Annotated in this window: 53 protein-coding genes (1 of these 53 cut by a window edge); 21 read left to right on the top strand and 32 right to left on the bottom strand. The window is 58.4% G+C overall.

The genetic code is table 11. The features are described 5' to 3' along the window. Positions 1-614 precede the first annotated feature (614 nt). From LRL22_RS14070 to LRL22_RS14095, 6 genes are all read left to right on the top strand, one after another. Positions 615-1157 carry a fimbrial protein gene (locus tag LRL22_RS14070; RefSeq protein ID WP_005354944.1) on the top strand — a complete coding sequence of 181 codons (543 nt, stop codon included), beginning with the start codon at positions 615-617 and terminating at the stop codon, positions 1155-1157. A 99-nt stretch (positions 1158-1256) separates the two neighbouring features. Continuing rightward, on the top strand, positions 1257-1646 hold the full coding sequence (locus LRL22_RS14075) for a hypothetical protein (RefSeq protein ID WP_005354943.1): 390 nt from the start codon (positions 1257-1259) through the stop codon (positions 1644-1646). 67 nt (positions 1647-1713) lie between these two features. Then, positions 1714-4248, top strand: coding sequence for a fimbria/pilus outer membrane usher protein (locus tag LRL22_RS14080; RefSeq protein ID WP_336296650.1), 2535 nt, complete (start codon positions 1714-1716; stop codon positions 4246-4248). 10 nt (positions 4249-4258) lie between these two features. After that, positions 4259-4990: a fimbrial biogenesis chaperone gene (locus LRL22_RS14085; RefSeq protein ID WP_270905634.1), complete on the top strand. Its 732-nt coding sequence runs from the start codon at positions 4259-4261 to the stop codon at positions 4988-4990. 4 nt (positions 4991-4994) lie between these two features. Then, a complete protein-coding gene (locus LRL22_RS14090) occupies positions 4995-6023 on the top strand; it encodes a fimbrial protein (RefSeq protein WP_265062038.1) in 1029 nt (342 codons plus the stop codon). A gap of 11 nt (positions 6024-6034) precedes the next feature. Beyond that, a complete protein-coding gene (locus LRL22_RS14095) occupies positions 6035-6586 on the top strand; it encodes a fimbrial protein (protein ID WP_270905635.1) in 552 nt (183 codons plus the stop codon). A 2-nt stretch (positions 6587-6588) separates the two neighbouring features. Here the strand turns inward: LRL22_RS14095 and LRL22_RS14100 are convergent, their stop codons facing one another. The 7 genes from LRL22_RS14100 to LRL22_RS14130 all read right to left on the bottom strand — a co-directional run bounded on the left by LRL22_RS14100 (position 6589) and on the right by LRL22_RS14130 (position 15176). Then, positions 6589-7824 (bottom strand): winged helix-turn-helix domain-containing protein, encoded by a 1236-nt coding sequence (locus LRL22_RS14100; protein WP_270905636.1) that lies wholly within the window; start codon positions 7822-7824, stop codon positions 6589-6591. A gap of 301 nt (positions 7825-8125) precedes the next feature. Then, positions 8126-9529, bottom strand: coding sequence for an o-succinylbenzoate--CoA ligase (gene menE, locus LRL22_RS14105; RefSeq protein WP_270905637.1), 1404 nt, complete (start codon positions 9527-9529; stop codon positions 8126-8128). After that, positions 9522-10451 carry an o-succinylbenzoate synthase gene (menC, locus tag LRL22_RS14110; RefSeq protein WP_005335937.1) on the bottom strand — a complete coding sequence of 310 codons (930 nt, stop codon included), beginning with the start codon at positions 10449-10451 and terminating at the stop codon, positions 9522-9524. The genes menE and menC overlap by 8 nt, the downstream gene beginning before the upstream one ends. After that, positions 10451-11311, bottom strand: a complete 861-nt coding sequence (menB, locus tag LRL22_RS14115; RefSeq protein WP_042081860.1) for a 1,4-dihydroxy-2-naphthoyl-CoA synthase — start codon at positions 11309-11311, stop codon at positions 10451-10453. Before menB ends, menC begins: the two co-directional genes overlap by 1 nt. Next, positions 11304-12101, bottom strand: coding sequence for a 2-succinyl-6-hydroxy-2,4-cyclohexadiene-1-carboxylate synthase (gene menH / locus LRL22_RS14120; RefSeq protein WP_270905638.1), 798 nt, complete (start codon positions 12099-12101; stop codon positions 11304-11306). Before menH ends, menB begins: the two co-directional genes overlap by 8 nt. Continuing rightward, entirely contained in the window at positions 12061-13821 is a 1761-nt protein-coding gene (gene menD, locus LRL22_RS14125; RefSeq protein ID WP_270905639.1) for a 2-succinyl-5-enolpyruvyl-6-hydroxy-3-cyclohexene-1-carboxylic-acid synthase, read from the bottom strand. The genes menH and menD overlap by 41 nt, the downstream gene beginning before the upstream one ends. A 32-nt stretch (positions 13822-13853) precedes the next feature. Beyond that, on the bottom strand, positions 13854-15176 hold the full coding sequence (locus LRL22_RS14130) for an isochorismate synthase (RefSeq protein ID WP_270905640.1): 1323 nt from the start codon (positions 15174-15176) through the stop codon (positions 13854-13856). 208 nt (positions 15177-15384) lie between these two features. Between LRL22_RS14130 and LRL22_RS14135 the strand changes: the two genes are divergently transcribed. After that, positions 15385-16290, top strand: coding sequence for a 1,4-dihydroxy-2-naphthoate polyprenyltransferase (locus LRL22_RS14135; RefSeq protein ID WP_026034945.1), 906 nt, complete (start codon positions 15385-15387; stop codon positions 16288-16290). An 80-nt stretch (positions 16291-16370) separates the two neighbouring features. On the opposite strand, the gene LRL22_RS14140 is transcribed toward LRL22_RS14135, so the two are convergent. Further along, the gene (locus tag LRL22_RS14140; RefSeq protein WP_270905641.1) at positions 16371-17765 is read right to left on the bottom strand and encodes a PepSY-associated TM helix domain-containing protein; all 1395 of its coding nucleotides are present in this window, start codon (positions 17763-17765) and stop codon (positions 16371-16373) included. A 268-nt stretch (positions 17766-18033) separates the two neighbouring features. On the opposite strand from LRL22_RS14140, the gene LRL22_RS14145 reads away from it, so the two are divergent. After that, complete coding sequence (locus tag LRL22_RS14145; RefSeq protein ID WP_005335923.1) at positions 18034-18441, top strand: hypothetical protein; 408 nt, start codon at positions 18034-18036, stop codon at positions 18439-18441. Positions 18442-18468: 27 nt separating this feature from the next. Here the strand turns inward: LRL22_RS14145 and LRL22_RS14150 are convergent, their stop codons facing one another. Together LRL22_RS14150 and dbpA are read right to left on the bottom strand one after the other, a co-directional pair. Continuing rightward, the gene (locus tag LRL22_RS14150) at positions 18469-18759 is read right to left on the bottom strand and encodes a YkgJ family cysteine cluster protein (protein WP_005335921.1); all 291 of its coding nucleotides are present in this window, start codon (positions 18757-18759) and stop codon (positions 18469-18471) included. 89 nt (positions 18760-18848) lie between these two features. Continuing rightward, positions 18849-20228 carry an ATP-dependent RNA helicase DbpA gene (gene dbpA, locus LRL22_RS14155; protein ID WP_199427731.1) on the bottom strand — a complete coding sequence of 460 codons (1380 nt, stop codon included), beginning with the start codon at positions 20226-20228 and terminating at the stop codon, positions 18849-18851. Positions 20229-20771: 543 nt separating this feature from the next. Between dbpA and LRL22_RS14160 the strand changes: the two genes are divergently transcribed. Beyond that, positions 20772-21977, top strand: a complete 1206-nt coding sequence (locus LRL22_RS14160) for a NupC/NupG family nucleoside CNT transporter (RefSeq protein WP_005363118.1) — start codon at positions 20772-20774, stop codon at positions 21975-21977. Positions 21978-22041: 64 nt separating this feature from the next. Here the strand turns inward: LRL22_RS14160 and LRL22_RS14165 are convergent, their stop codons facing one another. Further along, on the bottom strand, positions 22042-22542 hold the full coding sequence (locus tag LRL22_RS14165) for a metal-dependent hydrolase (protein ID WP_179903956.1): 501 nt from the start codon (positions 22540-22542) through the stop codon (positions 22042-22044). 125 nt (positions 22543-22667) lie between these two features. Further along, positions 22668-23117 carry a YaiI/YqxD family protein gene (locus tag LRL22_RS14170; RefSeq protein WP_270905642.1) on the bottom strand — a complete coding sequence of 150 codons (450 nt, stop codon included), beginning with the start codon at positions 23115-23117 and terminating at the stop codon, positions 22668-22670. Between the two features lie 140 nt (positions 23118-23257). Here LRL22_RS14170 and zntB point away from each other — a divergent pair, with 140 nt between their 5' ends. Both zntB and LRL22_RS14180 read left to right on the top strand, forming a co-directional pair. Then, positions 23258-24223, top strand: a complete 966-nt coding sequence (zntB, locus tag LRL22_RS14175; protein ID WP_021231682.1) for a zinc transporter ZntB — start codon at positions 23258-23260, stop codon at positions 24221-24223. A 13-nt stretch (positions 24224-24236) separates the two neighbouring features. Beyond that, positions 24237-24749, top strand: a complete 513-nt coding sequence (locus LRL22_RS14180; RefSeq protein WP_005354921.1) for a mechanosensitive ion channel domain-containing protein — start codon at positions 24237-24239, stop codon at positions 24747-24749. Between the two features lie 61 nt (positions 24750-24810). On the opposite strand, the gene LRL22_RS14185 is transcribed toward LRL22_RS14180, so the two are convergent. From LRL22_RS14185 to lpxL, 7 genes are all read right to left on the bottom strand, one after another. Next, entirely contained in the window at positions 24811-25059 is a 249-nt protein-coding gene (locus LRL22_RS14185) for a hypothetical protein (RefSeq protein WP_005363113.1), read from the bottom strand. Between the two features lie 78 nt (positions 25060-25137). Continuing rightward, positions 25138-25710 carry a DNA-J related domain-containing protein gene (locus LRL22_RS14190; protein ID WP_270905643.1) on the bottom strand — a complete coding sequence of 191 codons (573 nt, stop codon included), beginning with the start codon at positions 25708-25710 and terminating at the stop codon, positions 25138-25140. After that, entirely contained in the window at positions 25707-27494 is a 1788-nt protein-coding gene (locus LRL22_RS14195) for a cation:proton antiporter (RefSeq protein ID WP_270905644.1), read from the bottom strand. Before LRL22_RS14195 ends, LRL22_RS14190 begins: the two co-directional genes overlap by 4 nt. A gap of 190 nt (positions 27495-27684) precedes the next feature. Continuing rightward, positions 27685-28206, bottom strand: coding sequence for an MltR family transcriptional regulator (locus tag LRL22_RS14200; RefSeq protein ID WP_005335907.1), 522 nt, complete (start codon positions 28204-28206; stop codon positions 27685-27687). A gap of 132 nt (positions 28207-28338) precedes the next feature. After that, positions 28339-29484 carry a mannitol-1-phosphate 5-dehydrogenase gene (locus LRL22_RS14205; RefSeq protein WP_270905645.1) on the bottom strand — a complete coding sequence of 382 codons (1146 nt, stop codon included), beginning with the start codon at positions 29482-29484 and terminating at the stop codon, positions 28339-28341. 37 nt (positions 29485-29521) lie between these two features. After that, positions 29522-31444: a PTS mannitol transporter subunit IICBA gene (locus LRL22_RS14210; protein ID WP_270905646.1), complete on the bottom strand. Its 1923-nt coding sequence runs from the start codon at positions 31442-31444 to the stop codon at positions 29522-29524. 627 nt (positions 31445-32071) lie between these two features. Further along, the gene (lpxL, locus tag LRL22_RS14215) at positions 32072-32995 is read right to left on the bottom strand and encodes an LpxL/LpxP family Kdo(2)-lipid IV(A) lauroyl/palmitoleoyl acyltransferase (protein ID WP_136502368.1); all 924 of its coding nucleotides are present in this window, start codon (positions 32993-32995) and stop codon (positions 32072-32074) included. A gap of 204 nt (positions 32996-33199) precedes the next feature. Between lpxL and hldE the strand changes: the two genes are divergently transcribed. Beyond that, positions 33200-34627 (top strand): bifunctional D-glycero-beta-D-manno-heptose-7-phosphate kinase/D-glycero-beta-D-manno-heptose 1-phosphate adenylyltransferase HldE, encoded by a 1428-nt coding sequence (hldE, locus tag LRL22_RS14220; protein WP_005335903.1) that lies wholly within the window; start codon positions 33200-33202, stop codon positions 34625-34627. Positions 34628-34743: 116 nt separating this feature from the next. On the opposite strand, the gene tolC is transcribed toward hldE, so the two are convergent. After that, positions 34744-36063, bottom strand: coding sequence for an outer membrane channel protein TolC (gene tolC, locus LRL22_RS14225; protein ID WP_021231688.1), 1320 nt, complete (start codon positions 36061-36063; stop codon positions 34744-34746). A gap of 304 nt (positions 36064-36367) precedes the next feature. On the opposite strand from tolC, the gene nudF reads away from it, so the two are divergent. From nudF to LRL22_RS14265, 8 genes are all read left to right on the top strand, one after another. Then, positions 36368-37009, top strand: a complete 642-nt coding sequence (nudF, locus tag LRL22_RS14230) for an ADP-ribose diphosphatase (protein WP_005335901.1) — start codon at positions 36368-36370, stop codon at positions 37007-37009. Positions 37010-37016: 7 nt separating this feature from the next. Continuing rightward, complete coding sequence (locus LRL22_RS14235; RefSeq protein ID WP_069526959.1) at positions 37017-37460, top strand: DUF1249 domain-containing protein; 444 nt, start codon at positions 37017-37019, stop codon at positions 37458-37460. 22 nt (positions 37461-37482) lie between these two features. After that, entirely contained in the window at positions 37483-38301 is an 819-nt protein-coding gene (cpdA, locus tag LRL22_RS14240; protein WP_270905647.1) for a 3',5'-cyclic-AMP phosphodiesterase, read from the top strand. A gap of 12 nt (positions 38302-38313) precedes the next feature. Continuing rightward, a complete protein-coding gene (locus LRL22_RS14245) occupies positions 38314-38901 on the top strand; it encodes a YqiA/YcfP family alpha/beta fold hydrolase (protein ID WP_270905648.1) in 588 nt (195 codons plus the stop codon). 128 nt (positions 38902-39029) lie between these two features. Continuing rightward, positions 39030-40940 carry a DNA topoisomerase IV subunit B gene (parE, locus tag LRL22_RS14250; protein ID WP_005335894.1) on the top strand — a complete coding sequence of 637 codons (1911 nt, stop codon included), beginning with the start codon at positions 39030-39032 and terminating at the stop codon, positions 40938-40940. Positions 40941-41023: 83 nt separating this feature from the next. Then, positions 41024-43318, top strand: coding sequence for a DNA topoisomerase IV subunit A (gene parC / locus LRL22_RS14255; protein WP_150998550.1), 2295 nt, complete (start codon positions 41024-41026; stop codon positions 43316-43318). Between the two features lie 138 nt (positions 43319-43456). Then, on the top strand, positions 43457-44497 hold the full coding sequence (locus tag LRL22_RS14260; protein WP_119197101.1) for an IS481-like element ISAs19 family transposase: 1041 nt from the start codon (positions 43457-43459) through the stop codon (positions 44495-44497). Positions 44498-44637: 140 nt separating this feature from the next. Beyond that, positions 44638-45054, top strand: a complete 417-nt coding sequence (locus LRL22_RS14265) for a hypothetical protein (protein WP_213387746.1) — start codon at positions 44638-44640, stop codon at positions 45052-45054. Positions 45055-45193: 139 nt separating this feature from the next. Here the strand turns inward: LRL22_RS14265 and LRL22_RS14270 are convergent, their stop codons facing one another. From LRL22_RS14270 to LRL22_RS14310, 9 genes are all read right to left on the bottom strand, one after another. Further along, the gene (locus tag LRL22_RS14270; protein WP_213387745.1) at positions 45194-45598 is read right to left on the bottom strand and encodes a hypothetical protein; all 405 of its coding nucleotides are present in this window, start codon (positions 45596-45598) and stop codon (positions 45194-45196) included. 1039 nt (positions 45599-46637) lie between these two features. Beyond that, positions 46638-47510, bottom strand: coding sequence for a hypothetical protein (locus LRL22_RS14275; RefSeq protein WP_270905649.1), 873 nt, complete (start codon positions 47508-47510; stop codon positions 46638-46640). Positions 47511-48086: 576 nt separating this feature from the next. Continuing rightward, positions 48087-49574, bottom strand: a complete 1488-nt coding sequence (locus tag LRL22_RS14280; RefSeq protein WP_270905650.1) for a peptide MFS transporter — start codon at positions 49572-49574, stop codon at positions 48087-48089. 525 nt (positions 49575-50099) lie between these two features. Beyond that, positions 50100-51002, bottom strand: a complete 903-nt coding sequence (atcC, locus tag LRL22_RS14285; RefSeq protein ID WP_115544554.1) for a cold adaptation protein AtcC — start codon at positions 51000-51002, stop codon at positions 50100-50102. An 11-nt stretch (positions 51003-51013) separates the two neighbouring features. Next, positions 51014-51781 carry a cold adaptation protein AtcB gene (gene atcB / locus LRL22_RS14290; protein ID WP_005335887.1) on the bottom strand — a complete coding sequence of 256 codons (768 nt, stop codon included), beginning with the start codon at positions 51779-51781 and terminating at the stop codon, positions 51014-51016. A 12-nt stretch (positions 51782-51793) separates the two neighbouring features. Continuing rightward, positions 51794-52336: a cold adaptation protein AtcA gene (gene atcA, locus LRL22_RS14295; protein WP_042032639.1), complete on the bottom strand. Its 543-nt coding sequence runs from the start codon at positions 52334-52336 to the stop codon at positions 51794-51796. 23 nt (positions 52337-52359) lie between these two features. After that, entirely contained in the window at positions 52360-52644 is a 285-nt protein-coding gene (gene atcJ / locus LRL22_RS14300) for a cold adaptation protein ActJcold adaptation protein ActJ (protein WP_005343121.1), read from the bottom strand. Between the two features lie 294 nt (positions 52645-52938). Further along, the gene (locus LRL22_RS14305) at positions 52939-53691 is read right to left on the bottom strand and encodes an SDR family NAD(P)-dependent oxidoreductase (protein WP_257691120.1); all 753 of its coding nucleotides are present in this window, start codon (positions 53689-53691) and stop codon (positions 52939-52941) included. Next, the gene (locus tag LRL22_RS14310) at positions 53688-54566 is read right to left on the bottom strand and encodes an NAD(P)-dependent oxidoreductase (protein WP_270905651.1); all 879 of its coding nucleotides are present in this window, start codon (positions 54564-54566) and stop codon (positions 53688-53690) included. The genes LRL22_RS14305 and LRL22_RS14310 overlap by 4 nt, the downstream gene beginning before the upstream one ends. 130 nt (positions 54567-54696) lie before the next feature. Between LRL22_RS14310 and LRL22_RS14315 the strand changes: the two genes are divergently transcribed. Next, positions 54697-55521: a LysR family transcriptional regulator gene (locus LRL22_RS14315; RefSeq protein WP_270905652.1), complete on the top strand. Its 825-nt coding sequence runs from the start codon at positions 54697-54699 to the stop codon at positions 55519-55521. Between the two features lie 76 nt (positions 55522-55597). Here LRL22_RS14315 and LRL22_RS14320 read toward each other — a convergent pair whose 3' ends face one another. The 3 genes in view from LRL22_RS14320 to LRL22_RS14330 are tightly spaced (at most 9 nt apart) and all read right to left on the bottom strand, a layout consistent with a single transcriptional unit that may run on beyond the window. Then, positions 55598-56113 (bottom strand): protein disulfide oxidoreductase, encoded by a 516-nt coding sequence (locus LRL22_RS14320; RefSeq protein ID WP_270659217.1) that lies wholly within the window; start codon positions 56111-56113, stop codon positions 55598-55600. A gap of 3 nt (positions 56114-56116) precedes the next feature. Continuing rightward, complete coding sequence (locus LRL22_RS14325) at positions 56117-56860, bottom strand: DsbA family protein (RefSeq protein ID WP_270905653.1); 744 nt, start codon at positions 56858-56860, stop codon at positions 56117-56119. 9 nt (positions 56861-56869) lie between these two features. Next, positions 56870-57235 carry the 3' end of a protein-disulfide reductase DsbD family protein gene (locus LRL22_RS14330; RefSeq protein WP_270905654.1) on the bottom strand. Its footprint extends 1677 nt past the window's final position, so only the last 366 of its 2043 coding nucleotides appear in the window; the start codon falls outside the window, past its right edge; its stop codon occupies positions 56870-56872.

The raw sequence follows: 57235 nt of genomic DNA on the forward strand, positions 1-57235 counted from the left end.
GATTACCTGATTACCTGATTACCTGATTACCTGATTACCTGATTACCTGATTACCTGATTACCCCTTTAGGGGGGGGGTGTGAAGTTGTTGATAACTATTGTCAAAAATAGATAGATTACGTTTGTTGTGTTCTTGTTGAAATTTTGTGTACGGCTTTGAATTCACAGTCTGACAATATTGAAATAGATGTCCTTTATATGAACTTTATTTATTTCATGATATCGATTTATATTTCACCGTTGACATAAGTAATTGTTTTTAATGTGTTTATAAAAAAATTTATACAAATCAAAATGTATTTGATGTGCATCAAACGAGTCGTTAATTTGTTCGTCAAGCAAAAGCGGAATGCGGTTTTCTGCACAGACGACAAGGATGTATGTAGTTGTGAAGTTGAGGTGTAGCGGGAACTACCCCTGATGCGGTGTGCTGCTTTTGCTTATTTAAATAAACCTGAAGAGGCACAGTTTATTATTGGCATGACTTCTCATCGGCTTAATGAGAGACGAGCGCCAACAGTTGCTGTGCAGTATATCGCGGCATCACTTAATATCGTGACTCCAGCATGATTGGAGTGATGCAGTACAACACACGTTAATGTAGGTATAAACGAATGAAAGCTAATAAAATTTTGGTTGCTATGGGTGTTGGTTCCATGCTGCTGTGCGGCTCCGCTTTTGCTGCTGGTGGTGCCGGTTCCGGTAAAGTCACTTTTAACGGTGAAATCATCAACGCCCCTTGCTCTGTAGCCCCTGAGTCTGTTGACCAGGTAGTTGAAATGGGCCAGATCAGCACCAAAGAGCTGGCCAACGGTGGTGAGTCCAGCTCCAAGCCGTTCAGCATCAAGCTGCTGAACTGTGAAATTTCTGACAAGGAAGATGCCGTCAAGGTGACCTTCAGTGGTGCCAAAGACCCGGTAGACTCCAGCCTGCTGGTGATCGGTGGTGGTGACGCCGCGGGTGCCGGTATCAAGATGACTGCTCCGGGCGGTGCTCCGATCGTACTGGGTACCCCGACTGCCGCCTTCGGCCTGGTCAACGGTGACAACGAGTTGCCCTTTAGCGCCGTGCTGAAAGGCTATGCAAGCCAAGACACCAACCCGCTGAAAGCCGGTGCTTTCACTGCAGTGACCAACTTTACTCTCTCCTACGAGTAATAGAGTGCCTTAACGTGTGACAAGGGTTGTGGTGGTGCGAGCCACCACAACTTCACACATTCTGTTTCCTCACATCGAACCCTAATCATGAAAACTTCAATGATGGCGGCCATGGTGCTGCAGCTGGTGATGATGGCGGGATCAGTCCACGCCAACGAACTAACGGATGGACTAGCCGAATCGGGCTGTACGCTGGAGGTGCTGCGCAGCATTCCACTGCAGGCTCAGCAACCGGGCACGTTGAAAATCAGCGGTTGTCAGGTTGACGGAGCGACGGTGGCATCACTGCCTTTTATTTCCATGTCCGTGCGTGGTGCCATGAGCGATGAGCTGGGCATTCTCAATAACGGTCAATATCACAAGGTATCCGGTGAGCGCTTTATTGTCTCGGATATCGTCAACAGTGATCTGGAATTCAATTTGGGGCTCATCAGCAGTCAGCTGTTTTTTCCGGACAGTACGACGCTGTTAGAACTCAATTATATGTAAGCAAACCAATTGCTTAGTGTAGATACCTCATTACGTGAGACCTTTATGCAATTCCTAGAGTGAAAATATGAGCGTTTCAACATCAGACTCTGTGAGAAAAAAACATTATTCAAAAATGGCTTTTATGCTATGCGTACCCGGCCTGATGGCGGTGGCAAATCACGCATGGGCAGAAACGGAGTTTAATATTGATGCGCTCGATCTGGATGAGCGGACCAAGATCGACCTCTCCCAGTTTGCCGACGAAGGCTACATCCTGCCCGGCGACTACTACCTCGAGATCGAGGTCAACAAGAACAAGCTGCCCCTGCAGAAAATCCCTTTCTACGAGAGCGATACTGGCAAGGGAAAGGGTGGGGTAGCCTGCCTGCCGCAAGATGTGATCCCCAAGCTGGCGCTGACCGACGAGGCCATCGCCAAGATCGATACCTGGCACGATGGCCAGTGTGCCAACCTGTTGGCGCTGGACGGCGTAGTGATCTCGAACGATATCGGTAACGGCTTGCTGCGCATTGCCATCCCTCAGGCGTGGATGAAGTATAGCGATCCCAACTGGATTCCGCCCGAGCAATGGGATGAAGGGATCCCGGGGATGATGCTGGATTACAACATTAACGCCCAGGTCAACGAAGGCGATGGTTACTCCAATCACAACATCAGCAGCTATGGTACGCTGGGGTTCAACTACGGCGCCTGGCGTTTGCGGGGTGACTATCAGGCCAGCTCTTACTGGGGTGATAATGAGCGGACGTCGACCGAGCTGAACCGTATCTATGCCTATCGTCCGCTGCCGAACATGGCCGCCCAGCTGACAGTGGGTGAGCAGCAGCTCAACTCCCAGTTAATCGATGGTTTCCGCTATACCGGCGTCAACCTGGCCAATGACGAGCGCATGCTGCCGCCTAGTCTGCAGGGTTATGCGCCGGAAGTGAGCGGTATTGCCAAGACCAACGCCAAGGTCACCATCTCCCAGGCCGGCCGGATCATCTATGAAACCAACGTGCCGGCGGGCCCGTTTCGCATCCAGGGGCTGGACAGCTCGGTGCGTGGCCGCCTTGATGTACGGGTAGAGGAGCAAGATGGCAGTGTCAATTCGTTCCAGGTAGACACGGCAACCGTTCCCTACCTGACTCGCCCTGGCTATGTCCGATACAACCTGGCGGTTGGTGCACCTTCCGAACAGACGGATTCGGTGCACGATGTGCACGGCCCTGCCTTTGTGACCGGTGATTTCTCCTGGGGGGTGGCGAACTCCTGGTCACTATACGGCGGCAGCCTGATTGCGGGTGAATACAACTCCATGGGATTGGGTATTGGTCGTGATCTCTATGCCTTCGGTGCTGTTTCTGCCGACCTGACCCAGTCCATCGCCAAGTTGCCGGGCCTGTCGACCAAGATTGGCCAGTCGGTACGGGTGAACTACGCCAAGCAGTTTGATGAATACAACAGCTCGATCACCTTCGCGGGTTATCGCTTCTCCCAACATGACTTCATGACCATGTCGCAGTTCCTCAATAACAAGGATCGGTTGGAGAACAACACTACGACCTCGAGCGATGATTACAACACCTGGGGTGACAAGGAGCTCTACACCATCACCGCCAACAAGACCTTCTGGGCGGAGGATGCAGCCAAGGCGCTGACGGTTTATCTGGACTACACCCACAGAACCTACTGGGATCACGAGGCAGAGGATCGCTACGGCCTCACTATCAACAAGAATGTGAACATCGGCAGCTTCAAGGATGTTTCCGTCTATGTGTCGGCCTACAAGACCAAGACCGAGAACTACGAGGATGACAAGAGCGTCATGTTGACCCTCAGCGTGCCAATAGGGGACAGAAAGAGCGCGGGATACAGCGTGCAGTCCTCCAACGGCAAGGTGACTCACCTGGCCACCTATCAGGACTACAGTCGACCGGATGATACCTATCAGCTGGGGGCGGGCGTGCAGAGCAATGGCCACGCCGTGGCGCGGGGTTACTACAACCACAACAGCGACATCGGAGCGGTCAGCCTCAATGCCTACAGCGTGCAGAGCGAATACACCTCGGTTGGTGCCAGCCTGCGCGGCGGTCTGACGGCGACCCAGCACGGTGCAGCCCTGCACCAGGCGACACGTCGTGGCGGTACCCGCATGATGGTGGATACCGACAATACCTCCGGCGTCTCTTTCAACAATGGCCGCGCCGTGACCAACCGCTTTGGCGTCGCGGTGATCAGCGACATGACCGACTATCGCAAGAGCGACACCCGGGTCGATGTGGATCAGCTGAGCGACGACATCGATGCGATGAACGCCATCAAGCAGGGGACCCTGACCGAGGGCGCAATTGGGTATAATGCCTTCGAAATTGCCGAAGGGTTCAAGCTGCTGGCCAGTGTCAGATTACCCGATGGCTCAGTGCCGCCGTTTGGTGCCACCGTCGTCAAGGATTCCGGCCGTGTGCTCTCGGTGGTGGATGAAGATGGCCTGGTCTATCTGACCGGGGTGAAACCGAATGAAGCGTTTGAACTCTCCTGGGGCGGGGCCCGCCAGTGCAAGATAGTGGCGCCGCAACAAGTAACCGATCTGTCGATGAAGACTCTCACTTGCAAGTAATGGGATACCGATGAAAAAGCTGCTCTCTTATATCTGTCTGGCTGCGCTTGGCATGACCTCACTCAACGTCAGTGCCGCCATTGTGCTGGATCGTACTCGTGCCGTTTATCCGGGCGGCGCAAAGTCCATCAGCCTCAACATCAAGAACGAGAACCAGAAGCTGCCCTACCTGGCGCAGGCCTGGATTGAAGATGCCCAAGGCCAGAAGATCTCTTCTCCCTTCGTGGTGCTGCCGCCGGTACAGCGGGTGGATGCCAACCAGAAGTCCATCGTGCGCATCGCCAGTGTGCCGGCCATCGATAGCTTGCCCAAGGATCGCGAGTCCATCTACTACTTCAACCTGCGCGAGATCCCGCCCAAGAGCGAGAAGAGCAACGTGATGCAGATTGCCGTGCAGTCCAAGATCAAGCTGTTCTACCGCCCCGAGGCTATTCTGCCGGAGCGTGGAGCCGTCTGGCAGGATCAGGTGCTGATCACCAAGCAGGGCAAAGCTCTGAAGGTCAACAACCCGACCCCTTACTACATCACCTACGTGGGCCTCGGCCATCCGAAGGGCAAGGAGCGGACCACTATCAAGGGTTTCTCCGCCTTTATGGTTGCCCCCAAGTCAGAGCTGACGGTCACTATCCCGGAAACCCTGGGCAACGAATTTGTGATCAGCTATGTCAATGACTACGGCGGATATATGGATATCAAATACCAGTGCACAGGCAATGCCTGTAAAGCCGTGAAGGAAAAGTAAACCTATGTTGCGGATCATCACCTGTAGTAGTTTTATGTTATTTGCCAGCGCTGCGCTGGCAAATGGTTATGTTGTTCCATATTCAACTCATGACTATTATATCGATCTGAAAAAGGCAGATATCAAAAACGAAGTGGGATTTGTCACGAATGCATTCACTTGGGATTTAGGGCAGAATTATGGCGGTACTGTAACCTGCCCATCACAAAGTATTTATAATGCCCCATTTTACTACAAGGCTATCATGAGTAATGGCCTAACTCCTTCAAGTGATGGCTATGTAAAATTGAACGACTTTCTCGACATGAAAGTTGAAATATGGATTGATGGCCGCCGCAGAGAGTATGTTCGCGCTCCTTTCAACAATGAAAGCAACTTCAATACATCTAATAATTGTAGGCAGGGACAGCAGGTCCAAGAGAATAATTTCAGAAGTGGTAGTAAAGGCAGAATCTATTTTCGGGTGAAAAAGCAGATTATCAATGGTGTTCAAATTTCTGATCGCCAAGTAGTGGAAATGTTTGGTCGAATGGGCAATACCGTTAGTGACTTCAATAACATTCCAATGTCACGTATTACAATTACTTCGGCAATATTATATGTGCCAGAGGAATGTGTCATTAATGGTGGGCAAACAATAGAAGTGGAATTCGGTGACATGCCTGGCTCCGGGCTTGATGGTAATAACTTTGAGAAAACAGTGCCACTGACCTTCCAATGCAAGGGGGGCGCGTTTGAAGGTGATGCATTGAAAATAAACCTTGGTATCTCAGGACGACCAGCCTCATTCAGCCAGGATTATTTGAGAACAACCAGTGACAGCTATACGGGTAACAAGGTTATTCCCGATTTGGGAATAAAATTCAAGCAACTGGATGGTTCTCCGTTGCAGTTAAACAAATTCTATCCGGTTTCCATGCAGGGCAATATCGGTGATTGGGGCTTTATCGCTGCACCGGTAACCCCGACAGGTGCAGATATTCCGGCGGGTGATTTCTATGCGACAGCCACCATCGTTGCCGAGTTCCAGTGAGGAGTTGTCATATGTTGCGGACATTGTGGTTAGGTTTGGCGCTTTGCCCGGTGCTGGCCGTGACGGCGGCCCCTCGTGCTGGCGATGATCTGGAGTTGCTGGGCAATACAGTCAATCTCCATGGCCGGATCATCGACCAACCCTGTGTGGTTTCCCCTGAATCCCTTGATCAGGAGGTCGCGATGGGGGTAGTTGATGTGAAGGAACTCTATGCCAACGGAGTTGCGGAGCTAGTGCCGTTCTCCATTCGTCTGACCAATTGCAAGCCGGGTATTTTCCGCATGGCCAAGGTGACCTTTACTGGCTCGCAGGATCCCGAACTAAGCGGCGGATTGGCATTCACGGCTGGGATTGCCAGGGGGGCAGGCATCCGCCTGTATGACGTGGCTCAATCACCTCTGAATTTGGGTAGTGCCTCCCGCGGCTATCTGCTAGGTGGTGCGGCAGATAATGAGCTTCAATTTTTTGCCAGGGTTGAAGGACATCCTGCTGCATTGACCGCCAAAAACATCCAGCCTGGCGACTATTCTGCCGTCGCCAATTTCATCGTTGCTTATGAATAAACTCAGAAGTCATTGCGCTGGATGACTTTTGTATTGCCATGGCTGGGCCAGGTGATGACGCCACCTAGATAACTGGAAAGGTAAATACCTCCAGGCAATTGAATGAACTTGGCTTTTTGTTTGGGGGGAGTTAGCGCCGCGACCAGAGTGGCGACCATAGCGTTATTGGTCAGCGCCTGCTGGTCAATGAAATTGACAATGGTATTTTTTATCTCGACCGAAATATCGCCATTATCCCGCTCCAGATCTCCAACAGAATCCAGATTGAACAGCGTCTTTCCCTGATTGTCAGTGGCTATCACGGTGGCCACTACAATTTCTCTGTTCATGGTCACAATATATTTACTCTTTCTGGTCATTTCTACCCAGTTGTCTGGTGCCTGACAATCTCTGTGATATCTGACAGTGGTTTCTTGATTATTGTAATAGTTGTTGGAAACATTATTTCCCTGCTGGTTCATGGTTGTGATAACGCATTGAACTTCTTCGGCCACCGGGTGACCGCTACGCAACAGGAAGATATTTTCGGATAATTTCCTGCTGCTATTGTTGATGGAAAAATAGCTGATGGCTTCTTTTCCAACCAGAATTGAAATCTGCTCATCAGCTTTACGTGAAACAGGTTTTATCAAGGGCGTCAGTGAATCTATTTTCACATTCAGTGCTTTTTCCGTCTCGCTGGTCATATAGAGAGAAATCTGACCTAAATTGATAGTGCGTAGTGTATTTGCTGTTGCATAGTTATAAATGACGAGGGCTAGTGAAGTCAGCGAGACCAGCAACAATGCAAACAGCAAAATACGCTTTGGGCTGAAATATCGGTCATATTTGCGGCGAGTATATTGCCGCCTGGCTTGAGGTGCAGGGGAAGGCGTCGGCGCTTGAATTTCTTCCGCTGGTGCTGGCTCTTCACTTTCCCCAGCGAGCTCAATCGGAGCACAAAACATATAGCCAACCCGTGGAATGGTATCGATCGCATCCATTAAGCCGAAGGATTCCAGTTTTCTTCTCAACGAGAGTATCTGCCGGTTCAAATTGGTATCGGTATTGTCCTGATTTGGCCACAAGGCATCCTGCAGTTTGCTTCTTGGAATGACAGTGCCTGCCTCATCACACAGCATTTCGAGTAGCTCGGCTTCCTTGTTGCTGAGCTTGATGTCCTTGTCCCCTTTCGAGAGTCGGAATATTGCAGCGGAGAAAAAGATATCCTCTGCAATTTTATAAATTTTGTTACTCATGTGTGACTCGCCTTACTGCCAAGGAGTGCATTTTACCACCATGCAGCCTTTGTTCAAATAATGATAAATCGTCAATTTCCTTTATTATCATATGGTTAGCATTTCCTACTAAATGCATGGTGGAGGGTATGGTACTACAGCCAATTAATTTGGTTCAAAAAATATGCAAAAAAAGGCCGTTTATGTAATCGTTCTCACTTATTCAGACTGAGGAGGAGGATTTTGATACCACCAGCATTTTATTTTGAGCCATATGTGTATTTGGATGGCTCCGTGGTGTCAGTTTTTGTCGCATGAATAATTATTGCGACCTAATAATATTCTGAAATTGTTTTCGCTGTGGTTTGAGATTGCCGCCAAGATCGGGCCAAGGGAGCCAGTGGTCGGGCACCATAAAGCCGGGCAGGGTGCTGCGGATCCAGGCGGCCAGTTCGGAGTCGGGAATCGGTTCGCCGTGCCAGTCGATAAAGGCGGCGGGGCGTTGCCCCCACTCGTCGCTCGGTACCGGCACCACCAGCGCCTGGGCGACAGCGGGATGATCTACCAGTCGCTGCTCGATGGTTTCGGGCTGGATGTTTTCGCCACCCGAGATGAAGAGGTTATCGAGCCGTCCCTCTACCAGCAGCTCCCCTGCCGCAGTGAACCTCCCCTTGTCGCGAGTATGAAACCAGCCTTCGTCATCGAGCGGCAGTTCCAGCTCGCCATCTCGGTAGTAACCGGCAAACAGGGTGGCGCCGCGCACGCAGATCTCCTGCTCCCTGATGCACACTTCCCGTCCCGGTAGCGGTTTGCCAACTACGCCTGTATCGCCGGGTATAGCGGTGCAGACCTGACTGCCCATCTCGGAGAGACCATAACTCACCTTGGGTTCGAGCCCCATGGCGCAGAGGCGGCTCACCAGCGGTTGCGGGATGGCGGCACCGCCGAGCAGCAACTCGCGCAGGCGGGTACGGGCGGGATCAAAACCCTCTGCCAGCAGGCGCCAGAGCTGGGTTGGCACCAACGAGAGGTGAGTGATGGGCTGGCACTCCAGCCGCTCCTTGAGGGAGCGTTCACGTTGATCCAGCACCAACGTGGCGCCCGCCAGAAAGACCCGAAACAGGATGGCGTAGCCGCCCACATGGAACAGCGGCAGGGAGAGTAGCCAGCCGCAGGCCTCATCGAGGGGAATGAGGGTGGCAGAGCCGCGTGCCGAGGCAAGGTGGTTGCAGAGCCGGTGCACCACCGCTTTCGGCGTGCCGCTGGAGCCGGAGGTGAGGATCATATTGTTGAGTTGGGTCGATTCCAGCGGCCACGCTTCCTCTCTTGCTGGCAGTTCGCGCGTGAAGTCGATCGGCAAGGGCTGCCAGTTGCCTGCCGGGATCTCCCCTGCCGACCAGAAGGCATCGGCATCGAGTTGTAACGCCAGCTCGCGCTGCTTTTCGAGAGGAAAGGCTGGATTGAGCGGGCAGAACACCACGCCGCTGCGCACGCAGGCCCACGCCAGCAGCACATCTTCCAGCGCACCACGCACCACCGCTGTCAGATGATCGCCACGATGCACTCCGGCTTGTTCCAGCTGTTGGCACAGGCTGTTGAGGCGGGCATCGAGTTGGCGGTAACTGAGAGGCGAGGCGGTGTGGATGGCAATGCGGTTCGGGGCTGAGATTGCCCGGTGGCGTACCGGGCAAGGTGTCTGTGCGGGTGAACGGGAGGGGTCAATCACGGTAATACAGTTGCTCCAGTCGACTCAGATCCGGTTTGCCATCTTCCCCCAGCAGATTGCCCGCCATCCAGCGGCGGGTATCCAGCCCCGGAGCCTGTTCAGGAGCCCATTCGCCCGCCAGATGAAAGAGCTGGTTCAGGCCCAGATCCGATTCGAAGCAGGAGGAGATGATCACCTTGAGCCGCAGTTCGCGGGCGCGGGCGATCAGCGCTTCGCAGTTGGCGAGTGAACCGAGCAGGGTAGGCTTGAGCACCAGCGCGCGCAGTTGCGGGATCGGCTCCCACGGCTTGCCCTGCGCCAGCAGCTCGTCCAGCGCCACCGGCATGCCGGTGCGGTTGGCGACAAAGGCGATGTCGGCAAAGTCGGCGCAGGGGTCTTCCAGATACTCGATGCGATTCGGGTCGAGGTGGCCGCAGAAGGTCCACGCCTCCTCGCGGGTCCAGCCCTGGTTGGCATCCAGCACCAGCTTGAGGGAGGGAAGGCGGTCGCACAGCAGGCGGATCAGCGCCAGCTCGTCACGCATCGGGTAGCGCGCCACCTTCAGCTTGGCCTTGCCGGGCGTGCGGTGGAGCCACTCTTTCCAGTTGCGCAGCAGCTCCTGGGGGGAGCCTTGAATGAGGGGATAGGGCTCCGGCAGCGGGTTGCGCTGCTCGGGCCATGTCCGGCGCGCGCAGTCGAGGCCAAATTGCACCGACGGCAGCACGGGGTTCGGGGTGTCGCCGGCGGCCAGTGCTGCCAGCGTGGCGAGGGCTTCTGCCTCTGCCTGTTGCAGGCTCTCTTTCGAGAAGCCGGGCAGGGGGGCAATTTCCCCCCAGCCGTCGTTGATGCGCACCAACAGCCCCTCTCGCGCCACCTCCACCTTGCCGTGAAAGGTCAGTGGCTGGGTAAAAGGCAGTTGATAGCGATACAGGGCTAGTGTCATCAGGGGTTCCGCTTGTATTTGGAGAAGTCGGGGCGACGCTTTTCGTTGAAGGCGTTGCGGCCTTCCTGACCCTCTTCGGTCATGTAGAACAGCATGGTGGCATTGCCCGCCAGCTCCTGCAAGCCCGCCTGACCATCACAGTCAGCGTTGAGCGCCGCTTTCAGGCAACGCAGCGCCATCGGGCTGTTTTGCAGCATTTCGCGGCACCAGCGCACGGTTTCACGCTCCAGATCCGCCAGCGGCACAACGGTGTTGACCAGACCCATGTCGAGGGCTTGCTGGGCATCGTACATGCGGCAGAGGAACCAGATTTCGCGGGCCTTCTTCTGGCCGACAATGCGAGCCATGTAGGAAGCACCCCAACCGCCATCGAAGGAGCCCACTTTCGGGCCGGTCTGGCCAAACTGGGCGTTGTCGGCGGCGATGGTCAGGTCACACATCATGTGCAGCACGTGGCCGCCACCGACCGCGTAACCGGCCACCATGGCAACCACAGGTTTCGGGCAGGTGCGGATGTCGCGCTGGAAGTCGAGCACGTTGAGGTGGTGAGTCCCCTCGTCATCGCGGTATCCACCGTAGTCGCCACGGATCTTCTGGTCACCGCCAGCGCAGAAGGCTTTCTCGCCAAAACCGGTCAGGATGATAGTGCCGATCTGATCGTCATAACGGGCATCGGCCAGCGCCTGCAGCATCTCTTTGACTGTGCGGGGGCGGAAGGCGTTGCGCACCTGGGGACGGTTGATGGTGATCTTGGCAATGCCATCGTTGGACTTGTGATAGAGGATGTCCTCGTAACCGGCGGAGCAATCCTGCCATTCAACAGGTGCATACAGTTCAGCTTCCGTCATTGCTTCAATCATGACTCGTCTCTTCTTGTTGGTTGACCCACTCCGCGAGGAGTCGGGCAAAGTTATCAGGCTGATGGGCGTGCAGATTATGGCCGCCATCCAGCACCAAGTGGTTGATTCTGCGATTTTGGTTCGCCAGCTGGCAAGCCAGCTGATGGAATTTGTGATCCCGCTTGCCACTCACATAAGTAACCGGCAGCGGGCATGCCATGAGCCAGGGGGCGAGATCCGGCTGCTTGCCTAGCGAGGTGGCGCGTAGCATGGTGGCGATGCCCTGACCGTCGTTGCCAAGGCGGCGGGCGATCTGGCTGGCCCGGGCCGCATCATCGAGATCGGCAAACACCCCTTGCCGGTACCAATCTGCCAGCACGTCAGCCAGGGGCTCACGCTCGAAGCGCTGCGCCCACTGTTCATCGTGCTGGATGCGGGCGGCCCGCTCACTGGTCGGTAACCCCGGGTTGCAGTTCTCCAGCAGCAGCCCCCGCAGCCCGGCGGGCTTGTGGTTGGCGTGATAGAGGGCCAGTCGCCCCCCCAGCGAATAACCCGCCAGCAGATAGCGTTCAATGTTGCGGCTTGCCAGCTCGGCGACCAGCCACTGGTGGCTCTGCTCAAAGTCGCTGACGGTGAGAGCGCTATGCTGGCCGTGACCCGGCAGATCGAGGGCGATGCAGCGGATGGCGGGCAGCCGGTCGATCACCGGTTGCCAGTCGCCGCCATCCCCCAGCAGGCCGTGCAGCAGCACCAGCGGCACATTGGCATCTTTATTTGCCACGGATGGCGGCCCCCAGCACCTTGAGATCATCGGCCACCTGCTCGCTCGGTACCCGGATCTCGATCAAGGTAACGCCATGTTGGAGGGCGGCGCGGTAATCGTGCTCGAACTCGGACAGGGTGGTCGGCGCCCGATAGGCGAGGCCAAACATGGCGGCAGCATGTTCAAAACTGAGGCCGTGGGGCAGCCGGTAGTAGCTCTCCAGCAGCTCCCCTTCGGTGGGCACCGGCAACATACGGAAGATGCTGCCGCCATCGTTGTTGAGCAGGATCACCACCAGCGGTCGGCTCGCCTTGCTGAGCAGGGCGAGGCTATTGAGATCGTGCAGGGCGCTGAGATCCCCAAGCAGCAGGGTGGTGGGCTCATCACTGTCCTGCTCGATCGATTGGGCAAACCCGTAGGCGGTGGCGAGCAGGCCATCGATGCCGGAGGCGCCACGGTTGGTCATCACCCGGCTCGGCCCCTTGCCCGTTTCGCCTAGCATGTCCATCAGTCGGGCCGGCATGCTGTTGCCGACAAACAGTTGCCCTTCGATAAGGGAATTGAGTCGATGGCAGACCCCGAGTTCGGAGAAGTGCTCGCAGGCAGCGGTGATCTGCTGGCTGGCGTTGTGTTGCAGCTCGGCCAGCCGGTGCCAGGGAGCCTGCGCTGTGGTGACCGGATGGGCCGCAGCAAAGGTGCTGGCACTGCAGAGCAGCCGGTTGCGCAGCCGGTAGTCGGGATCGAGCCGCGCCGGTTGCGGATCCACCAGCCAGTAATCCTGCCATGAATGGTGTTTGATGAACTGGCCAAGCCGCTTGGAGACAAGCCGCGCACCAAATTGCAGCAGCACCTCGGCGCGGCCCAGCTCGGCGATGAATTCAGGGTCGTTGAGCGCCATATCCATGTGGATGAGGTTGCGGCTGTCGAAGCGGATCTGGCTCTGCAGATCTGCCAGCAGCGGCCAGCCGAGTTGCTCCGCCAGCGCGGCGGCGGCCTGTGCCTGCTTCGGGTCGGTAATGCGGCCAGCTACAACGATGCCGCGCTGTTGGCGAAAGGTTTCCCACTCCGCCTGAGGTGGGCAGGTCGGCTCGTTTTGCTGCCACGGGCTCCAGGGCTTGTGTGAGCCGAGCCAGTCACCGAGGGGGGCCAGATAGTCGGAGAAATCCTGATAGTGCTCGCCCGGGTAGAGGGGCTCGGGGTACATGCAGTTGAAGTGCACCACTCCGGGAGTGAGCGCCTGTTTGGCCAAGGCTTGGTCCACCGAGCTCAGCACAAACGCCGCCGGAATGGTCGGGGTGGGGCTCGGCAGGTTCTGCTGATAGACGGGGTAGCGGCCGAAGATCCCCTGCTGGTCGATCGCCTGATTGGCGCCGTTGTCGATAAGCTCGTGAGGGCGATCGGCGGAGAGAATAATCAGCGGCACGCCGGTGAGCTGGGCCTCTGCCACGGCGGGCCAGAGGTTGGCTACCGCGGTGCCCGACGTCATGATCACCGCCACCGGCCGGTTGCTCCCCTTGGCCAGCCCCAGCGCCATAAAGCCGAGACCGCGCTCGTCAAAGTGCAGGTGACGACGAAAGCCCTGATGGGCCGCGGCGGCCATGGTCAGCGGCGCGGAGCGGGAGCCGGGGGCCAGCGCGATGTCGCGCACCCCGAGGCGAAAGAGCTCCTCCAGCAAGAGGGAGGACCAGACGTGGTTGAAGGTGGCGTGCTGGCTCGAAAACGGTGTGCAGGCAAACTCTTCGCTGGCAGGCTCTTTACGGGTGGGCATAGGGGCTCTCGTAGCGTGAAAAGGGTGAATGACTATCCCAGCAGGGAGAGCACATTGGCGATCTTGTTGTCGAGTTCGGCCCACTCGGCGACAGGCTCGGAACCGGCGACAATGCCGGCACCGGCAAACAGGGTGACGTTGCCCGGCTGAATGCGGGCACTGCGAATAGCGACCGAGAACTCGGACGTCTCCCGACTCAGCATGCCGCAGGCTCCGGCGTACCAGCCCCGATCGTAGGGCTCGAACTCGCGGATAAAGGCGAGCGCTGCCTCGCGCGGGGCGCCGCCCACCGCCGGCGTCGGGTGGAGGGCGTCGAGCAACTGCCAGTCGCAGACCCCGGGCTTGAGCTCGGCTTCGATATCGCACTTGAGGTGTTGCAGCAGCCGCAGTTTGAGAATGCGCGGCTCGGTCAGGGTGGCATCGTGGGTCAGTGGTGCCAGACGGCTCAGGATGTCGGCGTGTACCAGTCGGTTCTCCAGCCGGTTCTTGCTGTCGGCCAGCAGTTCGGCGGCCAGTTGGGCATCGACCTCTTCATCGCCGGAGCGGCGAATGGTGCCCGCCAGCGCCTCGGTAAAGAGGTGGCGATCTTCCCGGCGGTAGAGCCGCTCGGGGGAGCAGGCGATAAAGGCCTGCTCGGGGGAGAATTGAAAACCGAAGTGGAAACAGTCCTGGGCGTGGCGGGCCCACTGGTTGAGCATGGCCCAGGGATTGATATCCGCATCGTGGTTCGGACTGGTCAGCACGCTCTCCCGCGACAGCACCACCTTGGGGGTGTGCGCCTGAAAATCGGGGGCAGTGACGCGCTCTACCAAGGTCTGCCACTGGGCGGGGCCGGGGCAATCCTGTCGCTGCCAGGGCTGCTTTTGCAGGGCGGGCAGCGGGGCTTCCGGGCGCAGGGCATCGAGGGCGGCTTCTGCCGCCTGCAGTTCGGCCTCGAGATTGTCGTCATCCAGCCAGAGGTTGAGGCAGAGGCTGACGCATTCACCACGGCGCACCAGCTCGATACGGGGCAGCACGAAACGGCAGGGGCCAAACCCTTGCCAGCCGGATTGGGCCGGATCGAACGCCAGCCCGCCATAGTAGCGAGGGCTGTCGTCATGATGCTGGTTGGCTGTATTAGTGCACACCTGCTTGATGGCGTGCGGTTCGGTCAGTTCATGGATGGCGCCCAGCGCGACATACTCGGGACGAGCCTCTCCACGGGCCTGCCAGTAGATGCGGGGATAGAGGGTTTGCGCCGCGAGCCAGCCCAGAAAGGAGCGGATTTCGATCGCCACTCGCAACCGTACGAAGCCGCTGACGTTGCTGTGACGCAGGGCGTCCAGTTGTTGCTTGATATGGGTCTGAGCCAACATGGATTCTTGTCTGAGCCGGGTAGTAACGAGCGATCCGGTAGCTGGATGCCGTAGGTTTATGCCAAAGGGCGATGATTTCCTATATATTATCTGCCCATTCGTCCATGTAAATCGCCCGCGGGAGCTTCACTCTCCGGGGCCAAGTATACCCAAATCCGGTTCGATAACCCTTAACACGATCAATATCCGATTGTTTGGCCATCACAAAATGACAAATACCTTCTCTGTTTGGTTGCTGGCGGCGCGTTTGCGAACATTGCCGCTCGCCTGCTCTTCCATCCTACTGGGCTCGGGGCTGGCTGCCAGTCGTGGTGCCTTCGATGGCACCATCATGGCGCTCTCGCTGCTGACCGCCATCCTGCTGCAGATCCTCTCCAATCTGGCCAACGATTACGGCGATGCGGTCTCCGGCGCCGACAACGGCGAGCGGATCGGCCCGCAGCGGGCGGTGGTCTCCGGTCTTATCACCAAAAAGCAGATGTGCGTGGCGATGGGGCTGACTGCGCTGGCGGCGGTGGCCAGTGGCCTGCTGCTGCTGGGCTGTGCCTTCGGCGGCCAGTGGCTGCAGATTTTGGCATTTGTGGTGCTGGGTGGCGCGGCCATTGTTGCGGCGGTGACCTACACCGTGGGCAAGACCCCTTACGGCTATCGCGGGTTTGGCGATATTTCGGTGTTCCTCTTCTTCGGCCTGCTCGGGGTGCTCGGCTCCTACTACCTCTTCACCAAGACGCTGGAGTGGGATCTGCTATTGCCCGCCACCGCCTGTGGCCTGCTGGCCACCGCCGTGCTCAATATCAACAATGTGCGCGACATCGAGACCGACGCCGCCAGCGGCAAGATCACCCTGGCGGTGCGCCTTGGCCGCAACCGCGCCATCGCCTATCACTGGGTGTTGCTGGGGGCGGCGCTGCTGGCAACCATCGCCTTTATCCTGATCCAGCCCGCCAGTTTCTGGCCGTGGATCTTCCTGCCCGCCATGAAGCCTCTCAGCGATGCGGCCCGCACCTTGCGCGAAAGTTACGATGGCGAGGTGCTGACCGGCGCCCTCAAGAAGACCGCCATCAGCGCCTTTCTGTTCAGCCTGCTGCTCTCCATCGGGTTGGCGCTCTCCTGACAGCTGGTCGCAGCTCGCCAAGGCGAACAATAAAAAGGGCTCCCGAGATGGGAGCCCTTTTTGATCGTTATCGAGGCAGCTCAGCTGGCCTTGGCCAGCGCCGGAGTCCGGCGGGAGAAGAGCAGGGTATCCAGCAGCCAGATGGCGACCAGCGAGGCGCCCACCAGCGGGAAGGCAATGCCCAGCAGGATCAGCAGGGCGATGGCACCGCGCATCGGCGGGAGTTTGGTAGGCAGCGGCGGTGCGGCGAGACGGCCCTGCGGACGGCGGCACCACCAGATCCACAGACCGCTCACGGCGCTGGCCAGCACCATCAGGCAGATAAGCAGCATGGCGAGCTGGTGGGGCCAGCCGTAGAGCTTGCCCATGTGCAGCATGACGCCACTCTCCACCGTTTTGGCGACCGGGCCGTAATCCTGCCAGCGCACATCGGCCAGCACCTTGCCACTGTATTGATCGATATGCAGGGTGGCATCGTTGCGCGGATCATCGGCAAAGATCGCGATGGTATAGACACCGGTGGCGCCGACCGGCGGGGTAATGCTGTAACCCGGTTGGACTCCCCGCTCATGGGCGATCTCGACCACCCGTTGCAGCGGGATCCGCTGGCTGGCCATCACCACTCCCTCGTGCTCGCCGTGGTTCATGGCGCCGTGATCGTGCCCCTCATCGACCGGCTGCGAGCTGGGCATAGGGGTGTTCTCCACCGCCCAGGGGACGGTCTGCTCGTGGGCCTGATTGAGGCTGCGAGCCAGCGGTGCCGATTTGGGCACCTCGTTCCACATGGCGGCGGGGAAGCGGTTCCAGACCGCGGCAAACTGATCGCCCCAGAAACCGGTCCAGGTCATGCCGCTCAACAGCAATAGCAGCAGGAAACCGGCTCCCCAGAAGCCGACCACGGCGTGCAGATCCCGCCACCAGAGGCGGCCACGCTGGTTCACTCTGGGCCAGAGGATGCCGCCCATCCCGGGCCCCTTGCGTGGCCACCAGAGGTAGAGACCGCTCAGCAGCAGTACCAGCCCCCAGCCTGCGGCCAGTTCGATCAGCCGATCCCCCGTGGTGCCGAGCAGCAGGTCGGCGTGCAGGGAGCGGGCTACCGCTTGCAGATTCCACTTGTTATCCATTGTGCCGAGCAGGGCGCCGCTGGCGGGATCTATAAACAGAGTCAGCTCGCGATCCCCCTGATTGACGATGAACTGGGCGCTGGCATCCGGGCTGGCTGGCGGCAGGTATTTGCGCAGGCTGGCGTCTGGCATGGTCATCATCGCCTTGGCCAGCAGCTGGTCGGCACTCAGGGTCTGGCTGGCTGGGGTGACCTTCATCAGCTCGGGGTACATCAGGTTGTCGAGCTGGGGTTTGAACAGATAGACGATCCCGGTCAGTGACAGCAGGATCAGGAAAGGGGCGACAAAGAGACCGGCGTAGAAGTGCCAGCGCCAGATCCGTTGGTAATGACTCGAGTCCCTGTTGTTCATTGCACATCCTTGTTGGGGTGCCAAACCTTTCGGCTGGTGGAATGTTTGTGGCGGCGCGGATAATAGCAGTAACGTTTCGTTAACTGCAATCACACATCTTGAGACCGATTCAGTGCGGGATGTGGGTAACATGAGGTGCCGACGGTTTGCTGGATAGGATGAGCACGCTTTGGGGAAAGCCTGTTTGCTGCTGGACTTTTCCTTATAAATTATTACCTTGTGGTAACAATTTGCAGGCGATGGTGGTGGTAACGGAATGGGAGCAGTCATGCAGCCACATGGGCAATTCGACATGGAGCGCAGGGGCCAGATGCTGATCTGCCGCCCGAGTGGCCCTTTCAATCTGGCAGGTGCCATGGCCTATGAGGCGCGTTTTCGTCACGAACTGGCCGGATTGATGGATGGCCCCTGGGGGATTGTCGAGGTCGCGACCGAGTTTGAAGCGGCCGGGCCCGAGGTGCTGGCCCGTTTTCGTCGCCAGTTTGGCTGGTGTGCCGAGAGTGGCTGTCAGTTTCTGGCGGTGGTCTTCGTGGGGGGCTTCAAGCGCTATCTGGCGGATAACATCTTCAAGGGATTGCCCTTTCGGGCGGTACGTTACTTCGAGCAAGAGGCAGCGGCCATCCAGTGGCTGGGAGAGCAGCTCAACACCGCTCCCTGTGAACCTGCGAGCGCTTGACGACCCCGCATTCTGGTTGGCTCGGGTTTACTCCAGCTTGATAAACCACTTGTCCCGTTCGTCAACGCAGTCGGGCTCACCCATTTCGAATTCGCGGCAGATCAGTGGCCGTACCTCGTAGATACGGCACATCATGGTGTTGCGGTCGAGCGCCGCGCACCAGCCATCGTCCAGCCGGCGCATGACCGGTATCTCGCCATCCCGTTCCAGTACATAACGGTCCGGCACGCCGGTATCGGTAAAGAGCATCACTTCGAGGCGGCAGCAGCAGGCTTCGCAGTTCTGGCAGCTCACATCGGTCTGGATTGCTTGGGTCATTGTGCCTGTCTTGCCGCATGGCGGCATCGGAGATATGAAACAGGCGCCTGTCAGGCGCCTGTGGTCTGGCTAACGGCTTGCAAAGAACCTTAGCCCAGTTTGCGGGCGCGGTAGCTGCGACCCTTGATCTTGCCTTCCTGCAACCGCTTGAGGGCGGCGCTCGCCACGCTGCGCTTCACGGCGACGTAGGAGTACTGCTCGGAGATCTGGATCTTGCCCACGTCGGCGCCGGCAATGCCGCCTTCACCAGTCAGGGCACCCAGAATGTCACCGGCCCGCACCTTGGTCTTGCGGCCTGCATCGATGGAGAGGGTCACCATCTGCGGGGCGATCGGCTTGATGTCGCGGCCGATGCTTCCGAGATCACCCAGCGGCATCGGGGCCTGCTGGTACTCTTCGATAAAGTTTACGCGCTGAGCTTCGTTCGGTTGATAGAGGCTCAGGGCCAGACCCTGCTGGCCGGCACGACCGGTACGGCCGATGCGATGCACGTGCACTTCCGGATCATAGGTCAGCTCGTAGTTGATGACGGCGCCCAGCTCCTTGATGTCGAGGCCGCGGGCCGCCACATCGGTGGCCACCAGAATGGTGGCGCTGCCGTTGGCAAAGCGCACCAGCACCTGATCCCGCTCGCGCTGCTCCAGATCGCCGTTCAGCGCCAGCGCCGAGAAGCCCTTGGCGGCCAGATGGTCGGCCACGTCGTTACAGGCGCGCTTGGTGTTGCAGAACACCACGCAGGAGCTGGGCTGGTAGTGGCTCAGCAACCAGGTGAGGGCGTCGAGGCGCTGACCGGCAGGCACTTCGTAAAGCTTCTGTTCGATGGCGCTCCCCTCGTGCAGGGACTCCACGCTCACCTCGACCGGATTGCGCTGCACGCCGCGGCTCATCTGGGCGATCCCTTCCGGATAGGTGGCGGAGAAGAGCAGGGTCTGGCGCTGCTGGGGGGCATAGCTGATGACCCGGTTGATATCTTCGCCAAAGCCCATGTCCAGCATGCGATCCGCTTCATCCAGCACCAGCGTCTTGAGGCCGGATAGCTCCAGCGTGCCTTGCTCCAGATGCTTGAGAATACGACCCGGGGTGCCGACGGCGATGTGGGCACCAAAGCTCAGGGTGGCGGACTGCGGTGCGGTCGGGGTGCCGCCGCACAGGGTGACCAGCTTGACGTTGGGCAGGGCGCGCGCCAGACGACGGATCTCCTGAGCCACCTGATCCGCCAGTTCGCGGGTCGGGCAGAGCACCAGCGCCTGCACTTCGAGGCGGTTGACGTTGAGCTTGGCCAGCAGGCCGAGGCCGAAGGCGGCGGTCTTGCCGCTGCCGGTTTTTGCCTTGGCGATCAGGTCTTTGCCATCGAGCACCAGGGGCAGACTCTGGGCCTGGATCGGGGTCATCTGCAGGTAACCCAGGCTGGTGAGGTTCTCTTGCAGGGCGGGGGAGAGATTGAGGCTGCTAAATTCGCTGTTGTTCACAAAAGGACTCTATTTCGGAGAAAACGGGGATGCGCGAGCGCTAAGGCCGCGCATCATACCAGAATGTGGCACCGGATGTGGCGGATTTTTGAACGGCTGGTCACGAGGGGGCCATGAAAGGTTCATTTGTTGCCAAACCGATCGCGGGCGAGCACTGACAATGTAATAAGGACTATTTTTCAAACACACATCTAATTATTTATCGCGGATAAACGTTTTCTATTTTCAGTGTTTTAATATAATGGCTGGAAAATATTCCACGAGTAGTTATTGCGCCATAGGGAATGTTGCGAAAATGCTGATGAAATATTTTCAAAGAACATAAAACGGCGCCAACCTTACTCAATATGATGTTTTTAAAGGAATTTATATTTTCAATGTTGCGCGATTAATATCAGTTCATTGCACAATTAATTTAAAAACGTTTGTATTATCCTGCCTCCATAATATTGCGCGGGATTGTGATGGCTATCTGATTTTTAAATGTGCAAATGTCTATGATGGCGCCGGTCAAAAATTACAATTTACTCAGGTGCTACAGGTATGGAATACGTTCACTTTGTGCTCGGACTGGTGATGGTCCTCGCTCTCTCTCTGCTGGCTAACCGCCACAACTGGAAACAGATCAAGCTGCGTTATATCGGCCAACTGCTGGTGGTCGAACTGGCGCTGGCCTGGTTCATGCTGAACTCGGAAGTGGGTCTGGCGGTGGTGGGGGGCTTTGCCGCCGGCTTCACCAAGTTGATGGAGTTTGCCAAACAGGGTACCGACTTCGTGTTCGGTGGTCTGGTCAACGAAGGGGCCTTCTCCTTCTTCCTGATGGTGCTGATGCCCATTGTATTCATCTCCGTGCTGATCGGTATTCTGCAGTACATCCGTCTGTTGCCGCTGGTGATCCGCGGTATCGGTACCGTGCTGGCCAAGATCAACGGCATGGGCAAGCTGGAGTCTTTCAACGCCATCAGCTCGATGATCGTCGGCCAGTCCGAGAACTTCATCGCCCTCAAGAACATCCTGCCGCACCTGAACGAGAAGCAGATGTACACCCTGGCGGCGACGGCCATGTCTACCGTCTCCATGTCCATCGTCGGTGCCTACATGCAGCTGATCGAGCCGCGCTACGTGGTTGCCGCGCTGGTGCTCAACATGTTCAGTACCTTCGTCGTGCTGTCGCTGATCAACCCCTACGAGCCGGATAACTCCGTGACCGACATCAAGGCCATTGCCGAAGGTGACGAGCACCACACGCCGAAGAAAGAGAACTTCTTCGAGATGCTGGGCGAGTACATCATGGCTGGTTTCACCGTTGCCGTTATCGTGGGTGCCATGCTGGTGGGCTTCATCGCCCTGATCGCCCTCATCAACTACCTGTTCGAGATGGCATTTGGCGTGAACTTCCAGTTCGTCATGGGCTACCTCTTCTACCCGATCGCCTGGATCCTGGGTATCCCGAGTGGTGAAGCGCTGCAAGCGGGCTCCATCATGGCGACCAAGCTGGTGACCAACGAGTTTGTGGCGATGATGGATCTGGGCAAAGTGGCTGCCGAGCTCTCTCCGCGCACCGTCGGCATCCTCTCCATCTTCATGGTCTCTTTCGCCAACTTCAGCTCCATCGGCATCATCGCCGGTGCGGTAAAAGCGCTGAACGAAGAGAAGGGCAACATGGTTTCCCGCTTCGGTCTGAAGCTGGTCTACGGTTCTACCCTGGTCAGCCTGCTCTCTGCTGTTATCGCAGGCATCATGATCTGATCCTCTAGTGGTTCGCACCACTGCTTGGGCCCCTGACCTCGTCAGGGGCTTTTTCGTTTCTGGCCTACAGGCGCCAGCCGCACCACCAGCCGGCGACCAGCAGGGTGAGAGTGCAAAAGCCGGTTTCGATGGCACCGCCGCTGCGCAGCGGCCAGCCCGGCAGGCGGTAACGGCGCTTGATGGGCCAGAAGAGCGGAATGCCCGCCGGGGTGAGCCAGTCCCCCAGCAGATGGCTGAGGTAGCCGACGATCAGGGCATCCTTGACCCCCATGGGCAGGGTGTCCGGCGGCAGGCTCTGGTTCAGCCCCCAGATAGCGGCGGCGACCGCCAGCAGACTGTGGGTGAAGCCGCGATGGCCGAACAGCCGCGACAGAGGTTTCGAGATCCACGGCAGTCGTTGCCCCAGCACCGATTTGGGGTGGTCGAGGTCGGGCAACAGGGCGCTGGCCAGCGCGGCAGGGATGGTCTGCCACAGGCTGGAATCGGCCAGCGCCGGAGTGAGCTGCAGTTTATGGGCGATCAGGGTGCAGGTAACGGAGAAGAGCAGGTGCCCTTGGGCGGTCATGATGATTACGGCGTGGACAAGATGGCGGCGCATCTTACCAGCCTGACGGTTGTGGTCAGCTCTTATTTTAAAAATCAGGATGTTACGGCGAAAAAGCGCCCATATTGGGCGCCTTTAGGGTCTCTTTACAGCTTGCCTTTGACCAGCCACTTGTCGAGGGCGTTGGCGAAGCGCTGTTTGTCAGTGGCATTGAAGGGGGCCGGGCCGCCGGTTTGTACTCCGGCCGAGCGCAGCTCTTCCATAAAGTTGCGCATGCCGAGCCGCGCCTTGATGGTCTCGCGGGTGTAGATCTCGCCGCGGGGATTGAGCGCCTCGCCACCGGCATCGATCACCCAGGAGGCGAGAGGAATATCGCCGGTGATCACCAGATCGCCGGGCTGAACCTGCTGGGCGATGACATGATCTGCCACATCGAATCCCTTCTCCACCTGCTGGGTTTTGATGAAAGGCGAGGGGGGCACCCGCAATCCCTGATTGGCCACCAGGGTGGTGACGACCTGGGCGCGGTGGGCGGCGCGGTAGAGGATCTCCTTGACCGGAATGGGGCAGGCATCGGCATCAACCCAGATGGGCATGGCATGGTTTCCTGTAGTGAAAGCGGATGGAAAACGAGAGTGGTCATGTTAACACAGGCCTCCCCTTCCCGGCGCGGGGCTGAGTCGGCCCCGCCTTTGGTGTAAGCTGGGGCCAGCACATGAAACGAGAAGGAGACGAGATGGATCGGGTGCCCGGTGAAGTGATTTATGCCCTGACCCTGGATGGCAAGGGTGGCATGGCGCCGCTGATGGCGGGAAGCGAAGTCCCGGCGGCGCATCCCGGCTGGCTGCATCTGGATTACGGCAATCCCGATTCGGCGCGCTGGCTGTTGCAGACCCCCTTGCTCAGCGAGGCGGCCAGGGAGTCGCTGCTCGGCCAGAGCAATCGTCCCAAGCTGGTGCGGATGGGGGAGACGGTGCTGCTGATCCTGCGCGGCATCAACCACAACAAGGATCACAGGCCCGAAGAGATGGTGGCGCTGCGCATCTTCATCACCCCGGATCTCATCATCAGCAGCCGTCGTCGTCCGCTGCTCTCCGAGCAGGATGTGTTCAACCAGCTCAAGCTGGGGGGCGGCGCCGATACCCCGGCCGACTGGCTGGTGGAGATCTGCGATGCCCTGACCGATCGGGCGGGGGAGTTTGTCGAGGAGCTGCACGACAAGATCCTCGATCTGGAGGAGATGGTGCTGATGCGCGACATGCCCGCCAATGGCCGGCTGGCGCTGATCCGCAAGCAGCTCATCATGATCCGTCGTTACCTCTCCCCCCAGCGGGATCTGGTGGCGCGGCTGGCCAACGAGAAGATCAGCTGGCTGGATGAGGATGACCGCCGTCGTCTGCTCGATATCGCCGATCGGCTGCGGCGCTGGCTCGATGACCTCGATGCCGGGGTGGCGCGCACCGCTGTGCTGGCAGACGAGATCAACAATCTGATGGCGGAGGCAACCAATCGCCGCGCCTACCAGATGTCGGTGATGGCGCTGCTCTTTTTGCCTGCCAGCTTCCTGACCGGCCTGTTTGGCATCAACCTCGGCGGTATTCCCGGGGCCGAGAATCCGACCGCCTTCTGGGTCTTCTGCGGATCCTTGGTGGCGCTGGCAAGCGGGCTGGCTATCTGGCTCAAACATCGGCGCTGGTGGTAAGGAGACATAACCCATGTGGCAATCCATTGGCCTGACCCTGCTGCTGTTGCTGGGTCATACCCTGATCCGGCGGCTGATTCACAAGAGCCTGCTGGCGCTCGGTCAGAGCAGGCAGGTGAGCGAGAACCGAGTGCTCTACGTAGCCCATGTGTTCCACTTCCTGCTCGGCTGCGCCACCTTGCTGGTGCTGGCCGGGGTGTGGGGGCTCGACTTCTCCCGACTGGTAGTGCTCGCGTCCTCCTTCTTTGCGGTACTGGGGGTCGCCATGGTGGCCCAGTGGTCGATCCTCTCCAACATCACCGCCAGCATCACCATCTTCTTCGCCTTCCCCTACAAGATTGGCGACCGGATCCGTATCCTCGACAAGGATGACTCGGTCACCGGCGTCATCACCGAGATCGGCCTCTTCTATGTGCGGGTGCGTGATGACAACGGCGATCTGGTCACCTATCCGGCCAACCTGATCCTGCAAAAGCCGGTCAGAAAGCTGGAGGGCAAGGTGGCGGAACCGCTGCAACCGGAATAGAAAACAACCGGAATAACAAAAAGGCTCCCTCGGGAGCCTTTTTACTGTGCGGTGGGTGGGGCTAGCGTTCGAAGAAGCGGTAGAGGTGCTCCACCTGAACCGGGCAGTCGGCCACCTGATGCAGATGTTCGCGGGCCTGCTCGACGGTGCCGAAACTGACCGGGCAGCCGAGGGTGTCGGTCAGCTCGTAGAGGGCGCCATCCTTGCCTCTGAATTCGATGAGCCAGCCGGGAATAGCCACATCGTGGAGTATTTCGGCCTCTTGCAGGATCTGTTGCTGATAGAGCTTACGAAGTTCACTGACTGTCATGATGCTCTCCTGTGGGGAATATCCAGCTCCAGTCTATGCCTGCCCTTTATGTGCGGCAACAGTGGTACGGCAACGGGATCATCCCTGCAGGACTTCCCATGCCCAGCGGATGCGGATAAAGGTCTCTGCATTGCCGCCCCGATCCGGATGGTGCTGCAATGCCAGCTCCCGCCAGCGGCGGCGGATCGCCTCCTGACTCGCCCCCTCATTCAGCTCGAACAATGCCAGCGCCTCGGCTTTGTGCCCCTCACCGTCGTAAGCGCGCCAGAAGCGGTTGAGCAGGGCCTCCACTTCGGCACGGTCGGTCTGCCAGAACACCTGCCAGTCGAGATAGTAGCTACGCAGATTTTCGCCAAGGGCAAAGCCGTGGCTGGCCTCCGAGCTCCCGACCAGCGGTTCGAGCCGGATATCCAGGGTGCTGATCACCAGCCACCAACCCTCTTCATAAAGCTCGGCTTGCAACTGGTAGAGGGCGTTCATGATCAGGAAGTTGACCCGAAACAGCTGCAACTGCTCGTCGTCGGCCAGCCGGGGGATCTCCCCCTGCTGGCGCAGAGCCGCCATCAGTTCATGCACCTTGTAGCTGCCCGCCGCCTGTTGCAGCAGCACCAGCAGAGGGGCGATCAGCGGATTGTGGTTGGCCTCGCTCATTCGGTACCCTGCTCTCTGGGCGGCTGCAGGGCGATCAGCAGCTCACCCGCCTGCGGGGTGACGGGGCCGGTGACGATCTGGGGCTTGCCCTTGCCATCCATGATGAACAGCGGGATGGCGCCGGGATTGGCGGTCTGATACTGGGCCCAGTCGAACGCCTCGCTCAGGCGGGTCGCCTTGATCTGGCCACCCCGGCTCAGCAGGCCGCTCAGCCGGGCATAGTTGATGTCGGGGCCGAACAGGTTCTGGCGAGCGCGAAAGGTGGCACTCTCCCGGTTGGCCTTGCCGTGTTGCTCGCTGGATCGCAGGGAGTAGACCTGCTCCTCGCCGTAGAGGTGGGCAAAGTGCAGCACCCCGAGGGCGTTGTTGTGGCGGTTGGGGGAGAGCGCCAGCACGGTACTGATGCTGGTGAGCGGCAGGTGCAGCTCGGCATGTTCTGACTGGGGGTTGCCGAAGTAGCAGGGGAGGTTGCTCATCCGCGCCTGTTTGCAGAACTCCCAGGCGGGATCGCAGAGTTGCACCGGCACACTCTGATCCGCCAGCGCCCGGCCTATGGCCCGCGCCACCGAGTTGGCCCCTATGATGAGCCATGTGTTGGGGGCGCTCTGGCGCATCTTGAGCAGGCTGGCCAGCGGTGCCGAGGTGAGGCTCTGCAACACTACGGTGGAGATGATCACTGCAAATACCAGCGGCACCAGCTTGTCGGCATCGGGGATCTCGGCCTGATGCAGGCTGATGGCGAACGAGGCGCTGACTGCCGCCGCAACGATACCGCGCGGGGCGATCCAGCTCAGCAGGGCGCGAGCCCGCCAGGAGAGATCCGAGCCCCAGGTCGAGACCAGAATACAGAGCGGGCGCGCCACGAATTGCACCACGCAGAGCAGCGCCAGCACCATGGGGCCGAGTTGCCAGAGCTGGGCCAGATCGAGGCGCGCCGCCAGCAGGATAAACAGGCTGGAGATGAGGATGACCGCGAGATCCTCCTTGAACGCCAGTACCTCCTCCAGATCCAGTCCCTCCTGATTGGCGAGCCAGATGCCGAACACGGTCACCGCCAGCAGGCCCGATTCGTGGCTGAGCCAGTTGGAAAGGCTGAAGGTGACCAGCACCAGCGCCAGCACGCCGAACTTGTGCAGGCTGACCGGCAGCCAGTCCTTGCGAATGAGCAGGGTGGTGAGCCAGCCTGCCACCACCCCGATCAGGGAACCGACCAGCACTGTCTTGCCCAGCGCCAGCAGGGTATGGCTGATGAGATCCCCCTGACTGCCGAGGCGCACCGCCTCGAACACCAGCACCGCAAAAAGGGCGCCGATAGGGTCGATGACGATCCCCTCCCAGCGCAGGATGCGGTCCACCTCCCGAGTGGGGCGGATCACGTTGAGCATGGGGGCGATCACCGTCGGGCCCGTTACCACCAGCACAGCGCCGAGCATGGTGGCGACCCGCCAGTCCAGCCCCAGCAGGAAGTAACCGGCGCTGCCGATGACGGCGAAGCTGACCAGCATGCCGGTGGAGCAGAGATTGCGCACCACCTTGCCGATCCCCTTGAGCTCGGCCAGATGAAGGGTCAACGCCCCCTCGAACAGGATGATGGCTACCGACAGGGAGACCAGCGGAAACAGCAGATCCCCGAGCAGGGCATCGGGGTCGAGCAGGCCGCTAACCGGGCCCAGAGTCAGGCCGGTGAGCAGCAGAAACAGGATGGCGGGCACCCGCAGCGACCAGGCAAGCCATTGGGCCAGCACAGAGACCAGGGCGATCCCGGCCAGAGAGAGGGCAATCATGCAGACCTCGATTCAGGCAGTGAGTATGGAGCTAGTGTAGTGGCTAAGTTGGTCAGATTGACACCCGAAGGAGCGTGCGTCATGGCCGGGATGGGGAGATGTGCGACAGTCGGCGTCATGGTGGCTGGCGGTGGTGTGCAGGGCGCCAGCCAGACGCCAACCGTGGTGATGGGGTGGCCTCGGGGCCGGATTAGATGGGGCTCTCCTTGTGGAGCTCGCCGACACAGTCGGCCAGCGCCAGTACCAGTGCGGAGCGCACCATCTGATCGAGCCGGTTGAGCTGCATCTGGTAGAAGGCCCAATCCTCTTCGCTGGCGGGGGGCTCCAGCTTCATCATGCCGCCCTGATTGACCCCGTGCAGGCGGTCGAGCAGATCGCGGATCGGCTTGTCGCTGAAGCGGTAATCCTTGGGGTCGCGCACCAGAAAGTCGCGGATCTTGATATAGGCTTCGATATCCTGATAGCGCTCGAGTGAGATGAGGCCGAGGGCGAAGATGAGCTTGAGGCGCACCTCCAGCTGGCCGAGGGGGCCGCTCTGGTTGAGCAGGGGTTCGATGGCGTATTTGACGGCATACTCCTCCTGACGGAACGCGCGTCGCATCAGGGAGTCGACCGCCTCTTCCAGGATGGTCACGGCTTCGAGAAAGAAGCCGCGGGGGCCATCCTGCTCGTTCAGTCGTTCCAGTACTTCATCTTCCTGGTGTGTGGTCATAGGTGCATTGGGTCCAGCTGACAGGGAGAGAGTCAGCCTCTCTCCCGGTTTTTATCATATGGGGCACATTCCCTTGCCATTCAAGCGCTTGGCGCGCTATCAGTGGTGGCTGAATGCGCCGCCAGCAGGGTATTACAAGGTCTCGTAACGAGCCACTATGGTGCTGACGATTTCGCTCTCTGCATCCAGTCCGGTGACGCGGGCCAGCGCGTTGGCCGGGCCAAGCTCCGCCAGCAGGGCTTGCAACTCCACCGCCTGCGGGTCATCGGCATTGCGATAGTGGAGCGCCGCAGCGATCCCCTCCTGCAGCTGCTCGTTGGGCAGGCCGTACTCCAGGGTGCCCAGTAGCGGCTTCACCAGTCGATCTCCCGCCGCCAGCTTGCGCAGCGGCTGACGACCGACCCGGTCAATCTCGTCCACCAGATAGGGATTGGCGAAGCGGGCCAGGATCTTCTCTATGTAGGCGGCGTGCAGACGCGGGTCGAAGCCGTAGCGTTTCACCAGCACGGCACCGCTCTCCTCCATGGCGCGGCGCACCTTGCTGCGGATCACCGGATCTTCGATCGCCTCGCGCACTGTGTGGTAGCCCCGCAGCTTGCCGAGGTAGGCGGTGACGATGTGGCCGGTGTTGAGGGTGAACAGCTTGCGCTCGACGAAGGCCATCAGGTTGTCGGTGGGCTCCATGCCCGCCACCTGTGGCAGCTCCCCCTTGAACTGGGTCTGGTCGACGATCCACTCGCTGAAGCTCTCTACCGTCACTTCCAGCGGGTCATCGTTGGCAGCCGCGGCGGGCGGCACGATGCGATCCACCGCCGAGTCGACGAAGCCGATACAGGATTCGAGCGTGGCATGATACGCGACCGGCAGGTACTTGAGTACCTCCCGCTTGAGGTGGCTGGTGCCGCGCACCATGTTTTCACAGGCGATGACGTTCAGCGGTGTCAGGTTGCCGGCATCGAAGCGGGCTTGCAGCCCCTTGGCCAGAGTGCTGGCAATCTTGTCCAGAATGTTGGGGCCCACTGCCGTGGTGACCAGATCGGCGGTGATGATGCGGGCGATCACCTCGTGACCGGCGGAACTGACCGCTGCCACGTTGCGCACCACGTCCAGCTTCTGATCCGCCCCTACTACATGGACCTTGTACTCCTGACGGTGGTTGAGCTGGTCGATCAGGGTGTCGTTGACGTCGGCGAAGGTGACCTGATGGCTGGCATCCGCCAGCACTTTGCCGATAAAGCCGCGACCGATGTTACCAGCACCAAAATGCAATGTTTTCATGATATTAACCTCTTGAACCAAAGACGATGAAAAATGATTACGCAGCCTGTTCGGCACCCAGCAGATCCAGGAAGGCCTGGGGATCCGTGGTGCTGGCCAGCCGGTCGATGAGACCGGGTTCATCCAGTGCATTGGTCAGGCGGGTTATCACCTGCATGTGTTCGTCGTTGCGGGCGGCGATGCCGATCACCAGCCGCGCTACCTCATCGGCAGCCTCGCCAAAGGCGACCCCGGCCGGGTACTGGCAGATGACGATGCCGGTACGCTTCACAAACTCCTTGGCGGCGATGGTGCCGTGGGGCACGGCGATGGATTCGCCGAGGTAGGTGGAGACCAGCTGTTCGCGCTCCAGCATGGCGTTGACGTAGTCGGGCGCCACGTAGCCGCGCTCTGCCAGCAGTCGGCCTGCGGTCAGGATGGCGGCCTCCTTGCTGTCCGCTTTCAGTCCCAGATGCACGTCATGACGGCTCAGGGTAAAGACCTCGGCCGCTTGCGGCTCGTAGCTGTCGTCGTTGGCCGCCACCAGCAGTTGCGGGTTGGCGACGTCATCGTTGGCGGCCTGAGTCAGGCTCTGTACCAGCTCCTGATAGAGGCCGTTGTCGAGGAAGTTGGTCAGGGAAATATGGTGAGCGTTCGGCGCATGGCGACGGGCCCGCTCGGTCAGATCCTTGTGAGTGATGACCCAGTCCACCTGATCGTCGAGCTGATCGATGGCGCGGTTGGTGACGCTGATATCGAGTCCGGCGGCCTGTACCCGCTTGCGCAGCATGCCGGCGCCCATGGCGCTGGAACCCATGCCCGCATCGCAGGCGACCACGATATTGCGCACCGCCATCAGTTCACCGCCCGGCTTCTTGGCCGCTGCAGTTTCGGGCTTGCCGCCCTTCATGGCTTTCATCTTGCGGGTGGCTTCACCGAGGGCATCGGCCTCGTCGGCTTCCGGCTGCTGGGCACGCACGAATACGGCGGCGACCAGGAAGGAGACCAGAGTGGCGCTGATGATGGAGAGCGCGACCCCGATCAGGGAGGCTTTCGGTGTCATCAGCAGCACGGCGAAGATGGAACCCGGTGAGGCAGGGGAGACCAGACCGGCGTTGAACAGGGTCAGGGTAAAGACCCCGGTCATGCCGCCGGCGATCACCGCCAGAATGAGGCGCGGGTTCATCAGCACATACGGGAAGTAGATCTCGTGGATGCCGCCGAAGAAGTGAATGATGGAGGCGCCAGCCGCGGACTGCTTGGCTGCACCACGACCGAACACCATGTAGGCCAGCAGCACGCCCATGCCCGGGCCCGGGTTCGCTTCAATCAGGAAGAAGATCGAGCTGCCGTGCTCGGTCGCCTGCTGGATCCCCAGCGGTGAGAAGATGCCGTGGTTGATAGCGTTGTTGAGGAACAGGATCTTGGCCGGTTCGACAAAGATGGAGGTGAGCGGCAGCATGTGGTTTTCCACCAGGAAGCCGACGCCACCGGCCAGCAGGCCGGAGAGCACCTTGACGAAGGGGCCGATCACGAAGAAGGCGAGGATGGCCAGCAGCATGCCGATAAGGCCGGCGGAGAAGTTGTTGACCAGCATCTCGAAGCCGCTCTTGACGCGACCGTCCATCGCCTTGTCGAAGCGCTTGATGGCCCAGCCACCGAGCGGGCCGACCATCATGGCTCCCATGAACATGGGGATATCGGTTCCCACGATGACACCCATGGTGGTGATGGCGCCGACCACGCCGCCGCGCTCGCCGCCCATCAGTTTGCCGCCGGTGTAGCCAATCAGCAGCGGCAGCAGGTAGGTGATCATGGGGCCGACCAGCTTGGCCAAGGTTTCATTGGGCAGCCAGCCGGTGGGGATGAAGAGGGCGGTGATAAAGCCCCAGGCGATAAAGGCGCCTATGTTGGGCATGACCATATTGGACAGGAAGCGTCCAAAATTCTGTATCTTGACTTTGGTATCCGGTGATAACATGTCGGGACCCCGTTTTAAGCCTGTTTGATTAAAAGTGGTAGTTCGGGATGGCCGGTTTTGCCGAACCTCCATCCCGGTCGTCTAAGCAACTTCAATCTACCAGCTTGCGATCAAATTAGGCTGAAAACGGGGTGTCTTGTGATACAGATCTCAGATACCCAGCGATACCCCCTCCAAAACCAGTGATCCTGATCACGTTCGAGAGCTGTAATTCGGCTACATTTCGATCTTTTCTATTTTTAATGACCATTTTTTGTGATTCAGATAACCAACTCGTCTTTGCCGTGTCTTTGCGTAAAGGTGATTTGCATCACAAATTCAGTTTTTGTATTCGAATGGAGCAAATCACTCAATAACTCATCAGCGGGTGGTGACGATGGATCTATCGAAACACTCCATTGTTTATCAATGAATCAATAAATTTGTAACCCGCTTTCAGTTTTTACGGTTGGTGATGAGGGTTCTTTTGCTGCTGGCTGATGGAGAGTTGAGGAAAAGTGCCGAGGGGGATTGCGCCAATCATGTTTCGGTAGCTTACTTGCCGTGCAGGGCTGATAGCAGATAAAAACAAACCGCCAGCAGGCGGTTTGTCGGTTTTTGCGATCTGAGCCCTGTCGGGGCAGCGGCTTAGTAGAAGCCGGTATCCTCGGAGGATGGGCGGGTCTTGAAGCGGCGATGGAGCCACATGTACTGCTCCGGCGCCTTGCGCACGGCGGCTTCAATCTCGCGGTTGGCGCGGGCGGCATCAACCATGTCATCTCCGCTGGGGTAGTCGGCAAGGGGCGCGCCGATATGCAGGGTGTAACCCTCGCTGGTGCGGATGTTGTAGCAGGGCAGGGTGACGGTGTTCTTCACCCGCGCCAAGGTGGCGGTGCCGGTGATGGTGGCCGCCTGCTCTACCGCGAAGTAGGGCACGAACACGCTGGCGTGGCTGCCGTAGTCGTGATCCGGTGCATACCAGAGGGCGTCGCCGTTGCGCAGCGCCTTGATCATCCCCTTCACATCCATCCGGTCTACCAGATATTTGTTGGAGGCACAGCGCCCGTGGTACTGGGCATACTCCAGCACCGGATTGGTATTGGGGCGATAGACCCCCACGCCGGGGCGCACCAGCCCGAAACAGCGGGCGTTGAGTTCCAGCGTCAGGAAGTGGCAGGAGAGCAGCAGCATGCCCTGACCTTTTTCCATGGCGGCTATGACGTGCTCTTCCCCTTCCACCTTCATCAGGTTGCGCATCCGCCAGTCTGGCCAGAACCAGGCGATCCCCACCTCGAACACGGCGCAGCCCACGCTCTCGAAGTTTGCCTTAAGCAGTTTCTCCCGCTCATCCCGGGTCAGCTCGGGCATCGCCAGCTCCAGATTGCGACGGGCAATCTTGACCCGGGACTTCAATATCCTGGCGGCGAGACGACCGAGCTGACGGCCCAGCCACATCTGGCTGCGCCACGGCAGCAGGGTCAGCAGCCAGAGCAGGCCGAGGCCGAACCAGCTGGCCCAGTAACGGGGATGAAACAGGCGGGGCTCGAGGCGGGGAGCGTTGTCGTGGGCCATGGCTAATCTCTTGTTCGCAAACACAATCGGGGGATTCTAGCCGAAAAGGGGGGGCGGGGGCGAATGGCAGTGTGCTGGTCAGAGGGGTAGCCTGCGTCCGGTTAGCGTGACAGCGGTGGCAACTGCGGTCGGCTTTTTCTACACCGGATAAAAGAGTGTGATAAAATCGCCCGCTGATTTTTCAGGTTTTGAGAGTCGATACAGATGAAGATCACCCTGCCCGATTTTGAAAAAGCCCGCGTTCTGGTCGTTGGCGATGTCATGTTGGACCGTTACTGGCATGGCCCTACCGGTCGGATCTCGCCCGAGGCACCGGTGCCCGTGGTCAAGGTTGAACACATTGAGGAGCGTCCCGGTGGCGCAGCCAACGTGGCCCTCAACTCCGCCGCCCTTGGCGCTCATGCCGTGCTGCTTGGCCTGACCGGTCAGGATGAAGCGGCCGATGCCCTGGCGGGTCAGATGGCTGGCGTCAAGGTGGCCTGTGACTTCGTTCGTCTGGCCGACTTCCCGACCATCACCAAGCTGCGGGTGCTGTCCCGCAACCAGCAGCTGCTGCGTCTGGACTTTGAAGAGCCCTTCCACTCCGTCGATGCCACCCTGCTGATGAGCAAGGTCGAGCAGGCGCTGCCGAATAGCGACGTGATGATCCTCTCCGACTACGGCAAGGGTGCTCTCAACGACGTGCCCGGCATGATCCAGCGCGCCCGTGCCGCCGGTATTCCGGTGCTGGTCGATCCCAAGGGGACCGACTTCGAGAAGTACCGCGGTGCCACTCTGCTGACCCCCAACATGTCCGAGTTCGAGGCTGTGGTAGGCAAGGTGAAGAGCGAAGAGGAGCTGGTCGCCAAGGGGCTGGATCTGGTCAAGCGTTTCGAGCTGGATGCCCTGCTGGTCACCCGTTCCGAGAACGGCATGACCCTGATCCGCGAAGGTCAGCCGGAGCTGCATCTGCCGGCTCAGGCCCACGAGGTTTATGATGTGACCGGTGCCGGTGATACCGTCATCTCCACTCTGGCTACCTCACTGGCTGCAGGCAAGAGTCTGGACGAAGCCTGTGCGCTGGCCAATACCGCTGCCGGTATTGTGGTCGGCAAGCTGGGTACCTCTACCGTTAGCCCGGTCGAGCTGGCCAACGCCCTCTATACCGAGCAGGAGACCGGCTTCGGCGTCATGTCCGAAGCCCAGCTGAAAGTAGCGGTTCGTGCCGCCCGTCTGCGCGGCGAGAAGGTAGTGATGACCAACGGTTGCTTCGATATCCTGCATGCTGGCCATGTATCCTATCTGGCCAACGCTGGCAAGCTGGGGGATCGCCTGATCGTGGCGGTCAACACCGACGAGTCGGTTCGCCGTCTGAAAGGGCCGGGTCGTCCGGTCAACCCGACCGAGCGCCGCATGGCGGTACTGGCTGCGCTAGGCGCGGTGGACTGGGTAGTGCCGTTTGGTGAAGATACCCCGCAGCGTCTGATTGCCGAGATCCTGCCGGATCTGCTGGTCAAGGGCGGTGACTACAAGCCGGAAGATATCGCCGGTTACGCCGAGGTGACTGCCAACGGCGGTGAGGTGCGCGTTCTCAACTTCGAGGATGGCTGCTCCACCACCGACATCATCAAGACGATCCGCGAGCGCGGCTAACGCGCTGCTGGCCCCGCAATCTGGCGGGGCTCACTATCGGCGGTAGCAATCCGACCGAAATACGGATAACAAAAAGGCGACCTTGCGGTCGCCTTTTTCATGTCCGATAGCGGCTATCAGCCTTTGGCTTTTGCCGTGGCAGGCATCAGGCCCTGGTTCACTTCCACCAGATCCTGCGCTTCCAGAATACCGGCAGCCTGTTTCAGGCTCAGGATATTGAGAATGTAGTTGTAACGGGCTTCGGAGAGCTTCTGCTTGGCCTCGTACAGCTTGCGAGTGGAGTCCAGCACGTCGACGATGGTACGGGTACCCACTTCGTAACCGGCTTCGGTCGCCTTCAGGGCGCTGTCGGCGGAGACCACAGACTGGCTGTAGGCGCGCACCGAGCCGATGCTGGCGTTCACGTTGTTGTAGGAGGAGCGCACTGTGCTCTGCACCGAGCGGAAGTTCTTCTCCAGCAGTTCGCTGGCCGCTACGTAGTTGTATTGAGCCTGTTTCACCTTGGAGCTGGTGGCGCCACCGCTGTAGATGGGCAGCTTGAAGGTCAGACCGATATTGGCCTGATTGTCATTGCCGCCCGGCATGCTATCCAGCTTGTAATCGGTATTGCTGGTTTGCAGTCCGGCACCCAGATCCAGAGTCGGCTCATGACCGGTCTTGGCCAGATCGATCTGCTCCTTGGCAATGTCCTTGCTGATGCGGGCACTGTGCAGTTGCAGGTTTTTGTCCAGCGCCAGCTCAAGCCACTTGTCGGAGCCGAAGGCGGTCTTCTGCGGGCTGAAACGATCGGTGTTCAGCACGTCCAGATTGCGGTGATCGATACCGGTCAGCTCGCGCAGGGTCTCGTAGCTGTTGTCCAGCGAGTTTTCTGCATTGATCTCGTCAGCCAGCGCCTGGTCGCGAGAGGCTTCCGCTTCATGCACATCGGTGATGGCGGTCAGGCCCACTTCGAAACGCTGCTGGGTTTGCTCCAGCTGACGCTCTACCGCAACCTTGTTGGCACGGACGAACTCCAGGGTATCCATCGCCTTGAGCACATCAAAGTAGGCTTTGGCGGTGCGCACCATCAGGTTCTGGATTTCGAGGTTGTAGGCAACATCTGACTGGGTGGCCTGCTTCTCGCTGATATCCAGATTGACCCAGTTACTGCGACGATAGAGGGATTGCGACAGCGTCACTTCACCCTTGGCGTTGGTATTGCTCTGGGTATCGTTCTTGTTTTGCAGATAATTGAGCCCGGCACCCAGATCGATCTGGGGCAGCAGAGGGGCACGGGATTCGTTGATCTTCTCGAAGGCCTGGTCGCGAACGGCTTTGGACTGCAGCAACTGCGGGTCTTTGATCTGGGCTTGCTGGTAGATGTCGAGCAGGTTTTCGGCATGGGCACCGGCACTGACGCCCAGCAACACCATGACTGACAAAAGTGTTCTTTTCATAGATCGTTTTAACCTTATGTAGTAACCCAAACTGGTTGCTGGAGAGGCAAATATTGTCACCGACCAAGCTTGATTGCAGCTTAATCACTCTACTATAAGCAAAATTTAATGCTAAGAGTCTCAGGTCCGGTGACGGGAACGTCAAGAACCGGACGCAGTTTTCTCCCCGCGTGCCTAGCCAAATGGTCTGTGGCTGCTAAAATCCACCCCTCATTACCATGGCACGCCGAGTGAATGAACGTTCATTCATGTTCCTCGGATTTTATGGTCAAACTGATACAAGTCAAGCTGACGGGAGCCCCGGATGTCGCAGCAACCCTTGCCGCAAGATCGGCATTACGCCGCCGATGATGTGAAAATCATTGAAAAATCAGCTGGATATAACGGCTTCTTCAAGGTGAATGTCTATCGTTTGCAGCATCGGTTATTTGCTGGTGGCTGGAATCAGCCCATCGTGCGCGAGCTGTTCGAGCGGGGCCATGCTGCCGCGCTGCTTCCCTACGATCCGGTGCGCGACCAGATAGTGCTGGTGGAGCAGTTCCGCATCGGCGCCATGGAGACCAGCCCGACCCCCTGGCTGCTGGAGCTGGTGGCCGGCATCATTGACGAAGGGGAGACCGCCGAGGCAGTGGTGCGTCGCGAAGCGGTAGAAGAGGCCGGGATCGAGGTTGCCCGCTGCGAGCATGCCATCAGCTATCTGGTGAGCCCGGGCGGCAGCACCGAGCGGATCGAGGTCTTTGTGGGCGAGGTGGATGCCAGCAAGGCCGAGGGACTGCACGGTCTGGCTGATGAGGGCGAAGATATCCGGGTGCACGTGGTGAGCCGCGAACAGGCCTACGCCTGGCTCAAAGAGGGACGTATCGACAACGCCGCCTCGGTCATTGCCCTGCAGTGGCTGGCTCTCAACCATGGCGAGCTGCGCGCCCGCTGGCTGGCGGATCGCTGAGGTGGCGATGACCCTGCAACAGAGCAGGCGCTATGTGCCTGATCTGATGTCCTTGCAGCGTACCTGCGAGGTCAATTACATGGCGTTGATGAAACTGCTGCCGCCAGATGGGGAAGTCGGGGCCGAGCGCCGCTATCGGGTCGGCAACGATCTGCAGTTCCAGCTCACCATCATTGGCGAGAGTCGCTTCACCAATCAGGTGATCCTGAGCCAACACAACCCCGAATTGCCCGAATATTTACAAGCTCAGATAGAGATTCGTTTGTATCATGATGTGCGGATGGCGGAAGTGTGTGCAGCGCAACAGATTTCCCGTTTGCAACCACGTTATGATTATCCCAATAAAAAGATGCACCAGCGGGACGAAAAGGAGCAGGTAAATCTGTTTCTGGCCGAATGGCTAAAATTTTGTCTCAGACATGGTACCAGCCCGATCAATATCTCCAGTTGAACAAATAAAAAGAAGCGTGATTTTGGAAACAGAGCTCCCCCAGGCGCAGGACGGCAGTGTGCGCCTGTTGCAAATTACCGACACCCACCTCTTCGCGAGTGCCGAAGGGCGGCTGTTGGCTGTGCGCACCGCAGAGAGTCTGGCCGCCGTGCTGGAACAGGTGCAGGCCAATGAACACCCCTACGAGGTGATTCTGGCGACCGGCGATCTGTCGCAGGATCACAGTCCGGAATCCTATCAGCGTTTCGCCTCCATGATGGCGCCCCTTGGCCGCCCCATCTACTGGCTGCCGGGCAATCACGATGACAGCCCGCTGATGACCGAATATCTCCATGCCGCCGGGATCAGCGAATCCAAGCAGCTGGTGGGCGACCACTGGCAGGTGATCCTGCTCGACACCCAGGTGCGCGGCAAACCCCACGGCATGATTGGCGATCACCAGCTGGAGGCGCTCGACCGTGCCCTGCGTCAGTATCCGGATCGCCATGCCCTTATCGCCCTGCACCATCAGGCGGTGCCGGTGGGTTGTGCCTGGCTGGATCAGCACAATCTCAAGAATGCCGATGATCTGTTTGCCGTGCTGGCCCGTCACCCGCAGCAGAAGACCATCCTGTTTGGGCACGTCCATCAGGAGTTTGACGAGGTGCACCGCGGCGTGCGGCTGATCGCCAGCCCATCGACTTGCATCCAGTTCAAACCGCTCTCTGATGGCTTCGCGCTGGACGAGTCCGGCCCGGGCTGGCGCTACCTCACCCTCTACCCTGATGGCCGTATCGCCAGCCAGGTGTGGCGTCTGCCGGTGGGGCAGTTTGTGCCCGACCCCAACGCCACCGGTTATTGAGGAGAGCATTCAATGAAGTCGGTTCTCCTTTATCTGCACGGTTTCAACTCCTCACCGGGCTCCGCCAAGGCGCAGCAGATGGCTGCCTGGGTGGCCGCCAACCGGCCCGACATCGAGGTGATCATTCCGGCCCAGCCCAATACGCCAGCGGCGGCCTGGGCGGCTATCGAGCAGACCATCGTCGATCTGCAGGGGCGTTATGGTAGTGAATTCAAGCTCGGCGCCGTGGGCAGCTCCCTCGGCGGCTTTATGGCGACCCGGGTGAGTGAGCAGTACGGCTGCCGCGCGGCGCTGATCAATCCGGCGGTGCGCCCGTACGAGCTGCTCTGTGACTACCTTGGCCCCCAGACCAATCCCTATACGGGTGAGCAGTACGAACTGCGGCCTGAACATATGGACGAGCTGCGGGCACTGGCGGTACCGGCGACGGCGCCGGAGCGACTCTGGATCCTGCAACAGCAGGGGGATGAGGTGCTCGACTACCGCAAGGCACTGGATGAATACCGCTTTGCCCGCCTCTCGCTGGAGTGCGGCGGCAACCACGCCTTCGTGGCGTTCGAGCGCTACCCGGCCCAGATCATCCGTTTCCTCGGGTTATAGGTTTGAGTCAATAAGGGCGGTCTCGCCCTGCTTGTTCTTCTCCAGCTCAAGCTTTCGGTGCGGGGAGTTTGTTCTACCCCCGCCTAGCAGTTAAGATTCCCTCCAAACGTCAATTCGCAAGGCCCTCCATGTCTACTCAATACAATGCGGATGCCATTGAGGTCCTCAATGGCCTTGAGCCGGTGCGTCGCCGCCCCGGCATGTATACCGACACCACCCGGCCCAACCACCTCGGCCAGGAGGTTATCGACAACAGCGTCGATGAAGCGCTGGCAGGTCACGCCCGCAATCTGGAGGTGATCCTGCATGAAGACCAGTCCCTCGAAGTGATCGACGACGGCCGCGGCATGCCGGTCGATATCCACCCGGAAGAGGGGGTCAGCGGGGTGGAGCTGATCCTCTGCAAGCTGCACGCGGGCGGCAAATTCTCCAACAAGAACTACCAGTTCTCCGGCGGTCTGCACGGGGTGGGTATTTCGGTAGTAAACGCCCTCTCCGATCGGGTCGAGGTGACGGTGCGTCGCGACGGTCAGGTCTACGACATCGCCTTCGAGCGTGGCGAGAAGGTGCAGGAGCTGACCATCACCGGCACCTGCGGTCGTCGCAACACCGGCACCCGAGTGCGCTTCTGGCCGCAGGCGAGCTACTTCGATTCGCCCAAATTCTCGGTCACCAAGCTGGAGCACCTGCTCAAAGCCAAGGCGGTACTCTGCCCCGGCCTCACCATCAAGTTCCTCGACAAGAACACCGGCATCAAGCTGGAGTGGTGCTACGAAGATGGCCTCAAGGATTATCTGGTCGACGCGGTCAAGCAGTTCACCTGCCTGCCGGAGCAGCCCTTTATCGGCTCGTTCAGCTCCGAACAATCGGCGGTGGACTGGGCGCTCTGCTGGTTGCCGGAAGGGGGCGAATGCCTCGCCGAATCCTATGTGAACCTCATTCCCACCGCCCAGGGCGGTACTCACGTCAACGGCCTGCGTCAGGGCCTGCTTGATGCCATGCGTGAGTTCTGTGAGTTCCGCAACCTGCTGCCGCGGGGGGTCAAGCTCACTCCGGAAGATATCTGGGATCGCTGCGCCTACATCCTCTCCATCAAGATGCAGGATCCGCAGTTTGCCGGTCAGACCAAGGAGCGCCTCTCCTCCCGCCAGAGCTCGGCGTTTGTCTCCGGCGTGGTGAAGGATGCCTTCAGCCTCTATCTGAACAGCAACACCGAGCTGGCGGAGCAGATCGCCGAGATCTGCATCTCCAGCGCCCAGCGCCGGATGCGCGCCGCCAAGACGGTGGTGCGCAAGAAGATTACCCAGGGCCCGGCGCTGCCCGGCAAGCTGACCGACTGTAACTGCGCCGACCCCATGCAGGGCGAACTGTTCCTGGTGGAGGGTGACTCTGCGGGCGGCAGCGCCAAGCAGGCGCGGGATCGCGAGTTTCAGGCCATCATGCCGCTGCGCGGCAAGATCCTGAACACCTGGGAGGTGGAGGCCGGTCAGGTGCTCGCCTCGCAAGAAGTTCACGATATCTCGGTCGCCATCGGGCTCGATCCCGACTCCGAGGATCTCAGTGGCCTGCGCTACGGCAAGGTGTGCATCCTCGCGGATGCGGACTCGGACGGTCTGCACATCGCCACTCTGCTCTGCGCCCTGTTTGTGAAGCACTTCCGCACGCTGGTGGAGAAGGGTCACGTCTACGTCGCCATGCCGCCCCTCTACCGGATCGATATCGGTAAAGAGGTCTACTACGCCCTCGACGAGGACGAGAAGAACGGCGTGCTGCAGCGGGTCGAAGCCGAGAAGAAGAAAGGCAAGGTGATGGTGACCCGATTCAAGGGTCTGGGTGAGATGAACCCGAAACAGCTGCGGGAAACCACCATGGATCCCAACACCCGTCGTCTGGTGCAACTCACCATGGAGCCGGCAGGAGAGAGCGAAGGGGATGCGGCTGACGAGACCCTGCAGCTGATGGACATGCTGCTGGCCAAGAAGCGGGCGAGCGATCGCCGCGAATGGCTGGAAGAGAAGGGCAACCTCGCCATCATTTAAGCCGTCGGCTGGCCCGCACAGGGCCAGCAAGCATTTAGCCGGAGTCGCCCTGTGGCGGCTCCCGAACCGAAAGAGAAAATCACATGAGTGATGCTATCGAGCTCAGTCTGGACGGGGTAGAGCGCCAGCCAATGCGCACCTTTACCGAACAGGCTTACTTGAACTACTCCATGTACGTCATCATGGATCGGGCCCTACCGCATATCGGCGACGGCCTCAAACCGGTGCAGCGGCGCATCATCTACGCCATGAGCGAGCTGGGGTTGTCGGCCCTCTCCAAGCACAAGAAGTCCGCCCGTACCGTGGGTGACGTGCTGGGTAAGTACCATCCGCACGGCGACAGCGCCTGTTATGAAGCCATGGTTCTGATGGCCCAGCCCTTCTCCTACCGCTACCCGCTGGTGGACGGTCAGGGTAACTGGGGTGCGCCGGACGATCCCAAGTCCTTCGCTGCGATGCGTTATACCGAGGCGCGCCTGTCCCGCTTCTCCGAGCTGCTGCTCTCGGAGCTGGGGCAAGGCACGGTGGAGTGGACGCCGAACTTCGACGGCACCATGAAGGAGCCGGTGGTGCTGCCTGCCCGCCTGCCGCACATCCTGCTCAACGGGGTGACCGGTATCGCGGTGGGGATGGCGACCGACATCCCGCCCCACAACGCGCGGGAAGTGGCCTACGCCTGTGCCGAGCTGCTCGACAACCCCAATGCGGGGCTGGATGTGTTGATGCAGCACATTCAGGGGCCGGACTACCCGACCAACGCCGAGATCATCACCCCGCGTGACGATATCCGCAAAATCTACGAGACCGGCAAGGGCTCCATCAAGCAGCGGGCGGTCTGGAGCGAGGAGGATGGCGACATCGTCATCACAGCGCTGCCCCATCAGGCCTCCGGCGCCAAGATCATGGAGCAGATCGCCGCCCAGATGGTGGCGAAAAAGCTGCCGATGGTCACCGACCTGCGCGATGAATCTGACCACGAGAACCCGACCCGTCTGGTGATCGTGCCGCGCTCCAACCGGGTGGATGTGGAGGGGCTGATGGCCCACCTGTTCGCCACCACGGATCTGGAGAAGAACTACCGGGTCAACCTCAACATCTTGGGCCTGGACAACCGGCCGCAGGTGAAGTGCCTCAAGACCATCCTCAGCGAGTGGATCCAGTTCCGTCGCGAGACCGTGCGTCGCCGTCTGCAATTCCGCCTCGACAAGGTGCTGGCTCGCCTGCACATCCTCGAAGGCTTGCTGATCGCCTACCTCAACATCGACGAGGTGATCGAGATCATCCGCACCGAGGATGAGCCGGGCAAGGTGATGGTGGAGCGCTTCAACATTACCGAGACCCAGGCCGAAGCGATCCTCGAGCTAAAACTGCGCCATCTGGCCAAGCTCGAAGAGTTCAAGCTGCGCGCCGAACAGAACGAACTGGCCGAAGAGCGCGACAAGCTGGAGCTCATTCTGGGCTCCGAGCGTCGTCTCAACACCCTGCTCAAGAAAGAGCTGCTGGCCGATGCCGAGAAGTACGGCGACGATCGCCGCACCCCGCTGGTGGAGCGTGCTACCGCCGTGGCGCTGACCGAGAAAGAGCTGGTGCCGAGCGAACCGGTCACCGTCATCCTCTCCGACAAGGGCTGGGTGCGCGCCGCCAAGGGCCACGACGTGGATGTGGAAGGGCTCTCCTACAAGGCGGGGGACAGCTATCTGGCCCACGCCTGTGGCCGCAGCAACCAGCAGGCGGTGTTCCTCTCCACGTTGGGCCGAACCTACGCCCTCGAATCCCACACCCTGCCATCTGCGCGCAGTCAGGGCGAACCGCTCACCGGCCGCTTTGCACTGGGCGCCGGTGAAGAGGTACGCCATCTGGTGATGGGCAACGAAGGCGAGCCGTATCTGATCGCCAGCGATGCCGGTTACGGCTTTGTCTGCACCTATGACGACCTGATCGGCAAGAACAAGAACGGCAAGGCTCTGCTCACCGTGCCGGAAGGGGGGCAGGTGATGGCACCCCAGAAGATCGGCTCGCCAGAAACCGATCTCTGCATGGCCATCTCCAACGAGGGGCGCATGCTACTGTTCCCGCTCAACACCCTGCCGGTACTCGGCAAGGGCAAGGGCAACAAGCTGATCAGCATTCCGTCGGCTCGGGTGAAAGCACGGGAGGAGTTTGTGGTGATGGCCGCCGTCATCCCGCAGGGCCAGTCCGTCACCCTGTTTGCCGGCAAGCGCAAGCTCACTCTTAAGCCATCTGATCTCGACTACTACCGCGGCGAGCGCGGCCGCCGTGGCGCCAAGTTGCCCCGCGGTTTGCAGCGCGTCGATCGCATCGAGATTGAACCCGCCGCTGGAACCGAACCGGTAGCCGGAGAAAATCAGGAAGGGTAATTAATATAGAAGGGCGCGAAAGCGCCCTTCTGTATGGAGACGGTATTCACCTGACAGTTGCCCACAAAAGGGAGTGGTCATACGGCTTCAAACCGGATAACAAAACGGTACCCCTACCGTGTTATCTGGAGTCACCGTATGACCACCAACGAGAAAGTAGCACGTCGCAAACTCAGCCTGCTAGAGCTCGCCAAAGAGCTCAATAATGTCAGCAAAGCCTGCAAGCTCATCGGCTACAGCCGTCAGCAGTTCTACGAAATTCGCCGTAATTACCAGACCTATGGCGCCGAGGGATTGCTCGACAAATTGCCCGGCTGTAAAGGGGCTCATCCCAATCGGGTCGCTCCCGAGATTGAACAGGCCATCCTCGATTACTCCCTCACCAGACCAACTCATGGCCCGCTGCGGGTCGCGCAAGAACTGGCTCTGCAAGGCATCAATGTCAGTGCGGGCGGTGTGCGTGGCGTGTGGCAACGGCACGACTTGCTCTCCAAACACGACCGCTTGCTGCGCCTTGAGAAAACTCACCGGGAGCAGACCATTGAGCTCAATGACGAGCAGATTCGCCTGCTCGAACGCTTCAGCCCCGAGTTTCGCGAACGCCAGATTGAGGTTCACTACACCGGAGAACTGGTGGCGGTCGACACCTTCTTCGTCGGCGCGCTCAAGGGGGTTGGCAAGGTGTATCTGCAAACCGTGCTGGACTGCTATAGCCGCCACGCCTGGGGACGGCTCTACACCAGCAAGCTGCCGGTGACCTCGGTTCATGTGCTCAATGAAACGGTACTGCCGTTTTTCGAGGCCCACGAGGCACGGGTCTATACCATCCTGTCGGATAACGGGCGCGAGTTCTGTGGACGAGCTGACCACCATCCCTACGAGCTGTTCCTGCAACTGGAGGGGATTGAGCACCGGACAACCAAGGTACGCAGGCCGCAGAGCAACGGCTTTATCGAACGGCTGCATCGCACACTGCTGGATGAACACTTCCGTATCAAGGGGAGGACGACCTGGTATGAGTCGGTAGAGCAGATGCAGACAGACCTGGATAGCTACCTGGAACACTACAACACCCAGCGGCCACATCAGGGCAGGATGATGGAGGGACAGACGCCTTACAGCATGTTCAAGAAGGGTCTGAAATTGATACCGAAGGAAGTGCGCACTAAAGTAGCGTAAACAAGACACCGGTTTGAGGCCGGTGTCAGGTGATAACTAGATCTGTGCACCCTTCTATATTATGTCATTGCGTCAAGTAGTTATTGATTTTTGGTTATTCTGGATTTAAGTTTTTTATTAATGTTTGATATGGGTTTGATATGTATCAAGAGGTACTTGAGCAATTAAAGTGGATTTACTCTGGCCTTGCTGGAATTTGTTTGGCTGTAATCTTAACTACATTAACTTTAGATGGTGAGGTTATTGGTAAAAGTTATTCACTAATGATTTCCATTTCATTATTCACAATTTCATTTGTGATGTATACATGTTTTACAATAGTACATATCTCTATATCTGAGGCAAAAATTAATTTTGCTATTATCAATGAAAAACTTTCAAAGAAATGGGTTCGTACATTAACGTACGTATCATTTTATTTATTGTATTTTGCTTTCTTTTTTCTGTTGTGTCATATAAGTATTTTGTTTGGAATGGTGTATGCCTTATCATCGCTGATTTTATTTCCGCTGACAAAGTATTTTTTGGGTGAAATTGGTATCAGTATAGGTATTTAAGGTTACTCTAAGTGTATTTGTGACCATGTGATATGGCGGCTATTTTTAACATGTTATGGGGGATGCAAATTATTTGGCCGATAATATTTTTAAATTCGGCCAATACTAGGTTATTTATGCTTATGTATCCTGTGGTGGGTTATATTTCATCTTCACACATAGCTTTTAAAATAGATGGGTTTATTGAATTTGACATGTGCTTATTTGATGAGAGATATCCAATTATATTGTTACCTTTGACTATCATTGGAGGAGTTGTCGACATATTGTTAAAGGGTGAGAGTGAACTATACTTTCCGCCAAAACTTCCATAATCATTCCAAATTGATTCGGAAGAATATTTGCTGCCATAATTACCAAACTCATTAAATATTGATTTGGCATTAAATTTATTATCTATTGTACCTAAAAAAGTATTGCTACTATCTTGGGCTAGCACATATGAACCACGAACTATATTACATATGTTTGATGAAATCGCTTGGTTAGACCATAAACATATCAAAAATAATGTGAGTGAAAGTGTTTTTTTATGCTTTTTCATATATATCCCGTTATGTTTTTGTGTTATGTGTAAATATTAAAAATAAATATCTATTAGATCATTCCATATTGGTTTATGTAGAGGATATATTGTCATTTTTATAGCGTAAAAATATTGATGCATATCACACCGTGAGTATCTCACAATAGGGCCGTAGGTCTGATTAGCGCAGCGTAATCAGACGATCGCGAAAACAGGTCGCCGTAATTCTGCTGGTGCTCCAGCTGATCTCTTCTCTATGTCCATAGCCACCGAGATTGCGGTACGGACGATTACGCTTCGCTAATCGACCCTACGCGTTCCTGCTTGATTTAACGCTCTGCTGGTTGTCGGTGGCTTCTGTTGTGATGGTTTGTTCCCCCTCATCCCCGACCCTTCTCCCCTTATCTATGGCAAAGAGTGGGAGAAGGGAGTGCCGGAATCACCGCTGGGTGATGGCATGACCACTCTGGCCAAAGGTTGGTATTGATTTGTTCCCTCTCCTTTTAGGAGAGGGCTAGGGTGAGGGGCCGTAGAGCTGACTAGCGCAGCGTAATCAGACGATCGCGAAAACAGGTTGCCGCTAGTATGTTGGTGCGCCAGCCGATCTCTTCTATAACCGACCCTACGCGCTAATTCATTCGCTGCGCCTTCTTAACGAATCATCTATAGAAACAAGTGAAGCAATAAAACAGGATACGACCAAAATAATTATCGCCACAGGAAGGGCTCTTGAAATATAAAATAAAGGTGTTATTAACTGCCTTTCATTCATGCCAATCGGTATGATGAACAGTATAATCGCAGCAGCTATATAAACTAAGAATCTAGCAAGAAAAAGTGGCAGCCTAAGCGTTTCTGTTCTTACATTCTTAAATGGTATCATATTGCATCCTCTCAAAAAACCAATAAAACCTAATGGAACACATCTAAAATAGAATCTGCCGCCACCCTATGACAGCTGTGATTAAACTATCGCGAAGGTATAATTTACCACGACATTAATAGAATCATATGATGCCTTAAATTATATTCATTAAAGCATCATATATCTTCATGGCTATATAGTCATACACTTCACACTGCTAGAATTAGCAGCTCCACTCATTGTTACTTTATAGCATATAGTTTTACCGCCTCCATTGCCACCAGTCCCCCCACCGCTATGATTAGTAGGCCTAACATCTACAACAGTAAGCCCATGGGTAATTGCAATATTCAATAGTTTATCTATATCCGGTTCTGTAGCAGTTGGATAGCTTAATAATCCTAGATCATTGTAACTACTTGGAGATATAGGTAGCGAGTTCCCAAACTTATCTATAGCTCTTTGAAGCTTTAGTGTTAGCCTCATACTTGGCAGCGATACATCATCCACCTTGAATATAGCCCTTGATTTATCAGAAAAAACTAACTCCACGCTTGGCTTTGTGTCAGTTAGCACAAAATAAGTTAGTGTAAGACTACTCAGCATTTCTAGAAGAGTGTTATTCTGACTATAATATGCCTCCATTATATTTCTATTTGACGTATTCACTATTATATCGTAAGCGCTAGGTGCAATATATTCTGGAACTTGTTGTTCACTAAGATAAAAGGAAACCCTCCTGTTATATGCATGATATGTGTTCATACTCTCGATAAATTTAGATTCTGCAGGAACAATATATACCTTGGTTCTGTCAATAGGATCACCTATTTTATCGTAAGTAACACTTTTGATATACCTTACTTTTTTTATGATACCTAGTCTAAAGTTTGAAATATACACATTGTATATGCCATTTTTATTGGTTTGTCTCGTCGCTTTGTCAATGAACTGGCTGTCACTCTCACACACATTGCACTCAACCTTCATTACTACTTCGGCAGCTGAAGCATTCATCGCAAAGAGAAGCCAAAAAGCTATTAGTATTTTCATTAGTCTTTCCATGACAGTGAATGAATCCTTTTAATACCATCAACCTTTTTTGTTTTCAATGCCCATTTATTTTTTGCTTAGGGCTTCTACTACATGACCACCATTATCGCACACCTTCTGCGATTTCATTTGAGCGGATGAGATACTCTGTACCTGGTAAAACAGCAATTATTACACTTACTATCAATTGGCCTTATCGGCTTATATTACTCTACCAAGCAATAGTGATTTATCGGTTATATCTGTAGTTTCAAACAACACCTAAAATAAACCAATGTAGTTTTATATATAGCCGCAAGCATATTTTTCCATATAAAAAACCACCTTTACAAGGTTGTGTGGCAATTGAGTCCAAAGGCAAGGGCAAGACTACTTCGGAGCTACGTGCTGAATATCCTAAATAATTAGCAGAATATCCGAGTTGATTGTTTTGACATTATCTCGCTTGTGTCGTAATAAAAAATCAAAAAATCTGGGATACCCACCTTTTTGTGCCGATCCATCCCACCAAAAGCATAGGCCCCGCAATCCATGATTGCGGGGCCTCTGGTCTTGTCTGCGGCTCACGCTGCCAGTGGTTCAAATCGATCAGACGGGGATAGCTGTCGCCGCCGGTGGCGGGGCAATTTTCGAGGCGATCAGCAGGCGCAGGCGGGGCACCAGCAGGAGCAACACCACGCCGCCTGCCAGCGAACCCCAGCCGAGCATATTGAACACCGAGCTGTAGCCCGGGTTGGTGGCCACCGGAGAGCTGCCGATATTCTGCGGCATGGCGCTGGAGACATAGCCCGCCAGCACCGAGGCGACGCCGGTCACCATCATCCAGCAGCCCATCATCAAGCCTTGCAGGCTGGCGGGGGCCAGCTTGCCAATCATGGCGTAACCGATGGGGGAGATAAGCAGCTCGCCAAAACTCTGCAGCACATAGCTGATGGCGATCCACTTGAAGGCGACCAGCCCGTCGGCACCCGCCAGATGGATGCCGATCGGCAGTACCAGCATCCCCAATCCCATGCAGAACAGGGAGGCGGCAAACTGGGAGGGAATGTCGATATTCCAGCCCTGTTCGCGCAGTCGCTTGAACAGCAGCGCCATCAAGGGGCCACCGATGACGATGACGAGGGTGTTGATGTTCTGGATCCACTGGGGAGCGACCCGCAGCCCGAACACGTTGAGGTTGATGTTGTGCTCGGAGAAGAGCATCAGCCCCATGGGCGCCAGCTGGTAGAGCGACCAGAAGATGAGGGAGCCGAGGGCGAGGATCAGGTAGGCCACCATGCGGCTGCGCTCGGCGGCGTCCGGGTGGCGGGCGGTCATCACGCAGAGCAGCACCAGCACCACGGCGCCCAGGATCAGCACGAAGCTGCCGCTGAAGCTGGCGTGGGTCAGCAGCAGCCGCAGCGCCGGCACCAGCATGGCCAGAATGGCGATACCGGCCAGCATGCGGCGGTAGAAGCCGCTCCCCTTGATATGGCGCAGCGGGGTGCTGATATCCGCCAGAATCGGCCAGCAGGCGAAGGTGGCGATGATGGCGATGATGTTGCCCAGCGTCGCAAACAGGAACAGGGTGCGGTAATCCTCGGTGAGCTGGAAGTAGCCCGCCAACGTGAAGCCGATAAAGAAGCCCAGATTCATCCCGGCGTAGTTCCACAGGAAGGCGCTCTCGCGGCGGTGATCATCCGGGGCGAAGCGCTGGGTCAGCATCATGTTGAGGCAGGTGACGTTAAGGCCGCTGCCGGTGAGGAACATGGCGAGCCCCCAGTAGAGGCCGGTGATCCCCATCTCGGCGATGAAGTAGCAGCCGATCACCTGCAGCACCATCCCCATCACGAACAGGTTGCGGTTGCTGAGGTAGCGCCCGCCGAGATAGCCGCCAAACAGGTGCAGGCCATAGTTGAAGGCCCCGAAGACCCCCATCATGGCGTTGGCCTGGGATTCACTGAAGCCGAGCCGCTTGGTGGCGTAGAGCACCAGCGTGGAGTAGAGCACGGCAAACCCCAGGGTCGAGAAGGTCTGGATAAAGAACAGCGCCCCGGAGCCGGGGGGAATGGTGGGGTGTTGATTCGAAGCGCTCACGGTCTGTCTCCTGTGAGAGAAGAAAGTCATTACTCGTCCTGAGAGCGTACCGGTCTGCTGCCGGCTAGCCTTGTGCGCTTCCATGCTGGTCTGAAGGCCGGTCTGTCATTTAGCGGCCAAGCGGTGCAAATAGCCATACCTGAAATTTAATCTGGCGCGATTAATTGCTTTTTATTGATCTATTCCGCCTTTTTATGCGTGATTGAGCCGTGGTTTTAGCTCGACTTACCACGCGATTGCGGCACGGTTGATGTGATCCAGTCGGCTATTTGGTGCCGATTATGGCGCTGTAGCGGGATCTGCGTCCCGCTTTGTTGTCCCGAAACGCAGCTGGCGCCAAGTTGTTGTATTGCAGGTTGTTTATTCATCCTTGGGTATTGAGTGAATAAATATCGGTAAGAGAAGGGGTAGCCTCAGGGGGACTTGCGCGTGTTCTCGCTTTGCTGTCGAGAGGGTGAGGGGAGGATAGAACAACGCCCGGCGGGCCGGGCGTTGTGGTGCAACTGATGGGCGGCGAAAGCGGCCTTAGAAGTCGTGGTAGAGCGGCCAGCCAAGCAGCGGGTGCTTGAGACCGGCGCGCATCTCGACGTTGTCGAGCTTCTCCGGCGAGGCGTTCTCTTTTTGCAGCAGCTGGTACTGGCGCACAAAGCCGAGGGTGTGGAGCAGATTGGGCACAAAACCCGGGCTCAGCTCCTGCCGCAGGGCGGCGGCCATGTCGGCAGGCAGTGCGTTCAGCATCAGGGCGAGCTGGGCGGCGAGGTAGTCGGTGTCGTACCAGCCCTCGTCGAGCTCAATCTCCCGCGCCAGTTTGCGCTTGAGATCCTGCTTCACCTTGAGCGGGGCGGCGCCACTGCCCTTGCCGCAGAGGATGCGGTAGAGCAGTGCTTCGGCCAGCTTGTCCTCCATAGTGGGGTGGTCGCTTTCGCAGGCGAAAAAGTGCTGGTCGATGAGCTCCATCAGGCGGCTCTTGTTGTGCTCGGTCAGCGCCTTCTCGTACTCCTGCCACCCTTGCCACTCCTCCACATCGGGCGGGCTCGAGATCTTGTCCAAGAGCCGCGCATCCACGTCACCGTAGAGGCTGTTGCCTGCCTGCTTGGGGCTGACGGTAATGAGCATCGACCAGCCCTTCTGGAACGGCTTGATGGGGCCTTCCGGCGCCTGCAGCAGCGCCAGCGCCTTGGCTGGGTCCCGCGCCGAGAGCTCCTGCAGGCCGAGGCTCACCACGCCGATGACGTCGTGGGCCGCCTGCTCCAGCAGGTGCATCTTGTACTTGTTGTAGTATTTGTCGGCGAATTTGAGGCTCATCAGCACCGCCTTGCCCTTGATGGCGGCGAGCTGCTGCTGACTCAAGAGTTCGTTGTCGCGGCCAAAGCGCAGCACCTGGGTGAGATAGGGGCCCTGGTTGGCATCGCGAATGACTAACTGCATGAATGGGCTCCTTAATCCAGAAAGCTGAACATGTCGTCGACGTCGCCGTACTCGTCTTCCTCGACCTTGTTCTTCTCTTTGGCCTGCATCACCAGTTCGGCGGCAAACTTGTTGATGATGCCGTCCCAAGTGGAGTGCTCGTTGCGCAGCAGCGCCTTGATGGCTTTCTCCACCTCGGGGGCCAGCTCGCGAATGAGCATCAACAGGCTTCTCGGGTCATCCAGCGCATAGTCGTGGACATCCTCGCTCTGCTGGCGCTCGCTGTAGCGCAGGGACTCTTCGAGATCTTCCTCTTCGGCGTGCAGCACGTCGCGATAGCCTTCGTCCTCTTCATAGCGATCGCCGCGATAGAACTCGATAAAGGGGATGGCGAGGTAGAAGAGACCGGCCGGGTCTTCGGCCACGCACTCGAGGATCTCGCGCTGCTTGGCTTCACTATCCTGGGTGCGGATCAGGTAGTTGAGGAAGTCGAAGGTGTGCTGTTGCAGCTCGTCGGCGTTGTTCTTGATCGCCTCTTCCCAATAGAGCGGCTGCTGGCAGACGATGTCGCGGATCCGCTCCGGGGTCATCAGCTCGGAGATGATGGAGGGGAAGGAGATATCGTGCTGGCCGTTAATCTGGGTCAGGGTAACGATATCAATATTTTCAATCACTTCTGCCAGCTGGTCGTCAGACATGGTCTTGGCGATCAGCTCGAACTTCTCGCTGGCCTGCTTCGGCTCGATAACGGCCAGCTCTTTGATCTCGATGGCGGTAATTTCTATCAGACTGTTGCTCATGCCTTGCCCCAATTAGAAACGGACTTCGTCGTACATATCCTGATCGCCGTCGTCATCACCATAGCGGTCACTGCCGCCATGGTAGTCGGCGTCGGCATCTTCCCCGTCTTCATCTTCTTCGTCGCGCAGCTCATAGTCGTCATCGCCGCGGTGGCTACCGCGGGGTAGCGGGTTGTCGAGCAGGAACAGCACGGCGCAGGCTTCCATCAGCTGATCTTCGCTCTGGGCCCGCACCGCCTTGACCAGCGGCAGGGCGGCGTTGTTGAAGCCGACGCTCACCTTGAACTCGTCCCAGCTCGGCTGCTCGCCGCTGGCGAGCCACTTGTTCCACTGCGACTTGGCCTTGGCCGGGAACTGCACCCGGCCATAGAGGGCCAGCGGCAGATACTCGGGCATAAACTCCAGCATGCTCATATCGGCCAGCAGCAGGCTCTTCATCTGGTCGGTGAACTGTTCCAGCCCCTTGGGGTCGTCCTGATCCCGGTAGGATTCGATGTTTTCGCTGGCATCGCTTTGCAGCGACTTGAGCCGCGCCTGGTCCCATCTCTTTTGCATAGTTGCTCTTTCTGCCTGCTGTTTCAGGGGTAGAACTGATCCCACATCTCCTGCATGGCGGAGGCGGGGTCGGTCACGATGACGTTGTTGAAATCCTTGATAAAGGCGGCCCGCTGTTTCGGATCGGACAGCACTTCATAGGCCTGCTTTACCTGGTGCAGCTTGATGGCTGCCTGCTCTTTCTCTTCTTCACTGGCCCCGTGCAGCTTGTCGGGGTGGTACTGGTTTGACAGCCGACGATAGGCTTTTTTGATGTCGTTTTCGCTGGCGTTGGACTTGACGCCCAGCACCCGAAAGTAGTTGTTCATGGCAGATCCTGCATCACTGGCATCATAGGATTCACGCTGCGAGTGCCTGATGGTGGGGATTGGCAAACCAGGCACGGCAAAAACCCGTCATTTTAACGGAAACAGCCCGCCAACGCGATGAGTTGGGCGATCAATTAACGGGCGAGATGAAGAGGTGTCAGTTGAGCGTCTATTGTTGCCAGTCGGTCTGGCCAGTGCAAGGGGCGGGCACGGGAAGGCGATGAAAAAATGGTCAGGGGCGAGTGTGGGGGTGAGATGGCGGCGGCAGCGCAAATCGGGCTGCCGCCGCAGAGGTTACTCCTCCCAGAAGGAGGCGGAGGTGTGGTAGATCATCTTCTTGCTCATCCCGCCATCGACCACCAGATTGGCACCGTTGATAAAGTCGTTGCGAGGATCCGCCAGAAAGAGGCAGGAGCGGGTGATGTCGTCGGGGCGACCGACCCGGCCACTCGGGTGCTGGCGATGATCCGCCTCGGTCAGGGTGTGATAATCCTCCGCCTGGATCCAGCCCGGACTGATGGCATTGACCGTGATGGGGGAGTCGGCCAGCGAGTTGGCGAGGGACTGGGTGAGAGCGACCAGCGCTCCCTTGGAGGCGCCGTAGGCATCCCAACCCGGTTCGTTCTGCTGCCAGCGGGTGGAGGCGATATTGATGATGCGGCCATAGAGCAACCCGCGGTTGGCCTGCACAAAGGCGCGGGCGCAGAGCATGGCACCGCGCACATTGACCGTCATCACCTGATCAAACTGGGCTGCGCTCAGCTCCTCGAAGCGGGTGTGGAACTTGCTGATGGCGCCGTTGTTGATCAGCAGATGGATGCCGCCGTGCTGCGTGCGCACCTCGGCAAAGAGCCGCACGATGGCCTGCTCATCGCGCAGATCGAGCGGGTGAAAGTGGATCTCGGGATGGTCGAAAGCGTGAGGAGCCAGATCGGTGGCGATCACCCGATAACCTGCCTCGGCCAGCCCGATGCAGAGCTGGCGGCCAATCCCGCCAGCGGCGCCGGTGACCAGCGCAATTTGGGGTTGGTTGGTCAGCTCGTTCATTGTGCCGCTCCGTTGCGAGCCCGCAGCACCTTGATGAGGGCCGACACCTCCTGCTGACCAAACCCTTGCGCCACCCCTTCCTCAAACAGATCGGCGGCAAAGCGCGGGAAGCGGCTGTCGATCCCGGCGTCGGTGGCATGACCGGCCAAGCGGCTGATGGCGGCGCTCCAGGTTTTCAGGCTGGCGTAGGGGTGATCGAAATCGCCGCTCGCCAGCGTCTTGCCAAGGTGGGCCACATCGCCACCGAGAATGGGCGAGAGCTCGCTGAACTGGGCGCACACCTTGGCCACCGGCAACCCTTCCGCCTCGCAGATCAGCGCGCCGTGCAGAGCACCGAGCAGACCACCGGCAAAGTAGGCGGCGACGGCACAATCTTGCGCCGCGGCGGCGCCCACCGCCTCGGCCACATGGTCGAGGGTGGGGGCGAGCAGGCGCAGCACCGGCTCGGCCTCGCTAAAGGCAGCGATGGCCCCCGAGCAGATGATGCTGGCATCAGTGGTGCCGATCTGATCCGGGAAGCAGAGGATGGCGCCATCGAGATAACGGGCGCCGCGGGCATGGCTCCAGCTCTCCAGCGCTCTGGCCCCCTGCGGGCTGCCGGTAGAGAGCTGCACCAGCAGCTTGCCCGCCACCGCATCGCGGGCTTCGTCCAGCAACTGCTGGCTGACGGAGTAGTTATCGACGCAGACAAGGGTGATATCGCTCGCAGCGATGGCTGCACCAACCGAGGGGGCGAGAGTCGCGCCCAGCGCTTGCAGCGGGGCTGCCTTGGCGGCGCTGCGATTCCAGACGGTGACCGGATGGCCCGCCTTGAGCAAGGTGGTGGCGAGGGCGGAGCCCATGGCCCCGAAGCCGATGACAGAGAGATGGCGCATGATGGCTCCTGGCTGTGTTGATAGACGCTGATATAGAAAATTGGGATGCCTTGTGGCAGGTGAACCACTATATTTGCCCCGTGTCGCCGTGAAAAATGGCTTTTATGACTGTCTGGTATAGGTGAATTCTATGGATGTGCGAACTCTGCGTGCGTTTGTGGCTGTCTTCGAGGAGCGCAACATCACGGCGGCCGCTACCCGCCTCTTCATTACCCAGCCCACCCTCTCCACCACCATCAAGACGCTGGAGGATGAGCTGGGGGTGACCCTGTTTGTGCGGCAGGCGCGCGGGGTGGAGGGGACCGAAGCGGCCCACCGGCTCTATCCCCGTGCCAAGCGGCTGATCGCCGACACCGACTCCCTCGCCCGCGAGTTTCGTGAAACCTCCCCCTGCCTCGAGCTGACGGTGGGGATTGAGGCAGACCTTGGCGATGGCGTGGTGGGGACGCTGGTCAACGGGGTACTCGCCTACGAGGAGATCCTGCTGACTCTGGAGGAGGGTTGCTGTGGCGATGTGCGGCTGGGGTGTGAATCCCTGCGTTGCGGTGACGAGCTCTTTATCCCCCTGCTGGAAGAGGAGTTTGTGCTGGTGCTGCCGCCGGATCATCCGCTGGCGGGCAAGGGGGCGCTAACGCCGGCTGAGCTGGCGGACGAGCCCTGGGTCACTTGCCCGCGCCACGAATCCCACCTGCGGCTTATCGCCATTCTCGGCAATCAGGCGCCCCTCTATCCGGGGCGGGCAGGGTCGCTGCGACTGGCGGCGACTATGGTGGCCGCCAGGGCGGGGATCGGCTGGTTGCCCCGTTCCCTCTGTCTGCCCGGTTGTACAGTCGCCGAGCTGGCGGCCTCTTCCTTCAAGCGGCGGGTGGGGCTCTGCTACGCCCCGGATGCGTTGCGCTCGGCGGCGGTGACCGCCCTGCTGGCTCAGGTGCGCGGGATGCAGCTCCCCGTCTGATGTCGGGATAAAAATGTCGGCATAAAAAAGGGCCATCCGGTGGGATGGCCCTGTTGAAGGCAATGTTGTTGCGTGGCTAGCGCGACGCCCACCAGAGCCGCAGCTGCAAGCCCCACTTCGAGCTCCAGCCGGTGGTGCTGCTCACAAGCGTCCCATCCCTGATGACGAGGAACGTCGGGGTGACCCCTACCTGCCACTTGGCGGCCAGCGCTCCCGACTCGTCGTTGTGGGTCGGGAAGGTGAGCCTCTTCTTGCTCATCCCCTTGGCTAACTGCTCCGAATTGCCGGAGCGCAGCGCCACCGTCAGCACGTTTTCCCCCTCTTGCCAGAGCTGCTGTACCGCCGGGGTGGTGAAACGGCACACCCCGCACCAGCTGGCCCAGTAGTAGACCAGCAGCGGCTTGCCCTGGCTCAGGGTGGCGAGATCCGTACTGGTGCCATCCTGCAGAGTGACGGGGGCGCTCATCGCCCCTTCTGGCAGGGTTGGGCTGCGCCACAGATCCAGCAGGGTCGAGATGATCAGCGCCATCAGCAGCAGCCAGAGCGCCTCCTTGCCCCAGCGGCGCCAGCGGGGTTGAGGATTGGTGGTCATCCCTTACCCCTGCTTGACCAGTTCGGCCTTCACCAGCTGCTCCAGCTCCTCATAGGGGATGGCGCCCGGCACCAGCTGGTTGCCAATCAGGGTCGCCGGAGTGCCCTGTACCCCCAGAATGGTGCCGATGCGCAGGCTGTTGCGCAGCTCTTCGGTCGCCTTGGCGGCCGGTTTGAGCGCGGTGTTGCCGGTGGCGGCCAGTGCCTTGTTGATGTCCGCCTCGGTCAGCATCCCCTGCTTGCTCATCAGCTTGTCGTGCAGAGTGAGGAAGCTGGCAGGATCTTGCTGCCACAGGGTCAGGCTGTACTGGGCCGCCTTGGCAGAACTCTGCCCCTTGAACGGCAGCAGCTTGATCACCAGCCCCAGATCGTCCGGATAGGCCTTGAGCAGTTTGGTCAGCTGGGGATCGAACTGCTTGCAGTAGGGGCAGTTGTAGTCGGTGAACAGTACCAGCGTCAGCTTGGGGTTTTTGGCTCCCAGACGCGGGCTGGTGGCGCTGTTGAACAGCACATCCTTGTTGCCCTTGATGAAGTTGCCAAGCTGCGCCTCCTGGGCTGCCGCGTTCTGTTTCTCCCAGGATTCGGCGGCCTCATCGAGGATCTTGGGATTGGCGATCAGGGTCTCGCGGATCAGCTCCTTGATACGCGCCTCCTGCTCCGGGGTGAAGGGGGCGGCGTGCAGGACCGGAGCCAGCAGGGCTGCGGAAAGGGAGGCCAGCAGGGTCAGGGCGCTCAAAGTCGGTTTCATGGTTGCTCCTTAAAATCGGGTGGTGCCAGCCTGAAGCAGGCCAGCCTTGTGCAATGTGGTCAGCAGATCGTCCTTGTCGAGCAGGGGGGACAGCGTGACCCCCTGCGGCAACTCCGGGCCGTAAATCTGGTTGAAGGGGACGGCTGCCGCGCCCCGCTTACGCAGGAAGGCGGCGATGGTGTCGCTTGGTTTGCTCCAGTCGCCGCGCAGGGCCACCACATCGGGGGCAGAGAGGGCCTGTTGCACCTCATCGCGCAGCAACACGTTGTATTTGTTGGCCTTGCAGGTGACGCACCAGTCGGCGGTGACATCGATAAAGACCCGCTTGTTCTGGGCCAGCGCATCTGTGATGGCGCGTTCAGAGAGCGGTTGCCA

The sequence above is a fragment of the Aeromonas sp. PI_26 genome, from assembly GCF_027854445.1.
Taxonomy (GTDB): Bacteria; Pseudomonadota; Gammaproteobacteria; order Enterobacterales; family Aeromonadaceae; genus Aeromonas; species Aeromonas veronii.

Bases quoted from the DNA above. Each gene is read 5' to 3' on its own strand.
- LRL22_RS14320 (WP_270659217.1), bottom strand. From the start codon at position 56,113: ATGACCACCAATCCTCAACCCCGCTGGCGCCGCTGGGGCAAGGAGGCG.
- nudF (WP_005335901.1), top strand. From the start codon at position 36,368: ATGTCGCAGCAACCCTTGCCGCAAGATCGGCATTACGCCGCCGATGAT.
- LRL22_RS14310 (WP_270905651.1), bottom strand. From the start codon at position 54,566: ATGCGCCATCTCTCTGTCATCGGCTTCGGGGCCATGGGCTCCGCCCTC.
- LRL22_RS14145 (WP_005335923.1), top strand. From the start codon at position 18,034: ATGCAGCCACATGGGCAATTCGACATGGAGCGCAGGGGCCAGATGCTG.
- lpxL (WP_136502368.1), bottom strand. From the start codon at position 32,995: ATGGCCCACGACAACGCTCCCCGCCTCGAGCCCCGCCTGTTTCATCCC.
- LRL22_RS14315 (WP_270905652.1), top strand. From the start codon at position 54,697: ATGGATGTGCGAACTCTGCGTGCGTTTGTGGCTGTCTTCGAGGAGCGC.
- zntB (WP_021231682.1), top strand. From the start codon at position 23,258: ATGGATCGGGTGCCCGGTGAAGTGATTTATGCCCTGACCCTGGATGGC.
- LRL22_RS14305 (WP_257691120.1), bottom strand. From the start codon at position 53,691: ATGAACGAGCTGACCAACCAACCCCAAATTGCGCTGGTCACCGGCGCC.
- atcA (WP_042032639.1), bottom strand. From the start codon at position 52,336: ATGCAAAAGAGATGGGACCAGGCGCGGCTCAAGTCGCTGCAAAGCGAT.
- LRL22_RS14200 (WP_005335907.1), bottom strand. From the start codon at position 28,206: ATGACCACACACCAGGAAGATGAAGTACTGGAACGACTGAACGAGCAG.
- LRL22_RS14070 (WP_005354944.1), top strand. From the start codon at position 615: ATGAAAGCTAATAAAATTTTGGTTGCTATGGGTGTTGGTTCCATGCTG.
- LRL22_RS14185 (WP_005363113.1), bottom strand. From the start codon at position 25,059: ATGACAGTCAGTGAACTTCGTAAGCTCTATCAGCAACAGATCCTGCAA.
- LRL22_RS14210 (WP_270905646.1), bottom strand. From the start codon at position 31,444: ATGTTATCACCGGATACCAAAGTCAAGATACAGAATTTTGGACGCTTC.
- atcJ (WP_005343121.1), bottom strand. From the start codon at position 52,644: ATGAACAACTACTTTCGGGTGCTGGGCGTCAAGTCCAACGCCAGCGAA.
- LRL22_RS14140 (WP_270905641.1), bottom strand. From the start codon at position 17,765: ATGAACAACAGGGACTCGAGTCATTACCAACGGATCTGGCGCTGGCAC.
- LRL22_RS14245 (WP_270905648.1), top strand. From the start codon at position 38,314: ATGAAGTCGGTTCTCCTTTATCTGCACGGTTTCAACTCCTCACCGGGC.
- LRL22_RS14270 (WP_213387745.1), bottom strand. From the start codon at position 45,598: ATGAAAAAGCATAAAAAAACACTTTCACTCACATTATTTTTGATATGT.
- LRL22_RS14165 (WP_179903956.1), bottom strand. From the start codon at position 22,542: ATGACCGCCCAAGGGCACCTGCTCTTCTCCGTTACCTGCACCCTGATC.
- menH (WP_270905638.1), bottom strand. From the start codon at position 12,101: ATGATCTCAAGGTGCTGGGGGCCGCCATCCGTGGCAAATAAAGATGCC.
- LRL22_RS14085 (WP_270905634.1), top strand. From the start codon at position 4,259: ATGAAAAAGCTGCTCTCTTATATCTGTCTGGCTGCGCTTGGCATGACC.
- menC (WP_005335937.1), bottom strand. From the start codon at position 10,451: ATGACACTAGCCCTGTATCGCTATCAACTGCCTTTTACCCAGCCACTG.
- LRL22_RS14080 (WP_336296650.1), top strand. From the start codon at position 1,714: ATGAGCGTTTCAACATCAGACTCTGTGAGAAAAAAACATTATTCAAAA.
- LRL22_RS14095 (WP_270905635.1), top strand. From the start codon at position 6,035: ATGTTGCGGACATTGTGGTTAGGTTTGGCGCTTTGCCCGGTGCTGGCC.
- atcC (WP_115544554.1), bottom strand. From the start codon at position 51,002: ATGCAGTTAGTCATTCGCGATGCCAACCAGGGCCCCTATCTCACCCAG.
- menD (WP_270905639.1), bottom strand. From the start codon at position 13,821: ATGCCCACCCGTAAAGAGCCTGCCAGCGAAGAGTTTGCCTGCACACCG.
- LRL22_RS14235 (WP_069526959.1), top strand. From the start codon at position 37,017: ATGACCCTGCAACAGAGCAGGCGCTATGTGCCTGATCTGATGTCCTTG.
- LRL22_RS14260 (WP_119197101.1), top strand. From the start codon at position 43,457: ATGACCACCAACGAGAAAGTAGCACGTCGCAAACTCAGCCTGCTAGAG.
- menB (WP_042081860.1), bottom strand. From the start codon at position 11,311: ATGATTGAAGCAATGACGGAAGCTGAACTGTATGCACCTGTTGAATGG.
- LRL22_RS14075 (WP_005354943.1), top strand. From the start codon at position 1,257: ATGATGGCGGCCATGGTGCTGCAGCTGGTGATGATGGCGGGATCAGTC.
- atcB (WP_005335887.1), bottom strand. From the start codon at position 51,781: ATGAGCAACAGTCTGATAGAAATTACCGCCATCGAGATCAAAGAGCTG.
- LRL22_RS14180 (WP_005354921.1), top strand. From the start codon at position 24,237: ATGTGGCAATCCATTGGCCTGACCCTGCTGCTGTTGCTGGGTCATACC.
- LRL22_RS14190 (WP_270905643.1), bottom strand. From the start codon at position 25,710: ATGAGCGAGGCCAACCACAATCCGCTGATCGCCCCTCTGCTGGTGCTG.
- parC (WP_150998550.1), top strand. From the start codon at position 41,024: ATGAGTGATGCTATCGAGCTCAGTCTGGACGGGGTAGAGCGCCAGCCA.
- LRL22_RS14265 (WP_213387746.1), top strand. From the start codon at position 44,638: ATGTATCAAGAGGTACTTGAGCAATTAAAGTGGATTTACTCTGGCCTT.
- hldE (WP_005335903.1), top strand. From the start codon at position 33,200: ATGAAGATCACCCTGCCCGATTTTGAAAAAGCCCGCGTTCTGGTCGTT.
- LRL22_RS14275 (WP_270905649.1), bottom strand. From the start codon at position 47,510: ATGGAAAGACTAATGAAAATACTAATAGCTTTTTGGCTTCTCTTTGCG.
- LRL22_RS14325 (WP_270905653.1), bottom strand. From the start codon at position 56,860: ATGAAACCGACTTTGAGCGCCCTGACCCTGCTGGCCTCCCTTTCCGCA.
- LRL22_RS14100 (WP_270905636.1), bottom strand. From the start codon at position 7,824: ATGAGTAACAAAATTTATAAAATTGCAGAGGATATCTTTTTCTCCGCT.
- LRL22_RS14195 (WP_270905644.1), bottom strand. From the start codon at position 27,494: ATGATTGCCCTCTCTCTGGCCGGGATCGCCCTGGTCTCTGTGCTGGCC.
- LRL22_RS14135 (WP_026034945.1), top strand. From the start codon at position 15,385: ATGACAAATACCTTCTCTGTTTGGTTGCTGGCGGCGCGTTTGCGAACA.
- parE (WP_005335894.1), top strand. From the start codon at position 39,030: ATGTCTACTCAATACAATGCGGATGCCATTGAGGTCCTCAATGGCCTT.
- tolC (WP_021231688.1), bottom strand. From the start codon at position 36,063: ATGAAAAGAACACTTTTGTCAGTCATGGTGTTGCTGGGCGTCAGTGCC.
- LRL22_RS14090 (WP_265062038.1), top strand. From the start codon at position 4,995: ATGTTGCGGATCATCACCTGTAGTAGTTTTATGTTATTTGCCAGCGCT.
- LRL22_RS14150 (WP_005335921.1), bottom strand. From the start codon at position 18,759: ATGACCCAAGCAATCCAGACCGATGTGAGCTGCCAGAACTGCGAAGCC.
- LRL22_RS14160 (WP_005363118.1), top strand. From the start codon at position 20,772: ATGGAATACGTTCACTTTGTGCTCGGACTGGTGATGGTCCTCGCTCTC.
- LRL22_RS14205 (WP_270905645.1), bottom strand. From the start codon at position 29,484: ATGAAAACATTGCATTTTGGTGCTGGTAACATCGGTCGCGGCTTTATC.
- LRL22_RS14130 (WP_270905640.1), bottom strand. From the start codon at position 15,176: ATGTTGGCTCAGACCCATATCAAGCAACAACTGGACGCCCTGCGTCAC.
- LRL22_RS14170 (WP_270905642.1), bottom strand. From the start codon at position 23,117: ATGCCCATCTGGGTTGATGCCGATGCCTGCCCCATTCCGGTCAAGGAG.